Consider the following 57,671-nt stretch of genomic DNA (forward strand, 5'->3'; position numbering starts at 1 on the left):
CGCTGATGATGTCGGCGGTTTCCCAGTAAACCAGCATATCGATTTCGCAATCGGGAAAGCGGGTCTTGAGGGCGTGGACAACGGGCGTCGCCAACAGCACGTCGCCGTGGTGGCGCAGCTTGATGACTAAAATACGTTTCGGTTGGGCCAAGGACATAGTTTGCTTTCGGCGGATGGATTTCGGTCTGCCTATTGTAAAACGAAACGGCACAATGGCGAACTGCCTTTTTATGGTCTGACGGATGGTGCGCGAGGCAGTATCATTGCCGATATGCGTTTGCCTTTCGGATACGATAGAATGCGGACAATTAATTCCTAAAATAGCGGGCGTGCCGTTTTCAGACGACCTTTGTCCCGCGTACCTGCCATGAATACACTCAAACACATCGTCCTTATCGGTGTCGGGCTGATTGGCGGCTCGTTCGTGTTGGACTTGAAACGGCTCGGATTGGTCGATACGGTAACCGGCATCGATTTGGATCGTGACAACCTTGACCGTGCGCTTGAACGGCGCGTCATCGATCGCGCCTACACGCAAATCGACGTTTTGAGTATGCACGAAGCGGATTTGGCCGTTATCGCTACGCCTGTTTCCACATTTCCCGACATCTGCCGCGCCGTCCGACCTTATTTGAACGCGCATACCGTGGTTACCGATGTGGGCAGTACCAAACAATCTGCCGTTCAGGCTTTCCGCAGCGTCCTGCCCGAACATTTGTCCCGTTGCATCGCTGCCCATCCGATTGCAGGCTCTGACAGGAGCGGCGCGCTTTCCGCACAGTTCGGATTGTTTCAGGATAGGAAGCTGGTGATCACGCCGCATGGGGAAGAAGATGAACAGGCCGCCGGCCTGGTTGAAAATTTGTGGCGGGCAGTCGGAGCGCAGACTTTCCGTATGAGCGCAGAAGAACACGATGCCGTTTTTGCCGCCGTTTCCCATATGCCGCATCTTGCCGCCTTTGCCTACGTCCACCAGATCGCCGATCATCCCGATGGTCGGCGCTACCTCGAATTTGCCGCCACGGGCTTCCGTGATTTTACGCGCATCGCATCCAGTCATCCCGCCGTATGGACGGACATCTGCCTTGCCAACAAAAACAGCCTGTTGGATTTGATAGGCGGTCTGCGTACCCAGTTGTCCGAACTCGAACGCATCCTGTCCGAAGAAGACCGCGCCGCCCTTTACCGCTATTTTGCCGCTGCCAAACAAACCCGCGATGAATGGCTGGAGCGGCAGTAGAATGATTTTAGGTTTGAAAGAGGCAGTTTCAGACGACCTTTATATAAATAGACAGTTAAATCAGGTCGTCTGAAAACAAAGCTTCGTCAAAACCCTTTATCAATAGACAGTTAAATCAGGTCGTCTGAAAACAAAGCTTCGTCAAAACCCTTTATCCGAACAGGACAACTCTTGCTATAATTGCCCGATAGACACAATAAGCCCGCAAAGACACACCATGAGCCACACTCCGTTATTAGACACCATCCATCTGCCGCAGGATTTGCGCAGGCTGGATAAAAGCCTGCTGCCGCAGGTTGCCGCCGAGCTGCGGGAGTTCCTGTTGGATTCCGTCGGACAAACCGGCGGTCATTTCGCCAGCAACTTAGGCGCGGTCGAACTGACGGTGGCTCTGCACTACGTTTATCACACGCCTGAAGACAAGCTGGTTTGGGACGTCGGCCATCAAAGCTATCCGCACAAAATCCTCACTGGACGCAAAAACCAAATGCACACCATGCGCCGCTACGGCGGCTTGGCGGGTTTCCCCAAGCGCAGCGAATCCGAATACGACGCTTTCGGCGTAGGACATTCATCCACCTCCATCGGCGCGGCTTTGGGCATGGCGGCGGCAGACAAACTCTTGGGCAGCGACCGCCGCAGCGTCGCCATTATCGGCGACGGCGCGATGACAGCGGGTCAGGCGTTTGAAGCCTTGAACTGCGCGGGCGACATGGACGTGAACCTGCTGGTCATCCTCAACGACAACGAAATGTCGATTTCCCCCAACGTCGGCGCGCTGCCGAAATACCTTGCCAGCAACGTCGTGCGCGATATGCGCGGCGTATTGAGCACCATCAAGGCGCAATCGAGCAAGGTTTTGGACAAGCTGCCCGGCGCGATGGAGCTTGCCCAAAAAGTCGAGCACAAAATCAAAACGCTGGCGGGCGAAGCCGAACACGCCAAGCAGTCGCTGTCTTTGTTTGAAAACTTCGGTTTCCGCTACACCGGCCCCGTCGACGGACATAACGTCGAGCATCTGGTTGACGTGTTGAAAGATTTGCGCGGCCGCAAAGGTCCGCAACTGCTGCACGTCATCACCAAAAAGGGCAACGGCTACAAACTCGCCGAAAACGACCCCGTCAAATACCACGCCGTTGCCAACCTGCCCAAAGACGTTTCAGACGACCTCAAAACCGCAACGTCGTCTGAAAAAGAAAACAAGCCCGCCGCCAAACCGACCTATACGCAAGTATTCGGCCAATGGCTGTGCGACCAGGCGGCGGCAGATTCCCGATTGGCGGCGATTACCCCCGCCATGCGCGAGGGCAGCGGACTGGTCGAATTCGAACAACAATTTCCCGACCGCTATTTCGATGTCGGCATCGCCGAGCAGCACGCCGTTACCTTTGCCGGCGGTTTGGCCTGCGAAGGCATGAAGCCCGTTGTCGCCATTTATTCCACCTTCCTCCAGCGCGCCTACGACCAACTGGTGCACGACATCGCCCTGCAAAACCTGCCCGTTTTGTTTGCCGTTGACCGCGCGGGCATCGTCGGCGCGGACGGCCCGACCCATGCCGGTTTGTACGATTTGAGCTTCTTGCGCTGCGTGCCGAACATGATTGTTGCCGCGCCGAGCGATGAAAACGAATGCCGCCTGCTGCTTTCGACCTGCTATCAGGCAGACGCCCCCGCCGCCGTCCGCTATCCGCGCGGTACGGGAACAGGCGCGCCCGTTTCAGACGGCCTCGAAACCGTAGCCATCGGCAAAGGCGTCATCCGCTGCCAAGGCGAGAAAACCGCATTCATTGCCTTCGGCAGCATGGTCGCCCCCGCATTGGCGGTTGCCGAAAAACTGAACGCCACCGTCGCCGATATGCGCTTCGTCAAACCGATAGACGAGGCACTCATCGTCCGCCTCGCCCAAAGCCACGACTACATTGTTACCGCCGAAGAAAACGCCGAACAAGGCGGCGCAGGCAGCGCGGTGTTGGAAGTGTTGGCGAAACACGGCATCTGCAAACCCGTTTTTCTTTTGGGCGTTGCTGACACCGTAACCGAACACGGCGATCCGAAAAAACTTTTGGACGATTTGGGCTTGAGTGCTGACGCAATGGAAAAACGCATACGCGGCTGGCTGCCGAAAGTTTGAACCGAAGCCGTTGTGAAAACGTGCCGCCATTGAGCATTATTCAATTATTCAAAAAGGTCGTCTGAAAACTGATTTTCAGACGACCTTTGCCATGTTTTCGATACGGTTTATTTATATAGTGGATTAACTTTAAACCAGTACGACGTTGCCTCGCCTTGCCGTACTATCTGTACTGTCTGCGGCTTCGTCGCCTTGTCCTGATTTTTGTTAATCCACTATATCGGCGCATTGCGAGTGGACGGAAATGACGGCTGATGATGTGTGCCGTATCAAAAACGAAGCGAACTGCCGTATCAAATAGCAAGCCTATGCCGTTGTTTCAAATTACACAGAGAATAGTACAGGTATTTTCTTTGGACATACCGTGAATCTTCTTTCAGACGACCTGTCGGCAGGCCGTCTGAACACGCAGATAGGAACTGACATGCAAAAAAACATCCGCGCAGCCGCCGTACAAATGATTTCGTCCACCAATCCCGATGCCAACATCGACACCATGAAACGCCTCGTGCGCCAAGCAGCCGAACAAGGCGCGGATTGGGTGTTGCTGCCTGAATATTGGCCGCTGATGGGGCGCAAGGATACTGACAAACTGGCTTTTGCCGAACCTTTAGTCGGTAGTAATTTTAGCGAAACCCGCTACGCTCGTTTTGGCGAAACTCGCTGCGCTCGTTTTCAGACGACCTTGAGCGAGACGGCGGCGGAATGCGGCGTCGTGCTGTTCGGCGGCACGATTCCGCTGGAAAGCCCCGATGCGGGAAAAGTGATGAACACGATGTTGGTGTACGACCGCGACGGCACGCAAATCGGGCTGTATCACAAAATGCACCTGTTCGGTTTCTCAGGCTTGGGTGAACGCTATGCCGAGGCGGACACCATCAGCGCGGGCGGTGATGTGCCGAAATTGACCGCCGACGGCGTGCCGCTTGCCGCAGGCGTGTGCTACGACTTGCGTTTTCCCGAGTTTTTCCGCGCCCAGCAGCCGTTTGACGTTTTGCTGCTGCCCGCCGCTTTTACTTACACGACAGGCAAAGCGCATTGGGAATTGTTGCTGCGCGCCCGCGCGGTGGAAAATCAATGCTACGTCATCGCTTCGGCGCAAGGCGGCGAACACGAAAGCGGCAGGCGAACGTTCGGTCATAGCATGATTATCGATCCGTGGGGCGAAATCTTGGACGTATTGCCCGAAGGCGAGGGCATCGTCATCTCCGATTTGGACGCTGCAAGGCTGCAAAGCGTGCGCACCAGACTGCCCGCTTTGAAGCACAGGTTGTTGTGAAGACGATTAAAACGTGATTCAAGCTTGTAGAACAGGCATGAATGTGTTTGATGAAACAGTAAAAAAGGTCGTCTGAAACCAGTTTCATTTCGTTGAAACTGTTTTTCAGACGACCTTTGCGTTTGGGTAAACGGGTAGCGTGTTACGCCAGACCGTTTTGTTGCGCGTCTTGCAGGCGGGCTTCGAAATTGCTCAGGTTGACGCCTGCTTGTTGTGCGGCAGCGACGACTTTAGCGACGCGTGCACCGTTTTGCACCTGATGATAGCCCCAGAGCAGTGAGCAGCGGGTGCCGGTGCGGCAGTAGGCGAGGACGGGTTGGGGAACGCTTTTGAGCAGGTTTTGGAAAGCGGCGACATCGGCGGCGTTGATGGCGGGCGCGACGACGGGCTGATGGTGGTGTTCGCGGATGCCTGCGGCTTCAAGCCATCTTTCGACTTGTTTGAACGTAACTTGGTTTTCTTCTTCGCCGTCGGGACGGTTGCAGATGACGGTTTGGATGCCGAGTTTGGCGGCTTCTTGTACGTCTGCTTCGGTCAGCTGCGGGGCGATGTAGAGGTTGTCGGCAAGTTTTTGGATAGACATGGGTTTTCCTTTCTGTAAGTGGATTTTCAGACGACCTCGATCCGGCACTCGAGGTCGTCTGAAAATCAGGCTCGGTCATTATAAAGCCAGTTTTCAAATAATTCGCGGTCGGTGATGTAGAGAACGGCGGTATCGGCTTCGGCGGCTTGGACGGTGATGTCGGCGACGTACAGGATGCCGGTGCGGAAGTAGTGGAGGCGGGCGGTGGCGCCGATGGGGAGTTGCGCCCACTGTGCGGCAAGGTCGGTACAGGCGTAGCCGTCGATGGCGATGATTTTGTCCTGCGGGCAGAGGGCGGCGTTTTCTGCGCTGCCGCCGTTGAAGACGTGAGTCAGGATGGCGTGGTCGCTGTTTTGTTTGAACCTGGCACCGAAGTCGGACGCGGGGGCGGGCGTTTCGGTTGGCGGTTCGGGCAGGAATGCGCCGCCGTGGCTGCGCGGTTGTGCCTGCCATTGCAGTCCGATGCCTATGGTGGCGAGGAGTTCGGCAAGGGGCAGATCGGTGGTGGAGTAGAGGGTCGTCTGAAAAAAGTCTTCGAGGTCTAGGCCGGTAAACGCTTGGCAACGGGCTTGCCATTGTTTTTCGGGGATGCCTTGCCGGGTCTTCAGCCAATCGCGGTAGTGTTGCTGCATGACGCTGTCGAGGGTGTGTCGTCCGCTGCTTTTGCTGCGGATGGCGAGGTCGAGGCAGAGGGCGGCAAGTGCGCCTTTTTGGTAGTAGCTGACGATGGCGTTGGGGCTGTTTTCGTCTTGTTTGTAGAATTTGTTCCAAGCGGTGAAGCTGGATTCGGCAAGGCTTTGTTTCAGACGACCTTTAGTTTGCTGCACGCGGGTGATGCTTTGGGCGAGCAGGCGCAGGTAGGCTTCGGGGGCGATGGTGCGGCTTCGGGCGAGGAAGAGGTCATCGTAGTATGAGGTGATGCCTTCAAATGCCCAGAGCTGCTCGGTGTAGTTTTCGCGGTCGAGGTCGTAGGGGGCGAAGGCGGCGGGTTTGATGGATTTGACGTTCCAGGCGTGGAAGTATTCGTGTGAGAACAGTCCGAGTAGTTGGGTGTAGGCATCGTTGGCGTCGGTCATGCCGTGCGGCGGCAGGCTGTGGCGGTCGGCGAGCAGGGCGGTGCTGCTGATGTGTTCCAGTCCGCCGTAGATGTTGTCGCCGACGTGGAGCAGGAAGAGGTAATGGGTGAACGGGGCAGGGGAGGGGAACATGGCCAGTTCGGTTTCGCAGATTGTGCGGATGTCTGACACGAGGCGGTCGCGGTCGAAATCGGGATAGTGGCCGCTCAAGGCGATGCGGTGCGGGATGCCTCCGGCTTCAAAATCGAGAAATTCGATGTTGCCCAGTTCGACAGGGTGGTCGATTAAGTCATGGTATGAGGTCGTCTGAAAACCGTGGACGTTGGTTTGGGGCAGAGTGGTGGCAATCTGCCATGTTTTTGGCAGGATGGGGAATTCGATTTGGTGTGTGCTGTTTTCTTGTCCGTTTACCTGCAAAAAAAGGCATGCACCGTCAAAGAACCCGCGTTCGGCAGTCAAAAACGAGCCGCGGACGGACAGGTCGTAGGCGTAAACGGTGTAGTAAATTTCCCACTCGCCGGACTGCGGGGCAGTGCGCCATCGGTTTTTTTTGACTTGGGTCAGATGGGTATATTCGCCGTTGCAAAAGGCGCGGATGGTCGTAATGTTGCGCGAGAAATCGCGTATCAGATAGCTGCCGGGAACCCAGTTCGGAAGGCTGATTTCTGTTTCCAAATCATGTTCTTGTCGGAATGTTAGGCGGATGTGCCACTCGTGGGCGAGCGGGTTGGGGGTGATTTTGTAATTAATCATAACTATTGGTTCATTTGTTAAATTTTATGAATGAAAAGGGTGGATTATGCAATTCAATTTATATCAATAAAGCCTCATTCAAAAGGGAGGCTTGAAAAAATAAAGTAGTACTATTGGGAGGGTTTTTAAATAACATTATGATTATAAAGTAAAAAATATAAAAAATCGATGGTGCGGTCATATGGTGTGAAATGTAATTCCGCTTGGCTAGGCTTGTCTTATATGTTAAATTTAGAAAAATTTAAACCTAGCCCTTATTGCGTTTTTTCAAAATGCATACGGCAAAGTGAGATAAAAAATTTTTATTCCCATAATTCATGGAGACTCTCATGGACACACAAACTTATAACTACAAAGTGGTGCGCCAGTTCGCCATCATGACCGTAGTTTGGGGTATTGTGGGCATGTTGGTCGGCGTCATTGTCGCCGCCCAATTGTTTGCCCCCGCCCTCGATTTATCAGATGTCGGCCCCTGGTTCCACTTCGGCCGTCTGCGTCCGTTGCACACCAACGCGGTAATTTTTGCGTTCGGCGGTTGCGGTCTGATGGGTACATCATACTACGTTGTTCAACGTACCTGTAATGCACGCCTGTTCGGCGGTTGGCTGCCGGCATTTACCTTCTGGGGTTGGCAGGCGGTTATCGTCTCTGCAGTCGTCAGCCTGCCTTTGGGTTATACCCAAGCTAAAGAGTATGCTGAATTGGAATGGCCTATCGACATCCTGATCGCTTTGGTTTGGATCGCTTACGCCATCGTATTCTTCGGTACGATTGCCAAACGTAAAATCAAACACATCTACGTTGCCAACTGGTTCTACGGCGGCTTCATTTTGGCCGTTGCTCTGTTGCACATTGTCAATAACATCAGCATCCCTGCTGGTCTGATGAAATCTTACCCCGTTTACGCGGGTGCGATCGATGCGATGGTTCAATGGTGGTACGGCCATAACGCGGTGGGCTTTTTCCTGACCGCGGGCTTCTTGGGTATGATGTACTACTTCGTACCGAAACAAGCAGGCCGTCCGGTTTATTCTTACCGCCTGTCCGTCGTCCACTTCTGGGCTTTGATTTTTACCTATATGTGGGCAGGTTCTCACCACTTGCACTATACCGCGCTACCTGACTGGACCCAGTCCTTGGGTATGGTGTTGTCCCTGATTCTGTTCGCACCTTCTTGGGGCGGTATGATCAACGGTATCATGACCTTGTCCGGCGCATGGGACAAATTGCGTACCGACCCTATCTTGAAATTCTTGATCGTTTCTCTGTCCTTCTACGGTATGTCCACCTTTGAAGGTCCGATGATGTCCATCAAAACCGTCAACGCTTTGAGCCACTACACTGACTGGACTGTCGCACACGTTCATGCCGGCGCTTTGGGCTGGGTAGGTTTCGTGACCATTGGTTCCGTGTACTACATGATTCCGCGTCTGTTCGGTAAAAATGAAATGTACAGCACCAAATTGGTAGAAGCACACTTCTGGATTGCGACCATCGGCGTGGTTCTGTATATCGCCTCCATGTGGATTGCCGGTGTATTGCAAGGTCTGATGTGGGGTTCTCTGAACGCTGACGGTACTTTGACTTATTCGTTTGTAGAGTCAGTTAAACGCACCATGCCTTACTACATGATTCGTTTCACCGGCGGCCTGCTGTACCTGAGCGGTATGTGTATCATGGCATACAACGTTTACCGTACAGCCATCAGTGGCAAAGCGGTTGATGCCGAGATTCCCGCGGTGTCTCAAACCCAGCACCACTAAAAACATAAGAAAAGGCTACCAAAATGAAATTACAACAATTAGCTGAAGAAAAAGTCGGCGTCCTGATTGTATTTACCCTGCTTGTAGTCAGCGTAGGTCTGTTGATTGAAGCCGTGCCGCTGTTCTTCTCCAAGGCTGTAACCCAGCCTATTGAAGGTGTGAAACCTTATAACGCTTTGCAAGTGGCTGGTCGTGACATCTATATCCGCGAGGGTTGTTACAACTGTCACTCTCAAATGATTCGTCCGTTCCGTGCAGAAACCGAACGTTACGGTCACTACTCTGTTGCCGGTGAGTCTGTTTATGACCATCCATTCCAATGGGGTTCCAAACGTACCGGTCCGGATTTGGCTCGTGTGGGCGGCCGCTATTCCGACGAATGGCACCGCATCCACTTGCTGAATCCGCGCGACGTTGTGCCGGAGTCCAATATGCCTGCTTTCCCATGGCTTGCACGCAACAAAGTTGATGCCGAAGCAACCGTGGCGCATATGAAAGCCCTGCGTAAAGTTGGTACGCCTTACAGCGATGAAGAGATTGCAAAAGCTCCTGAAGCTTTGGCAGACAAATCAGAGCTGGATGCGGTGATTGCATACCTGCAAGGCTTAGGCTTGGCATTGAAAAACGTAAGGTAACATCATGGACGCAAACTGGGCTCGCTCGCTCTTTACTGTTTGGGTTTTTATCAGCTTCATCTTAGTGCTTTATATTGTTTTTAATCGACGTAATAAAAAGAACTACGATGATGCTGCCAACAGTATTTTCGACAATGATGATAAAGAGTCGTCTGAAAAAGACGGGCGATAACAGTTTAGTCCGTGATCACGGAGCAAAAGAATGAACACAACATCCCAATTTACCAGCAATTTCTGGAATATATACATTGCAGTTATTGTCGTGCTCAGCTTTATCGGCTTGGCATGGCTGCTGCTTTCCCAAAACGTTGTGAAGCGTCCTAAAAAGGGCGAAGAAGTTAAAACGACAGGTCATGAATGGGACGGTATTGAAGAATACAACAACCCGCTGCCGCGTTGGTGGTTTTGGCTGTATGTCTGTACTTGGCTGTTCGGTATCGGCTACTTGGTCATGTATCCGGGTTTGGGCGATTATAAAGGACAGTGGAAATGGAGCAGCAAGGGACAATACGAGAAAGAAATGGCTAAAGCCGATCAAGAGTACGGCAAAGTTTATGCCAAATTTGCCAAAATGCCGATTGAGAAAGTGGCGAAAGATCCTGAAGCACGCGCCATCGGTCAAAACCTCTTTAATACCTACTGTATCCAATGTCACGGTTCTGATGCCAAAGGTTCTAAAGGTTTCCCGAATTTGACCGACAGCGATTGGCTGTGGGGCGGCGAACCTGAGAAAATCCATGAGACCATTGAAAAAGGCCGTACGGCACAAATGGCTGCATGGGGTCCTGCACTGGGTGAAGAGCGCGTAAAAGATGTGGCAAACTATGTCATGTCCTTGTCCAAACCTAAAGATCAATACGATGAAGAACGCGCTGCCCGCGGTAAAGCATTGTTCAGCGGTCCTCCCGCAAACTGCTTTACTTGTCACGGCGATAAAGGTCAAGGTATTCAAGGCTTGGGTCCGAACCTAACCGACGACGTATGGTTGTGGGGCGGTACTCAAAAATCGATTATCGAAACCATCACCAACGGTCGACACAGCCAGATGCCTGCTTGGGGTCATTTCTTGGATAAAGACAAACTCCACATCATGACTGCGTATGTATGGGGTCTGTCTAACAAAGACGGCAAAGCACTGGTGAAAAAAGCTGAACCTGCTCCGGCACCTGCTTCTACCGCTGCATCATCTACTGCCGCTTCATCTGCTTCCGCTCCGGCTCAAGCTGAAAAAGCTGCTTCAGCAACTGATGCAAAAGCACCTGCTACTTCTGAAGCCAAACCTGCAGAAAAAGCAGACGCTTCATCTACCAAAGTAGACGGTAAAGCTGTTTTTGAAGCCAACTGCAAAATGTGTCACGGCGGCACCATCCCCGGTGCTCCAGGCATAGGCAAGAAAGACGATTGGGCTCCGCGTATCAAACAAGGTAAAGATACCCTGCACAAACACGCGATTGAGGGCTTCAACTCCATGCCGGCAAAAGGCGGTAACTCAAGCCTGAGCGATGACGAAGTCAAAGCTGCGGTTGACTATATGGCCAACCAATCCGGCGCCAAATTCTAAATCGTAGAAATTAAAACGCACCTTTTAATAAGGTGCGTTTTTTTATGGTTAAACTATCTGAGACCTTTGCAAAATTCCCCAAAATCCCCTAAATTCCTACCAAGACATTTAGGGGATTTCTCATGAGCACCTTCTTCCGGCAAACCGCACAAGCCATGATTGCCAAACACATCGACCGCTTCCCACTATTGAAGTTGGATCAGGTGATTGATTGGCAGCCGACCGAACAGTACCTGAATCGTCAAAGAACCCGTTACGTCCGAGACCACCGCGGCCGTCCTGCCTATCCCCTGTTGTCCATGTTCAAAGCCGTCCTGCTCGGACAATGGCACAGCCTCTCCGATCCCGAACTCGAACACAGCCTCATCATCCGCATCGATTTCAACCTGTTTTGCCGCTTTGACGAACTGAGCATCCCCGATTACAGCACCTTATGCCGCTACCGCAACTGGCTGGCGCAAGACGACACCCTGTCCGAATTGCTGGAACTGATTAACTGCCAACTGACCGAAAAAAACCTAAAAGTAGAGAAAGCATCCGCCGCCGTCATTGACGCCACCATTATTCAAACTGCCGGCAGCAAACAGCGTCAGGCTATAGAAGTCGATGAAGAAGGACAAGTCAGCGGCCAAACCACACCGAGTAAGGACAAAGATGCCCGCTGGACAAAGAAAAACGGCCTCTACAGACTCGGTTACAAACAACATACCCGTACCGATGAGGAAGGCTATATCGAGAAACTGTACATCACTCCCGCCAATACCCATGAGTGCAACCACCTGTTGCCTTTGCTGGAAGGTATAGCCAAAGATACGACCGTCTATGCCGACAAAGGCTACGACAGTAAGGAAAACCGGCAACACCTGAAAGACCATCAGTTGCTGGACGGCATTATGCGCAAAGCCCAGCGTAACCGTCCGCTGACGGAAGCGCAAACCAAACGTAACCGATATTTGTCGAAGACCCGTTATGTGGTCGAACAAAGCTTCGGTACGCTGCACCGTAAATTCCGCTACGCCTGGGCAGCCTATTTCGGGTTGATTAAAGTGAGTGCGCAAAGCCATCTGAAGGCGATGTGTTTGAACCTGTTGAAAGCGGCCAACAGGCTAAGTGTGTCTGTTGCCGCCTAAAAGGCGGCCCGGATGCCTGATTATCAGGTATCCGGGGAGGATTAAGGGGGCATTTGGGTAAAATCAGGAGTAATTAGGAGCGGAAATAGACGAAAACCTGTGTTTGGGTTTCGGCTGTCGGGGGAAGGGCTTTTTTGCAAAGGTCTCTATCTGTTTTCATAGCAGCAATTTAATTTCTGTCTTTATCTTAAATGTGTATGAAATAGAGGGAACAGCTTATGGTTTGCTATGGGTCGCAAAGTAACTAATGAAACTAGTGAGACATATTAGGGATAATGTCCTGCACCCAAAATACAGGATTTTTCTGCCCCTGTCGCATGGTGTGGACTGCTTGGAATTTTATTCATCCAACAAGAGGCAAGCCAGCCGAAGGCAGCGGCTTCGACCCATTGCGGATCAAGGTTGAGTGCTGCTGTACTATGTAATTTCGTGGTAGAGGAAAAAAGTTGGTGCAAATCTTCCATTAAAACGAGATTGCGAATACCGCCTCCACAAACATAAAGATTGCAAACATCAGGAGCGGCTGAGATGGTCGCATCATAAATCGTTTGGGCAGTAAACTTGAGTAACGTTCGCAAAATGTCTTCCGGTTTTTCGCCACCTTTCAGACGACCTTTCAACCAATCTAATGAAAATAATTCACGCCCGGTACTTTTTGGGTATGGGGAGGAAAAATATGGGTGCTCGAGCAGGCGGGTTAGTAGATCGGGTAAAACGGTTCCTGTTGCCGCAATCAAGCCGTCTTTGTCATAAGGACGTTGCCAAATGGCTTGCATCCATGCATCGGACAGCATATTGCCCGGTCCGGTATCAAAGCCGAATGCCGGAGAGGAATTTGGCAGGACGCTGATGTTGGAAATACCACCAATATTCAAAACAACGCGTGTCTCGGAGTCGCTTTGGAACAAGGCTTGATGGAATGCGGGGACAAGAGGTGCACCTTGTCCGCCTGCCGCTAAATCCCTGCTGCGGAAATTGCCGATGGTAAAGATACCGGTCAGATGTGCCAAAAGCGGTAGATCGGCAAGTTGTATGCTGTATCCTGCTTCGGGGGCATGGCGGACAGTCTGTCCGTGGCAGCCAACGGCGGCAATATCGTGGGCTTGCAGGTTGGTTTGTTTTAGCAGTAAAGAAACCGTATCTGCGTAAAGGCAGCTTAGTTTTTGAGATAGCAGCATACTGCGGTGCAGTTCATTATTGCCGATATTTTGCAAATCCAGCAATTCATGCCTAAGGTCGTCTGAATAGGGGATGAATGCGTGGGAGACAGCTTCACGCCATCGATCGCCTTCTATGCGGATTAAAACTGCGTCCGCACCATCCATACTGGTGCCGGACATAATGCCGATATAGTTTCGGATATTCATAAAATTGTGATTTTGAAGTAGGCAAAAAGAAACATTGTAACGCTGTTTCAGATTTTATTCGGATTCAGGATTGGAGGAGATAAAGAAATATTTCAAGAAAGATTGTAAAAAGGTTACAATTAGACAGAGATTCCGAATCTGCCAACTTTCGTATTTCCAAAGGAAAACTTCCATGGCTCAAACTCAACCGAGTGCGAACTTGAAGCTTATTAACGCCGCTTTTGCCGCTATGCTGGTGGGCATGGTCGGCTATTTTATTTATTGGGGTCTGGGGTATACACATTACAACAATCCTATACTTTTCATCATCGCCACGATGTTCGGCGTATTTATGGCATTTAACGTCGGTGGCAACGATATTGCCAACTCGTTCGGAACCAGTGTCGGCTCCGGCACGTTGACCATCCCGCAGGCACTCTTGATTGCCGCTGTATTTGAAGTCAGCGGAGCCGTTATAGCGGGTGGCGAGGTTACAGATACCATTCGTAAAGGTATCGTAGATTTAAACGGGTTGGATTTGCAACCCATGCAATTCGTCTTCATTATGATGTCCGCGCTTTTGGCGGCAGCATTATGGCTTTTGTTCGCTTCTCGTAAGGGACTGCCAGTGTCGACTACCCACGCCATTATCGGTGGTATTGTCGGTAGTGCGTTGTGTATGGCGGTTATGCACAAAATTGATGCGGGTACGCTTATCCAATGGGGCAAGCTTGGAGAGATTGCCCTTTCATGGGTACTGTCGCCGATGTTGGGCGGGTTGGTTTCCTACCTCGTTTTCTCCCGTATTAAGAAAAATGTATTAGATTACAACGATTGGGCGGAAGGAACCCTCAAAACCATCAAACAGGAAAAGAAAGCATACAAAGAGCAACATCGTCTTTTCTTTGAAGCTCTGAACGAAGCTGAAAAAGTCGAATATGCTACCAAAGTAGCACACGATGCGCAGCTTTACGACGAACCTGATTTCGAACCTTCCGAATTACAGTCCGACTATTATCGCGGGCTGTATGAATTGGATAATCGGAAAAACAATGTCGATTCCTATAAAGCCCTTCATTCCTGGGTTCCCTTTATCGGCTCTATAGGCGGTATGATGATTGCAGCGATGCTGATTTTCAAAGGATTGAACAATCTGCATTTGGGCATGAGTAATGTCAACAGTTTTCTGATTATCTTTATGGTCGGCGCGGTAATTTGGATGGCGACGTTTGTATTTGCTAAAAGCATTAAGCGCAAAGATCTCGATAAATCTACTTTTCAAATATTTTCTTGGATGCAGGTCTTCACTGCCTGTGGTTTTGCATTCAGCCATGGAGCGAACGATATTGCCAACGCCATCGGGCCGTTTGCCGCCATTATGGATGCATTGCGTACCAACAGTATTACCGCGCAAAACGCTGTCCCGCCTATCGCTATGCTGACCTTCGGCATCGCACTGATTGTCGGATTATGGTTTGTCGGTAAAGAGGTTATCAAAACCGTCGGAACCAGCTTGGCGGAAATGCACCCTGCTTCCGGTTTTGCTGCCGAACTTTCTGCTGCAGCCGTTGTTATGGCAGCATCCTTAATGGGTTTGCCAGTATCGAGTACCCATATTTTGGTTGGCGCGGTTTTAGGTATCGGTTTGGTTAACCGCAATGCTAACTGGAAACTGATGAAACCGATTGGTTTGGCTTGGGTGATTACATTGCCGGCAGCTGCAGTGTTGTCCGTGATCTCTTATTTGGTGTTGCAGGCGGTTTTCTAACTGTCTCAAGAGTAGAAAGCTAGGCGGATTCGCATTTGAAGTGCAACTTTCCCTAACAGGAAAAGGCCAGTATGCGGTAGCATACGGCCTTTCCTGCAAGAAAGATTGCCATGAGCTACACGCAACTAACCCAAGACGAACGATACCACATCCAATACCTGTCCCGCCACTGCACCATCGCCGAAATCGCCAAACAGCTTAACCGACACAAAAGCACCATCAGCCGCGAAATCAGACGGCACCGCACCCAAGGGCAGCAATACAGCGCCGAAAAAGCCCAGCGGCAAAGCCGGACTATCAAACAGCGTAAGCGACAACCCTATAAACTCGATTCGCAGCGGATTCAACACATCGACACCCTTATCCGCCGCAAACTCAGTCCCGAACAAGTATGCGCCTACCTGAGCAAACACCACCAAATCACGCTCCACCACAGCACCATTTACCGCTACCTTCGCCAAGACAAAAGCAACGGCGGCACGTTGTGGCAACACCTCAGAATATGCAGCAAACCCTACCGCAAACGCTACGGCAGCACATGGACCAGAGGCAAAGTGCCCAACCGCGTCGGCATAGAAAACCGACCCGCTATCGTCGACCAGAAAACCCGCATCGGCGATTGGGAAGCCGACACCATCATCGGCAAAGGACAGAAAAGCGCATTACTGACCTTGGTCGAACGCGTTACCCGCTACACCATCGTCTGCAAATTGAAGAACTTAAAAGCCGAAGACACTGCCCGGGCAGCCATTAGGGTATTAAAGGCACATAAAGAGACCTTTGCAAAAAAGCCCTTCCCCCGACAACCGAAACCCAAACACAGGTTTTCGTCTATTTCCGCCCCTAATTGCTCCTAATTTTACCCAAATGCCCCCTTAATCCATCCCCGGATGCCTGATAATCAGGCATCCGGGCCGCCTTTTAGGCGACAACAGGCACACTTAGCCTGAGACCTTTGCAAAAAAGCCCTTCCCCCGACAGCCGAAACCCAAACACAGGTTTTCGGCCATTTCCTTCCCCCCAATACCTCCTGATTTTACCCAAATGCCCCCTTAATCCTCCCCGGATACCCCATAATCAGGCATCCGGGCCGCCTTTTAGGCGGCAACAGGCACACTTAGCCTGTTAGCCGCTTTCAACAGGTTCAAACACATCGCCTTCAGATGGCTTTGCGCACTCACTTTAATCAGTCCGAAATAGGCTGCCCGGGCGTAGCGGAATTTACGGTGCCGCGTACCGAAGCTTTGTTCGACCACATAACGGGTTTTCGACAAATATCGGTTGCGTTTGGTTTGCGCTTCCGTCAGCGGACGGTTGCGGTGGGCTTTGCGCATAATGCCGTCCAGCAACTGATGGTCTTTCAGATGTTGCCGGTTTTCCTTACTGTCGTAGCCTTTGTCGGCATAGACGGTCGTACCTTCGGCTATACCTTCCAGCAAAGGCGACAGGTGGTTGCACTCATGGGTATTGGCGGGGGTGATGTGCAGTTTCTCGATATAGCCTTCCTCATCGGTACGGGTATGTTGTTTGTAACCGAGTCTGTATAAACCGTTTTTCTTTGTCCAACGAGCATCTTTATCTTTACTCGGTGTGGTTTGGCTGCTGACTTGTCCTTCCTCGTCAACTTCTATGGCCTGACGCTGTTTGCTGCCGGCGGTTTGAATAATGGTGGCGTCAATGACGGCGGCGGATGCTTTCTCTATTTTTAGGCCTTTTGCGGTCAGTTGGCGGTTAATCAGTTCCAGCAATTCGGACAGGGTGTCGTCTTGCGCCAGCCAGTTGCGGTAGCGGCATAAGGTGCTGTAATCGGGGATGCTCAGTTCGTCAAAACGGCAAAACAGGTTGAAGTTGATGCGGGTGATGAGGCTGTGTTCGAGTTCGGGATCGGAGAGGCTGTGCCATTGTCCGAGCAGGACGGCTTTGAACATGGACAACAGGGAATAGGCGGGACGGCCGCGGTGGTCTCGGACGTAACGGGTTCTTTGACGATTCAGGTACTGTTCGATCGGCTGCCAATCAATCACCTGAATCGTCAAAGAACCCGTTACGTCCGAGACCACCGATGCCGCCTTCCTGATAGACTGTTACCCAACGCGGCAGGTGGGTTTGTGAGATGCTGTAGTGGTCTGCGCTACGCTGTTGGCTGCGTATGTGCAGGTAGTGGGGTATGGCTTAGTATTTGAAGTGTAATGTATATTTGGTCATAAAAAACTGCACCTTGGTGGTTGGAGGGGATGTGTCTAACTTTGGGGGGGCAGTTTTGGGTTAGATGACATTTTCTTTATCTTGCTTGCTCCATGGAAGTCATTAATGCCTCAAAATTATGCATCAGAGTTGCCTTATCCAACCAGCCCGCCAGCGTAAACAGATTCAGCAAAATTCCTGAGATTACGACAAAGCAGCAGAAAGATAAAAAATAGCCTTTAAGTACTGCCCAAACTTTGACCTGTCCTATTCTCATCAAGCCGACAGCCTGCGTCCAAAATGCCCAGGTCTTCCAAACCATCAGAAGCGGTGCACTTTGCGGTATATAAAATACCAACAGAGTAGGAATCATCAAAGCCTCCGATGCCAAGATGAATCCCCATAAAGGCAGGCGCGGCGCGCTGTTTTTACTTAAAACATAACGCATCACACGGCTCAAAATCAGCCACCTTATGACGGTAACCAACACGGCAAAGACGACAGCAGCAGTGCTGACGCCGAGCAAGAGCGACATATCTGCCGCATTGATGATGCCCAACAGCAGCAAAATCGCCAAAATAACGGGCAGCGTATAGAAATAATCAGCAGGATTCTTATAGCGCAGGCGCAGAATATCCCACATATCGATAAGAAAAGAATAAAGCATTGAATGACGAGTAGTTCGATAAAAAATAGAAGGCTGGATTTTAGCTGAAAATATACGGTCTGATAAATACAGACGATGGGATATAAATTGTCGCCACCTGCGAATATCCGCTAGAATACGCGCTTTATGGAAGGTCGTCTGAAAAGGATTCAATATGGCAAAAGCAAAAGGCGGTTTGGGCCGCGGTTTAGATTCCCTGATTTCCAACGGCGTGGACAACAGCAGCAGCGACCGCCTGACTACCGTCGCCATCAACGACATCCAGCCCGGCCGCTATCAAGCGCGGGTACAGATGGATGACGAAGCCTTGCAGGAACTGGCGGATTCAATTAAGGCGCAAGGCGTTATCCAGCCGGTTATCGTGCGCGAACACGGCCTTTCCCAATACGAACTGATTGCCGGCGAACGTCGCTGGCGCGCATCCCAGCTCGCCGGCCTGACCGAGATTCCGGTCGTCATCAAAACCATCAGCGACGAAACCGCGCTGGCAATGGGTTTGATTGAAAACCTGCAACGCGAAAACTTAAACCCGATTGAAGAAGCGCAAGGTTTGAAACGCCTCGCCGACGAATTCGGGCTGACTCACGAAACCATCGCCAAAGCAGTCGGCAAAAGCCGCAGCGCCATTTCCAACAGCCTGCGCCTGTTGAGCCTGCCCGAGCCTGTCCAAGAAATGCTCTACCACCGCCATCTTGAGATGGGACACGCCCGCGCCCTGCTGACCCTGCCTGTGGTCGAGCAACTCGAATTGGCGCAAAAAGCGGTGAAAAACGGTTGGTCGGTACGCGAAGTCGAACGCCGCAGTCAAGTCGCCCATCAGGCAAAACAGGAAATCAAAAAAACCATTAGCCCCGATATACGTCGTCTGAACGACTTTTTGACCGAAAGGCTGGGTGTTAACGCCGAAGTCAAAACCACCAATCACAAAAAAGGCAAAATCGTCCTCCACTTCGATACGCCGGAAACATTCGAGTATCTACTGAAACAATTGGGCATTGATTATCATATGTAAATTAGGTTGCGCAGAAAATTTAGAATTAAGGTCGTCTGAAAACTTATTCTCCAATTTTCAGATGACTTTTTTATTGAAATAAAATTACTGGGCAATGGCTGTAATTTAATGTAATTTGTGATATGATCGAAAATTGTAGTGTAGAAGTTAAGAATGTGGTAGGAGTTATTATTTCACAAAGATTAACTATCCCTTGACGTGTATAGGCTTCTTCATTATATTCTAGTATCGCTGCTTGGCCATTTCGTTGTAGCTTCTAATTTGCATGAATCAGATTTTAGTTTATCAAGTTGTTGTTTTATTCATTATCTCTGCAATAAGTGCAGTTTTTGCAGGTATGAATGGATTTTGGTCTTCTGCCGTAGGGGGAGTTTGTTATTTAGTCCCGTCTTCTATTGCAGTTTTACTTTTAAAACTTTCCAAGTGTAACCCTTTGTATCATGGTAAAGCATTCATTGCTGGGGAAGTTTTAAAAGTAGTGCTGTCGCTGGTGATGATGCTTGCCGTATTCATGGTTTGGCATCAGTCTTTAATATTCTTTCCGTTCTTGTTCGGATTGCTCGGTGTCAGTCATTTGGTTTTTTTAGTATTGTTGAGAGTGAAGCATTATGGCAGGTGAAACAATGACCGCTGCCGACTACATCAAGCACCATTTACAAAGCTTGACCAGTCTGTCGGATGTTGCCCAAGGACAAGGCCTGAAAAATATTGCCGATTTTTCGTTTATCAATCTTGATGCGATTTTCTTTGCTGTTTTGTTGGGTGTATTAGGAAGCTTCCTACTTTGGCGTGGTGCTAAGAAGGCAACGGCGGGCGTGCCGGGGCGTTTTCAGGCTGCCGTAGAGATTTTGTTCGAGTTTGTGGATGATATGTGCAAAAGCATTATTCATAATGAACAATCTCGAAAAGCCATTGCTCCATTAGGTTTGACGCTGTTTGTATGGATTTTCCTAATGAATGCTATGGATATGCTGCCGGTAGATTTGCTGCCATGGTTATGGCAAAACGCTACCGGTAACCATCATGCATTGTTGCGTATCGTGCCGACCGCGGATTTGAATACTACGTTGGCGTTGGCTATTGGAGTCTTATTAATTTGTATTTATTACAATGTCAAAATCAAAGGTGTTCGTGGTTGGATTCATGAGTTGTTCAGTGCTCCGTTCGGCGCCAAACTTGCTCCTGCCAACTTCCTTTTGAATCTGGTCGAATTCCTCTCTAAAACAGTTTCTCACGGTATGCGGTTGTTCGGTAATATGTATGCTGGCGAACTTGTATTCCTTTTGATTGCTTTGCTGGGTGGCGCTTGGGCGACATCTGGAAGCGTTGAAGTGCTGGATCCGATTCTGTTTGGTTTTCACATTCTTGCCGGATTGGCATGGGCGATTTTCCATATTTTGGTGATTACCCTGCAGGCATTTATCTTTATGGCCTTGGCGTTTGTCTATATTGGACAAGCTCATGATGCCCACTAAATTTTCTAGGTAGTTTTATCTTTATTTGTGGTTTAACCTTTGTTTTCTTAAGGAGTTTAAAATGGGTTTGATTGCTATTGCATGTGGTTTGATCGTTGCATTGGGTGCATTGGGTGCCTCCATCGGTATCGCAATGGTAGGTTCTAAATATTTGGAATCTTCTGCGCGCCAGCCTGAATTGATTGGTCCACTGCAAACTAAATTGTTCCTGATTGCTGGCCTGATTGATGCTGCATTCCTGATTGGTGTGGCTATTGCGCTGTTGTTCGCCTTCGTTAACCCGTTTGCAGGTGCATAATCAAACGGTGTGATCCGTCTAGATACAGACTTTGGTCTGTTTGATTAACACTAGTACGAAGGTTAACTAACGTGAATATTAATGCAACCTTATTCGCTCAAATCATCGTCTTTTTCGGTTTAGTTTGGTTTACCATGAAATTTGTGTGGCCGCCGATCGCAAAAGCATTAGATGAGCGTGCCGCAAAAATTGCCGAAGGCTTGGCTGCTGCCGAGCGCGGTAAGAGCGATTTTGAACAGGCAGAGAAGAAAGTTGCAGAACTCTTGGCTGAAGGGCGTAACCAAGTTTCCGAAATGGTAGCTAACGCCGAAAAACGTGCCGCCAAAATCGTAGAAGAAGCAAAAGAACAAGCTTCTGTCGAGGCGGTACGGATTACAGCACAAGCTAAAGCCGATGCGCAGCAAGAAATGAATCGTGCACGCGAAGTTTTGCGTGAACAAGTTGCTGCGTTGGCGGTTAAAGGTGCCGAGTCTATTTTGCGCAGTGAAGTTGATACTTCCAAACATGCGCAGTTGCTCAGTGCTTTAAAACAGGAGCTGTAATCTTATGGCTGAGTTCGCAACGATTGCCAGACCTTATGCGAAAGCATTATTCAATCTGGCGCAGGAAAAAAACCAAATTGAGTCTTGGTTGGGCGGACTGGAAGAATTAGCCGCGGTTGTTCAAAATGAGAAAGTCATTTCTTTGATTGAGCGACCTGAAACAAATACTTCTGAAAAGGTAAATGTACTTGCCGAACTCGTTGAGTTAAAAAGTGATGAATTGAAAAATTTCATTACTGTTCTGGCGGAGCAAAAACGTTTGCCCGTATTGCCTGAAGTCTATGCTCAATATCAAGCTTTAACCTTGTCATTCAATCATACTAAGTCCGCTGTAATTTACAGTGCTTATCCATTGACTGAAGATCAATTGGCTGAGTTGGCTGAAATATTGAAAAAACACTTTGACAGTAAGTTGCAAATTACAACTGAAGTTGCGCCTGAATTAATTGGCGGTGTCAAAGTTGAAGTGGGTGACCAGGTCTTGGATTTGTCGGTGCAGGGTAAATTGAATGCCCTGTATGCGACTATGACAAATTAGGAGAGTTTTCATGCAGCTTAATCCTGCTGAAATTAGCGATTTGATTAAAGCTAAAATTGAAAATCTGTCTGGAAATACAGAAGTGCGTACCCGTGGTACCGTTATTTCTGTAACAGACGGTATTGTTCGTATTCATGGCTTATCAGACGCAATGCAAGGTGAGATGCTCGAATTCCCGGGTAACACTTTCGGTTTGGCGATGAACTTGGAGCGTGACTCCGTCGGCGCCGTAGTGTTGGGTGAATACGAACATATTAAAGAAGGCGACACAGTTACTTGTACCGGCCGTATTTTAGAAGTACCTGTCGGTCGTGAATTGGTTGGTCGCGTTGTAGATGCGCTGGGTCGCCCGATTGATGGCAAAGGCCCGATCAATACATCTTCTACCGCACCTATCGAAAAAATTGCACCAGGTGTGATTGCCCGTAAATCGGTTGACCAACCGATGCAAACCGGTTTGAAGGCCATTGACTCAATGGTTCCGATTGGTCGCGGTCAACGTGAGCTGATCATTGGTGACCGTCAAACAGGTAAAACGGCCGTAGCATTGGATGCTATTGTTAACCAAAAAGGTACAGGCGTTATCTGTATTTATGTTGCAATCGGTCAAAAAGCATCTTCTATTGCTAACGTAGTACGCAAATTGGAAGAGCATGGTGCAATGGGACACACGATTGTGGTTGCTGCGACCGCTTCTGAAGCTGCGGCTCTGCAATATATCGCACCTTATGCAGGTTGTACTATGGGCGAGTTCTTCCGCGACCGCGGTGAAGACGCGTTGATTGTATACGATGATTTGTCCAAACAAGCTGTTGCTTACCGTCAAATTTCCCTGTTGCTGCGCCGCCCTCCCGGTCGCGAAGCCTATCCTGGTGACGTCTTCTATCTACACTCCCGCTTGTTGGAACGTGCTGCCCGTGTAAATGAACACGAAGTTGAAAAACTGACTAATGGTGAAGTGAAGGGCAAAACAGGTTCTTTGACTGCGTTGCCGATTATCGAAACGCAAGCCGGTGACGTATCTGCATTCGTACCGACGAACGTTATTTCGATTACCGACGGTCAAATTTTCTTGGAAACCGACTTGTTTAACGCCGGTATCCGTCCTGCAATTAATGCCGGTATTTCGGTATCGCGTGTAGGTGGTGCAGCGCAAACCAAAGTAATTAAAAAACTGGGTGGCGGTATCCGTTTAGCACTTGCCCAATATCGTGAATTGGCAGCCTTCTCGCAATTTGCTTCCGATTTGGATGAAGCTACACGCAAACAGCTGCAACACGGCGAAGTGGTTACTGAATTGATGAAACAAAAACAATTCAGCACTTTGGATACAGCCGAAATGGCTTTGACTTTGTGGGCCATCAATAATGGTTCTTACGAAGATGTACCAGTACCCAAGGCATTGGCTTTCGAAGCGGAATTTTTGAGCTTTGTACGCACTCAACATCCTGGTGTTTTAGAAGCAATCAACGCATCAGGTGCGATGTCCGACGAAAGTGAAAAAACATTGACTGAAGCCATGAATTCTTTCAAATCTTCTTATGCTTACCAAGCCTAAGAGCTGAAATGAAAGGAGTCTGAAATGGCAGTCGGAAAAGAGATTCTCACCAAAATCCGCAGTGTTCAAAATACCCAAAAGATCACTAAAGCGATGCAAATGGTGTCAACCTCTAAAATGCGGAAGACTCAGGAACGGATGCGCTTAGCGCGTCCGTATGCCGAAAAAGTGCGGACAGTTATGAGTCATTTGGCGCAAACCAATGAAGATCATGGTATTAAATTATTGGCACCTCATCGTGAAACACGTCGGGTGGGTTTCATTTTAATCACCTCTGATAAAGGTCTTTGCGGTGGTTTGAACGCGAATGTTTTGAAGAAATTTTTAGCGCAAGTCCAAGAATACCAAGAGCAGGGCATTGAAGTTGATGTTGTCTGTTTAGGTAGTAAAGGCTTAGCCGCTTGTCAAAACATCGGTTTGAACGTTATTGCCAGTGCGATTAATTTTGGGGATACCCCGAAGATGGAATTGCTGCTTGGTCCATTGACTGAAATCTTCCAACGTTACGAGAAGCATGAGTTAGATAAAATACATTTGGTATATTCGCGTTTTGTTAATACCATGCGTCAAGAACCACGGTTGGAGGTTCTGCTGCCGATCGGCGAAAATGTGATAGAAGACGAGAATAACTATTCTTCATTCAGTTGGGAATATCGTTATGAACCAAGTCCTATCGCTGTGTTGGAATATCTGGTTCGCCGCTATTTAGAGTCTGTGGTTTACCAAGCATTGAGTGACAATATGGCATCAGAACAAGCTGCGCGTATGGTGGCGATGAAAGCGGCCACCGACAATGCGGGCAATGCCATTAAAGAGTTGCGTTTGGTATATAACAAATCGCGTCAAGCTGCGATTACCACGGAATTGTCAGAAATTGTAGCAGGTGCAGCGGCAGTTTAATGTCGTCTGAAACCTGAACAGGAAATTAGGATACGATAATGAGCCAAGGCAAAATCGTACAAATTATTGGTGCGGTAGTTGACGTGGAGTTTCCGCGCGATGCCATTCCGCATGTTTACGACGCCCTGAAATTGGATGCGAACGGCTTGACTTTGGAAGTACAACAGCTTCTGGGTGACGGCGTGGTTCGTACTATTGCAATGGGTAGTTCGGACGGTCTGAAACGCGGCATGACTGTAAGCAATACAGGTGCGCCGATTACTGTGCCGGTAGGTAAAGGTACTTTGGGACGTATTGTCGATGTGTTGGGTACACCTGTTGATGAAGCAGGTCCGATTGATACCGACAAACACCGCGCCATCCATCAGACAGCTCCGAAATTCGATGAGTTGTCTGCTACTACCGAGCTGCTGGAAACAGGCATTAAAGTGATTGACTTGCTGTGTCCGTTTGCCAAAGGCGGTAAAGTAGGTCTGTTCGGTGGTGCCGGCGTAGGTAAAACCGTAAACATGATGGAATTGATTAACAACATCGCCAAAGCGCATAGCGGTTTGTCCGTGTTCGCCGGTGTGGGGGAGCGTACCCGTGAAGGTAACGACTTCTACCACGAGATGAAAGATTCCAACGTATTGGACAAAGTGGCGATGGTTTACGGTCAGATGAACGAACCTCCGGGTAACCGTCTGCGTGTAGCCTTGACCGGGTTGACTATGGCCGAATATTTCCGTGATGAAAAAGACGAAAGCGGCAAAGGTCGCGACGTATTGTTCTTCGTGGACAATATTTACCGTTACACCCTGGCCGGTACAGAAGTATCCGCATTGCTCGGTCGTATGCCTTCTGCAGTAGGCTACCAACCAACATTGGCTGAAGAAATGGGTCGTTTGCAAGAGCGTATTACCTCTACCCAAACAGGCTCTATTACTTCCATACAAGCCGTATATGTACCTGCGGATGACTTGACTGACCCGTCTCCTGCAACAACGTTTGCCCACTTGGACGCCACTGTCGTATTGAGCCGTGATATTGCCTCTTTGGGTATTTACCCCGCAGTTGACCCGCTGGACTCTACTTCACGCCAACTAGATCCGATGGTATTGGGTCAAGAGCACTATGACGTAGCCCGCGGCGTACAATCTACTCTGCAAAAATACAAAGAATTGCGCGATATTATCGCCATTCTGGGTATGGACGAATTGTCAGACGAAGATAAACTGACCGTGATGCGCGCGCGTAAGATCCAACGCTTCCTGTCGCAACCGTTCCATGTTGCCGAAGTATTTACCGGCTCTCCCGGCAAATATGTATCGCTGCGTGACACCATTGCCGGCTTTAAAGCTATCTTGAACGGTGAATACGACCATCTGCCTGAACAAGCTTTCTACATGGTAGGCGGTATCGAAGAAGCGGTCGAGAAAGCGAAAACCTTAAACTAAGGAGGTCGGCATGAGCGTCATGCGAGTTGAAGTGGTAAGTAGCGAGCAGAACATCTATTCAGGCGAAGCCAGTTTTGTAGTGGTTCCGACTGTTCAAGGTGAGCTCGGTATTTATCCGCGACACGAGCCGATTATGAGTTTGGTACGTCCCGGAGCATTGCGTTTGACCGTGCCCGGCGAAGCCGAAGAAGTGCTTGTTGCCGTTTCCGGCGGGGTGCTGGAAGTGCAGCCCAACCAACTTACTGTGTTGGCGGATGTTGCCGTACGCAGTTCCGAGATGGATCGTGCGCGTGCGGAAGCTGCCAAGAAAGCGGCGGAAACCGGCATTTCTCAAGCGAAAGACGATAAATCGTTGGCCGAAGCGCATAAAGCCTTGGCTGCAGCGATTGCCCAGCTCAAAACCTTGGATTATCTTCGTTCGCACAAAAACAAATAAGCAGATTTGCTTTACAAAAAGCACGGTTGATTACCGTGCTTTTTATTTTTTCATTATAGATGATTTTGAGAAGAACGGAATCTTTAGGTAACGAATGCTATAGAAAAGTTTTAAATGATTCCTTTATTGCGCATAATTTTGCTTTCCTGAGTCAGTGATAAAGGTTGTTTGCTGAATACGGTTTTTATAGGATAAAGTAAATCTTTTGGTAAGGATCTATCGTATTTTAAAGTGGTATTAATGTCGTCTGAATGTATTTAAGACGACTTTTTTGTTTTTAAGGACACCTATTTGCCTATTCCAAATAATGAATAAAGTTTGGCTATTTGGGAAGATTGCCATTGTGTCTGAAATCAAAAAACAACAAATTTTAGAGACAAAAGGTTTTTATTTTACATAAGCGGTATTTTTATTGTAAAAAATGCTAATTGGGTTATAATTTTAAAATACATTATCATAAATTGATGTGTAACCTATTACGAAAAAATAAATATTTCATATTGCGGAAAATTTGTCATGAACTTTGATTTCATATTTGGGGATGGGGTGTCAGGTATGGCGGGATATAGCCTGATACTGATTTTGGCTGCGCTTGCCAGTAAGCAATATTCAGTAAAACGGTTTATCAGTCGTTTTGCGGTTAATGTGCGTGCTCAATGCTACTTGGATGAAAATTCATATCATGTTTTCCGCCATCTTGATATACGTATTTCAGGAGCGTATGAACAAATTGATTATGTTTACGTTTCACGATTCGGTATTTTTATCGTATCGACGCCGAATTACCAAGGCCGTATTTGGGGGGATAACGGGGACGGGATGTGGACGCAGAAATTCCATAGAACCAAGATGCTTTTCCCCAATCCTTTGGCACAGAACCAACGTTATATTCAAGCATTGGTGCGGCAGCTTGATTTAAGCCCGCGCTTGTTTTATTCGGTTGTCGTATTTGCGGGAAATTGCCAATTTCAAACCATGATGCCGGATAATGTCATTGAATCAGCTGAATTCAATGAATACATTACTCAATACAGTGAAGTCGTTTTGAATGACGACAAGGTAGCGGAGATCAAAGAAATTTTAGAGAGCAATGAATTTGATAACGTGTTTGGTCAAAATGGTTCACGATCACACGCTTAATGAAGTAGGCTAAAAAAATTTGTAGGTAATGCAGCAGTTTTTTGAAATTATCGGTTGAACACAAAAGGTCGTCTGAAACCTGAATCGGTTTTCAGACGACCTTTTGTTTGAGCGTATCGCTAATCAGCGTTTGACGCCGCTGAGCCTTGCCCAGCCTTCGTCGATTTCGGCGGGCTCGATGTCGAACCATTGGCTGTAAATACCGCTGAGTTCTTCGACTTGTTCGTCCAGCAAACCAGACAACACGATGCGACCGCCTTGTTTGGTGCGGGCGGCGAGTATTTCGCCGAGCATGCGCAGAGGGTTGGCGAGGATGTTGGCGACGACGATGTCGAATTGTCCTTGCGGCAGGCCGTCAGGCAGGTAGAACTGTGCATCAACGTTGTTTTGTGTGGCGTTGTCTTTGCTGGCGCGGATCGCCTGTTCGTCAATATCGACGCCGACGGCAGAACCTGCGCCGAGCTTGAGGGCGGCGATGGTCAGGATGCCGGAGCCGCAGCCGTAGTCGAGGACGCTTTCGCCGCCTTTGAGTTGTGTGTCCAGCCATTTGAGGCAGAGGCGCGTGGTCGGGTGGCTGCCGGTGCCGAAGGCTAGGCCGGGGTCGAGCTGGAGGTTGACGGCGTTGCTATTGGGCGCTTCGTGCCAAGAGGGGGTAATCCACAGGCGTTCGGAAATTTGGATGGGGTCGAACTGTGCTTGGGTCAGGCGTACCCAATCTTGGTCGGCGAGGATTTCGCTGGTGTACGCCAAATCTTTCAACCCGCATTCTTGGCTGGCGGCTTGAATCATGGCTGCGACATCGTCGTGCTCGCCAAACAGGGCGATGACTTTGCTTTGCTGCCAGATTTGTTCGGTCGGCATACCGGGTTCGCCGAAGATGGCTTGTTCGTTTTCAGTGCCTGCGTAGGCGTCTTCGATGGCGGCGGAGAGTGCGCCGTGTTCCATCAGGGCGTCGGCGAGGCGTTCGGCGACGGCGTCGTTGACGTTGATGGTGATTTGTTGATAGGACATGGTAGGCTTTCTCGGTGGGGTCGTCTGAAATTAGGAAATGGTAGGCAAATACGCGATTTGGGGCGTTTGCGGTATGTTTCGGCTATTGGCGTAACAGTGTGATTGGATTGTTTTTCAGCCTGAACACGGATTCTTTATTGCGCTGAAATGGTGGCGGATAGGTTGGCTCAATCATATAGCAAACATATTTAACTTTAAATACGGCATGTTATCAAATTCCGTCATTCCCGCCCCCGCCTACGCGAGGACAGGCTACGGCGGGAATCCATCGTAAAACTTGAGAAACCTTGACTTGAAAAACAGTTTCTGAATTTTAAAAATGGATTCCCGCCTGCGCGGGAATGACGACAATCGGTAAGTTCCGTATCTAAAATAAAGTCATTTAGCTATATTCTAGGCTTGTCGGCAATCGCTGATGTACGCCCGAAATCAGGTTTCAATCTGTCTGAAAAAAGGTCGTCTGAAAGCCATACGGTTTTTCAGACGACCTTCGACTATCCAAGCGGGACGGTTTTATTTGTCCTGTTTGGCTTTGCGTTCTTGCAGCCAGTGTTCCAGATAGTGGATGCTGACGCCGCCTTTTTCAAAACCGGGGTCGCTGAACAAATCGCGGTGAAGCGGGGTATTGGTTTTGATGCCGGTTACGGCAAGCTCGGCGAGGGCGACGCGCATTTTTGCCATTGCCTGCTCGCGGGTTTTGCCGATGACGCAGACTTTGCCGATCAGGCTGTCGTAGTACGGCGGGATGCGGTAGCCTTGGTAAATATGGCTGTCCACGCGGATGCCGAAGCCGCCGGGCAGGTGGCAGCTTTCAATCAGACCAGGGCTGGGGATGAAGTTGTACGGGTCTTCGGCATTGATGCGGCACTCGAAAGCATGGCCTTCGATGTGGATGTCTTTTTGCTTGTATTGCAGGGGCAGACCGCCGGCAATGCGGATTTGTTCCTGTACGATGTCCACACCGGTAATCAGCTCGGTAACAGGGTGTTCGACTTGGACACGGGTGTTCATTTCGATGAAGAAAAACTCGCCGTTTTCATACAGGAATTCAAACGTACCTGCACCACGGTAGCCGATGCGTTTGCAGGCGTCGGTACAGGCTTTGCCGATTTTTTCGCGGGCTTTTTCGTCGATGAAGGGAGCAGGTGCTTCTTCGATGACTTTTTGGTGGCGGCGCTGCATGGAGCAATCGCGCTCGGCAAGGTAGATGGCGTTGCCGTGTTCGTCGGCGAGCACTTGGATTTCGACGTGGCGCGGGCGTTGCAGGTAGCGTTCCATATAGACCATCGGGTTGCCGAACGCCGCGCCTGCTTCGGCTTTGGTCATTTCGACGGATTTGATGAGGTCTTCTTTTTTCTCGACCACGCGCATACCGCGTCCGCCGCCGCCGCCCGATGCTTTGATAATCACGGGATAACCGACTTTGTCGGCAGTTTTGAGGATTTCGGCGGGATCGTCGGACAGCGCGCCGTCCGAACCGGGAACGCAAGGCACGCCCGCTTCAATCATCGCGTGTTTGGCGGAAACTTTGTCGCCCATCAGGCGGATGGTTTCGGCGCGTGGGCCGATGAAGATGAAGCCGGATTGTTCGACTTGTTCGGCAAAATTGGCATTTTCGGCAAGGAAGCCGTAGCCCGGGTGGATGGCATCCGCGCCGGTTACTTCAGCAGCGGCGATGATGGCGGGAATATTGAGATAGCTTTGTGCGGAAGCGGCAGGACCGATGCACACGGATTCGTCGGCAAGTTTGACGTGCAGACTGTCTTTATCGGCTTCGGAATGCACGGCGACGGTGGCGATGCCCATTTCACGGCAGGCACGCAGGACGCGCAGCGCGATTTCGCCTCGGTTGGCGATTAATACTTTTTTCAGCATGATGACCTTTCCTGTGGTTTCAGACGACCTGCTTGTTACCTTTTGCCCAATGCATTGCGGATTTTTTCATCGGTCTTGTATTGGCTCAACGCGTACACCGCCCACATGGCGGCAGGAATCCAGCCGATTAAGGTGAATTGGAGAATCAGGCAGATGATGCCCGCAATCGGACGGCCGATGGTGAAGAATACGGCAAAGGGCAGGAAGATGGCTAACAGCAGGCGCATGGTGGAAATCCTGAGTTGGAAAGCATTTCAGACGACCTCCACGCAATCCGGAAGGTCGTCTGAAAACGAATTATTCGATGATGAAGAGCGGCTCGCCAAATTCCACAGGCGTACCGTTTTCCACCAGAATTTCTTTAACCGTGCCGGATTTCTCGGCTTCGATTTCGTTCATCAACTTCATCGCTTCGATGATACACAGCGTATCGCCGGCTTTGACTTGCTGACCAACTTCGACGAAGGCGGCAGCATTCGGGCCGGGCGCGCGGTAGAACGTACCGACCATAGGCGATTTTTGCGCGTTGGACAGGTCGCGGGCGGCAGGCGCTGCGGGAGCGGGGGCTGCTGCTGCAACAGGAGCGGCGGCGGGTGCAGGAGCAGGCGCTGCTACATGGGCGGGCGCGGCATAAACGGGAGCCGGAGCGGCGGTGGCGCGGGTAATACGGACTTTTTCCTCGCCTTCGGTCACTTCGATTTCGGCGATACCTGATTCTTCTACTAAATCAATCAGTTTTTTTAACTTGCGCAAATCCATTTTCGTTCCTTTACGATACGGCCCAAATGTCGTGAAGCGGCCGTGTTTGTTGCGTGATATTTCAGAAAACAACCGGCCTGCGGCAACGGCGCAAACCGGACAGTATTTTGTTGCATAAAGGGGCATTCTCAGGAGCAGAAAACCCGTAAATGAATTTGACTATTTTCCCGAACTTGCCGACAAATGTCTAGCAAAATCTCGAAAAAAGGCGGTTTTTGAACAAAACGGGCAGATTCGGAGATTTCGGCAGAATGTGTATTTTTTCGGCGAGTGTTTATTCTAATTTGTTGGTTTATGAAGGGAAAAGGTCGTCTGAAAATTCAGGCCGGGATGCCGATAAACCATTTTGCCTGCTTTCAGACGACTTTTTGATATTAATGAGGATTTAAGGGCGAGAATTTCTTATGGAGGGGAATAACTGACTGGCCTTCTGGCTTTTTGCTTGTGCGGAAATGAATGGCGACGGCTTGGTTTGCAAGAGATTTATGGTTGCGGTGGTCAAAGGTCGTCTGAAAACTGATTTTCAGACGACCTTTGCATTTTGAATTATTCCCCGTCTTTAACCGGATGATCGGGCAAGTACACATCGAAGCGGGTGCTTTTGCCCGTGTATTGGTAGGCGGGTTTTTCGCCGTTGAGAAATTCGCCGAGGCGCGGGCGTTTGACGACGACGCGTTTTTTGGCGACGGCGCGGGCGGCAGCAAGCAGCTCGGCTTCTTCTTGGGCGGCACCGACGACGCTGTGGAAATACGCCATTTCTTTTTTGACGGCGGCGGATTTTTGGCGTTCGGGGTACATGGGGTCGAGGTACACGATGTCGGGGCGCGATTGAGCGGCGAGTTCCCGCATCAATTCGACGGCGTCGCCGTGACGGAAGGTAATGCGGCGGGCGATGTCTTGAATTTCAGGCTCTTGCAGCGCGCGTTCGAGACCGTCGGCAAGCAGGCAGGCGACGGCGGGATGCTGCTCGAAGGTTTGGACGTTCAAACCGAGCGAAGCGAGGACGAAGCTGTCGCGTCCGAGTCCGCCGGTACAGTCCCAAACGGTCGGTTTGGCCGTATGGTTCACCGCTTTGGCAATCAGTTCGCCGCCGCCTTTGGTACGCCGGTATTGGGCTGCACCACCGCCGAAATCGACGCGGACGCGCCCCTTCTCCCCCGCGCGGCACAAGCTGACGCCCTCCGCATCGGCAAACAGGTATTCGCCGCTGTCGGGCGGGCAGGTCAGGGTAGGGAGTTTGAATTGCTGCACTAAAAGGCGGACGTATTCGGTGGCGGTGTCGGAGAAACAGACGGCGGGTATGGTGTGGGTGTGCAAATCTTTTGGGGCAGACATTTTCAGACGACCTTTGATTATGGATTGTCAACAATATGAACTGCATTCTTATTGAATTATCGAATTTTTCACTGCGATTCATTCTCAGATAACGCTATAATATGCCTAATATTCTTTTGAATCCATCAGCGTTTGTCTTTCCGATGGTCTTTCAGACGACTCTCCTCTTTTTCTTCCCCATTCAGTAAAGGAAAATCATGAGCTTCAAAACCGATGCCGAAATCGCCCAATCTTCCACCATGCGTCCGATTGGCGAAATTGCTGCCAAGCTGGGTTTGAATGTGGACAATATCGAACCCTACGGCCATTACAAAGCCAAAATCAATCCTGCCGAGGCGTTCAAACTGCCGCAAAAACAAGGCCGTCTGATTTTGGTTACCGCCATCAACCCGACTCCGGCGGGTGAAGGCAAAACCACCGTTACCATCGGTTTGGCGGACGCGTTGCGCCACATCGGCAAAGACGCCGTTATCGCCCTGCGCGAGCCTTCTTTGGGGCCTGTATTCGGCGTCAAAGGCGGCGCGGCGGGCGGCGGCTATGCCCAAGTTTTGCCGATGGAAGACATCAACCTGCACTTCACCGGCGACTTCCACGCCATCGGCGCGGCGAATAACTTGCTCGCCGCCATGCTCGACAACCACATCTACCAAGGCAACGAGTTGAACATCGACCCCAAACGCGTGCTGTGGCGGCGCGTGGTCGATATGAACGACCGCCAGTTGCGCAACATCATCGACGGCATGGGCAAACCCGTTGACGGCGTGATCCGTCCCGACGGCTTCGACATCACCGTCGCCTCCGAAGTCATGGCGGTATTCTGCCTCGCCAAAGACATCAGCGATTTGAAAGAGCGTTTGGGCAACATCCTCGTCGCCTACGCCAAAGACGGCAGCCCCGTTTACGCCAAAGATTTGAAAGCCCACGGCGCGATGGCGGCATTGCTCAAAGACGCCATCAAGCCTAACTTGGTGCAAACCATCGAAGGCACGCCCGCCTTCGTACACGGCGGCCCCTTCGCCAACATCGCCCACGGCTGCAACTCCGTTACCGCCACACGTCTGGCGAAACACCTTGCCGATTACGCCGTGACCGAAGCAGGCTTCGGCGCAGATTTGGGCGCGGAAAAATTCTGCGACATCAAATGCCGCCTTGCCGGTTTGAAACCCGACGCAGCCGTCGTCGTCGCCACCGTCCGCGCCTTGAAATACAACGGCGGCGTAGAACGTGCCAACCTCGGCGAAGAAAACCTCGAAGCCTTGGCAAAAGGTCTGTCCAACCTGCTGAAACACATTTCCAACCTGAAAAACGTCTTCGGCCTGCCCGTCGTCGTCGCCATCAACCGCTTCGTGTCCGACTCCGATGCCGAGTTGGCCATGATTGAAAAAGCCTGCGCCGAACACGGCGTCGAAGTTTCCCTGACCGAAGTGTGGGGCAAAGGCGGCGCGGGCGGCTCAGATTTGGCGCGCAAAGTCGTCAACGCCATCGACAACCAACCCAATAACTTCCGCTTCGCCTACGATGTCGAGTTGAGCATTAAAGAAAAAATCCGCGCCATCGCCCAAAAAGTGTACGGCGCGGAAGACGTCGATTTCAGCGCAGAAGCCGCCGCCGAAATCGCCTCGCTGGAAAAACTGGGCTTGGACAAAATGCCCGTCTGCATGGCGAAAACCCAATATTCCCTCAGCGACAACGCCAAACTCTTGGGCTGCCCCGAAGGCTTCCGCATTACCGTGCGCGGCATCACCGTTTCTGCCGGCGCAGGCTTCATCGTCGCCCTGTGCGGCAACATGATGAAAATGCCCGGCCTGCCCAAAGTCCCCGCCGCCGAGAAAATCGACGTGGACGCAGACGGCGTGATCCACGGCTTGTTCTGATTTGAATCGGCAGTGAAATAAAACGGCAAAGAGGTCGTCTGAAAACGGGTTCAGACGACCTTTTATTATTTGAAACGGTTTAAACTCAACCGTGACAATCCGTAGCGTGGGCTTCGCCCGCGAATCTTCCTCTGATGAAAATAGTCGTCTGAAACGATAGAACAAACTCGCAAATTCATTTTCAGACGACTATTTTTATGGTTTTTTATCTTAATTCTACTTTTGTAAATACGTTTGTTTTTATAGTGAATCTGTCTTTTCAGATGACCTCCCGCCCTACCAACCGCCCGCCCATCCCGCACCACTGCCCCGCCCGTCCGAAACGCGTTATACTTCCCAATTAACTGTCCGACCCACCCGCTTCAGGAGAACACCATGCCCGAACAAAACCGCATCCTCTGCCGCGAACTGAGCCTGCTCGCTTTCAATCGCCGCGTTTTGGCGCAGGCGCAGGATGAAAACGTGCCGCTTTTGGAACGTCTGCGGTTTTTGTGCATCGTCTCTTCCAATCTCGACGAATTTTTCGAGGTACGCATGGCGTGGCTCAAACGTGCGCAAAAAATGAATCCGCACGAGCGTTTGGACAACGGCACCACGCCGTCTGAAACTATCGCCGCCGTCTCCGCCGAAGCACAAACGCTGATACAGGAGCAATACCGCCTGTTCAACGAAGTTTTGCAGCCCGAGTTGAGCAAACAAGGCATCCATTTCTACCGCCGCCGCAACTGGACGCAAGGGCAGCAAAAATGGATTGAGCAGTATTTCGACGCCGAGCTGCTGCCCATCCTCACCCCCATCGGACTCGATCCGTCGCACCCCTTCCCGCGCCCGCTGAACAAATCGCTCAACTTCGCCGTCGAATTGGAAGGTACGGACGCATTCGGCCGCCCCTCCGGCATGGCGATTGTGCAAGCCCCGCGCATCCTGCCGCGCGTCGTTCCTCTGCCTGCCGAGTTGTGTGAAGGCGGCAGCGGTTTCGTCTTCCTCTCCTCCATCTTGCACGCCCATGTCGGCAAGCTCTTCCCCGGCATGACGGTTAAAGACTGCCACCAATTCCGCCTCACCCGCGACAGCGACCTGACCGTCGATGAAGAAGACCTCAAAAACCTGCGCGCCGCCATTCAAAACGAATTGCACGACCGCGAATACGGCGACGGCGTGCGCCTCGAAGTCGCCGACACCTGCCCGCCCCACATCCACAACTTCCTGCTCGCCCAGTTCAAACTCACCCCCGCCGAGCTTTACCAAGTCAAAGGCCCGGTCAACCTCGTGCGCCTTAATGCCGTTCCCGATTTGGTTGACCGTCCCGACCTCAAGTTTCCTGCGCGCGGAGCAGGTCGTCTGAAAGCACTGCGCAAGAACGGATCGATTTTCAAACTGGCGAAACAGTCCCCAATCCTGCTGCACCATCCGTATCAGTCCTTCGACCCCGTCGTCCACATGATACGCGAAGCTGCCGCCGACCCCGCCGTCCTCGCCGTCAAAATGACCATCTACCGCACCGGCAGCAATTCCGAACTCGTCCGCGCCCTGATGAAAGCCGCCCTTTCCGGCAAACAAGTGACCGTCGTCGTCGAACTCATGGCGCGTTTCGACGAAGCCAACAACGTCAACTGGGCGCAACAGCTTGAAAATGCAGGCGCACACGTCGTTTACGGTGTATTCGGCTACAAAATCCACGCCAAGATGGCACTCGTCATCCGCCGCGAAAACGGCGCGCTCAAACGCTACGCCCACCTCGGCACCGGCAACTACCACCAAGGCACATCGCGCATCTACACCGACTTCGGCATCATCACCGCCGACGACCAAATCACCGCCGACGTGAACACCCTCTTTATGGAAATCACAGGCTTGGGCAAACCGGGTCGTCTGAACAAGCTCTACCAAAGCCCGTTTACCCTGCACAAAATGGTCATCGACCGCATCGAGCGCGAAATCCAACACGCCAAAGCAGGCAAGCCCGCCCGCATCCGCGCCAAAATGAATTCGCTGATTGAACCGAGCGTCATCGACGCCCTCTACCGCGCCAGCAGCGCAGGTGTACAAATCGACCTCATCGTGCGAGGCATGTGTATCCTGCGCCCCGGCGTCAAAGGCCTGTCCGAAAACATCCGCGTCCGCTCCATTATCGGCAGACAGCTCGAACACTCCCGCGTGTACTGCTTCCACAACAACGGCGCGGACGATGCCTTCATCTCCAGCGCAGACTGGATGGGGCGCAACTTCTTCCGCCGCATCGAAGTCGCCACCCCGATTTTCACGCCCGAACTCAAAGCCCGCGTCATCCGCGAAGGCATCGAAATGGCACTGCAAGACAACACCCGCGCCTGGCTGATGCAGCCCGACGGCAGCTACATCCGCGCCCAACCTGAAAACGGCGAACCCGCATTCAGCCTGCAAGAAAGCTTGTGGGAAATGTACGGGCGTTAACGCTTAAGCAACACAAAAGGTCGTCTGAAAGATTGATTTCAGACGGTTTTTTGTATATTGATTTGGTTATTGCACAATAGGTCGTCTGAAAACACAGTTTCGCCCAAATGCGGACTGATTTTGTATTTCAGACGACCTTTTATCTTTGTAACCTGTTTTTAGATGACTTGAAAGTATAGTGGATTAACTTTAAATCAGGACAAGGCGACGAAGCCGCAGACAGTACAGATAGTGCGGCAAGGCGAGGCAACGCCGTACTGGTTTAAAGTTAATCCACTATAATAGTGGGGTAGGGCAGTGTAGCGTGGGCTTCGCCCACGAAAAAACGATGCTATGTTATCTCCCGACTCGGAAACCAAACCATCAATTCCGTGGGCAAAGCCCACGCTACAATCCGCAGCAGGTATCGCAACGCCCTACCCGCCGCCGCGTTGGATTTGCCTATCAGGAAAAGCTGTTTGTTTAGCTTAGATTCACTTTCCTCCCCCATAAAAATTAAAAAGGTCGTCTGAAACCCATAATCACATGGTTTCAGACGACCTTTAATCTTTTCCATCCGCTTTTCAGACGGCCTTACAGCAAGAACATTGTCGCCAGTCCCAAGAAAATCAGAAAACCGCCGGAATCCGTTACCGCCGTAATCAGCACCGAGCTGCCCAAAGCAGGGTCGCGGCCGGATTTTTCCATGATGACGGGGATAAGTACGCCGACTGAGGCAGCGAGCAAGAGGTTCAGTGTCATCGCGGCGACCATCACCAAACCGATGCCGATGCTGCCGTACAGCAGCCATGACACCACGCCCATGACCGTTCCCCAGATGATGCCGTTGACCAAGGCAACGCCGACTTCTTTTTTCAACAAACGTCCCGCCTGCATCCCTGTCAACTGCCCCATCGCCATCGCGCGGACAATCATGGTGATGGTTTGGTTGCCGGAGTTTCCGCCGATACCGGCGACGATGGGCATCAGCGCGGCGAGTGCGACGATTTTTTCGATACTGCCCTCAAACGCGCCGATAACGCGGCTGGCGAGAAAGGCAGTGCAAAGGTTGACGGCAAGCCACATCCAGCGGTTTTTCACCGAATCCCAGACAGGCGCGAACAAATCTTCCTCTTCCTGCAAACCCGCCATGTTCAACATATCCGCTTCGGATTCTTCGCGGATAACGTCCACCATCTCGTCGATGGTAATCCTGCCGATGAGCTTTTTGTTTTCATCGACTACGGGCGCAGTAACCAAGTCATAACGTTCGAACGCCTGCGCCGCCTCTTCCACGTCGTCTTCAGGACGGAAACGCACGACTTCGGTCGCCATCACGTCCGCCACCAAATCCTCAGGATCAGCGACCAAAAGTTTGCGGATGGGCAGCACGCCTTGCAGGATGTCGTTTTCATCGACCACGAAAATCTTGTCGGTATGGTCGGGCAGGCTTTCGAAACGACGCAGGTAACGCAGCACCACTTCGCAGGCAACGTCGGCGCGGATGCTGACCAGTTCGAAGTCCATAATCGCGCCGACTTGATTGTCCTCATATGACATCGCCGCTTTGACTTGGGCGCGCTCTTCCTCGTCACGCGTCTGCAAGGCTTCATAGACCACTTGGTGCGGCAAATCGCCCGCCAGCTCCGCCAGTTCGTCCGCGTCCAAGTCATCGACCGCCGCCAACAGCTCGTCTTTGTCCATCGACTCGATCAGCGTTTCTCGTACCGCATCGGACACTTCCAGCAACACTTCGCCGTCGTCTTCCGGCGTGACCAACAGCCAGACGACATTACGCTCGCGCGGCGGCAACGACTCCAACACTGCCGCCACGTCGGCAGGGTGCAGCTCGTTCAAAAGGACGGTCAGCTCGGTGAATTTGTCGCGCAACGCCTCGTCCTCAATCGGCACGCCTTCCTCAATTTGCGGGAAGGCGGGCGAGAGGATTTCGCACAGCGCGTGGATACGGTCGAAATCGGCGGAAACGCGCTCTACGTCGCTTTCGATACCGTCGTTTTCAAGGTTCGGAGGGGTTTGTTCGATGCTCATAAATGCTCCGCCCGCCGGATGCAGGAGGGCATTTCGGCGGGATGGTTATCGTGTATTTCGGGATAAACCGGAAGGGAAGTTCAGTAAAAACGAACTGGGAAGGTCCATAATAAAAGCCTGCTGATTCAGGCGTCGTGTTGGAAACGGAGCGTATTTTACCGCGTTTCGAGGCGGTTTACTATTTTTAACTGAAAAGGTCGTCTGAAAAAACGTAACTGTTTTTTCAGACGACCTGTATGTATCTCCAGTCTGTAAAGTGGGAAATAAGAAAATTTACAGGGATATTTGATGTAAGGCAGGTTTGAGGTATGCAGTGGTTGTTTGGCTTTTAGGTGTATGGCTAGAATGGCACATAATTTACGCACACATACTTCTGTAACATCATCCGATACGTTTTTAAAATATTTTTCAGACGACCTCTCCGATTGATTTTCGGATGCCGACACTATCAAAAATATAGTGGATTGGCTTTAAAGCGGGGCGACGCCGCACCGGATTGAATGTGGTCTGCCAAAATGAACAAACGGGACAGTTTCGGGTCAATATTTAAAATTTAAACAAATTTACTACTTTCTTTACAAAAAAACGAAAGGACTACCTCATGTCGGACAATACGCAAACAACACGGCAGGGCTTGCCCTCGCTGCCGAAAAGCACGATTTGGATGCTCAGTTTCGGCTTTCTCGGCGTTCAAACGGCCTTTACCCTGCAAAGCTCGCAGATGAGCCGCATCTTCCAGACGCTCGGCGCCGACCCGCACAGCCTCGGCTGGTTCTTTATCCTGCCTCCTTTGGCGGGGATGCTGGTGCAGCCGATTGTCGGCCATTACTCCGACCGCACTTGGAATCCGCGCTTGGGCGGCCGCCGTCTGCCGTATCTGCTTTACGGCACGCTGATTGCGGTCATCGTGATGATTTTGATGCCGAACTCGGGCAGCTTCGGCTTCGGCTATGCGTCGCTGGCGGCTTTGTCGTTCGGCGCGCTGATGATTGCGCTGTTGGACGTGTCGTCGAATATGGCGATGCAGCCGTTTAAGATGATGGTCGGCGACATGGTCAACGAGGAGCAGAAGGGCTACGCCTACGGGATTCAGAGTTTCTTGGCGAATACGGGTGCGGTTGTGGCGGCGATTCTGCCGTTTGTGTTCGCGTATATCGGTTTGGCGAACACTGCCGAGAAAGGCGTCGTGCCGCAGACCGTGGTCGTGGCGTTTTATGTGGGCGCGGCGTTGCTGGTGATTACCAGCGCGTTCACGATTTTCAAAGTGAAGGAATACGATCCGGAAACCTACGCCCGCTACCACGGCATCGACGTGGCGGCGAATCAGGAGAAGACCAACTGGATCGAACTCTTGAAAACCGCGCCTAAAGCGTTTTGGACGGTTACTCTGGTGCAGTTTTTCTGCTGGTTCGCCTTCCAATATATGTGGACTTATTCCGCAGGCGCGATTGCGGAAAACGTCTGGCATACGACCGATGCGTCTTCCGTAGGCTATCAGGAAGCGGGCAACTGGTACGGTGTATTGGCGGCGGTGCAGTCGGTTGCAGCGGTGATTTGTTCGTTTGTATTGGCGAAAATCCCCAACCGATACCATAAGGCGGGTTATTTCAGCTGCCTGGCTTTGGGCGCGCTCGGCTTTTTCTCCGTATTCTTCATCAGCAACCAATACGCGCTGGTGTTGTCTTACATCTTAATTGGTATTGCTTGGGCGGGCATCATCACTTATCCGCTGACGATTGTGACCAACGCCTTGTCGGGCAAGCATATGGGCACTTATTTGGGCTTGTTCAACGGCTCCATCTGTATGCCTCAGATTGTTGCTTCGCTGTTGAGCTTCATGTTGTTCCCGATGATGGGCGGTTTGCAGGCCAATATGTTCTTGGTAGGGGGCGTCGTCCTGCTGCTGGGCGCGTTTTCCGTGTTCCTGATTAAAGAAACACACGGCGGCGCATAATTTTCTTCATTTATCGGCAGGAGGGTCGTCTGAAACTTCTGCCGACGCTTTATTTGATTTAAGTAAGACGAACCGTATTTCAAAACGGTTTGCCATAAAACCATCAAAACAGGAGCTTTACGATGTACACAAGAATCATGGAAATCAGCCCTTGGACGCTGCGTTCGGCAAAACTGGAAAAAGAACACAAACGGCTGCAAGAGAGCCTGACCAGCTTGGGCAACGGCTATATGGGTATGCGCGGCAGCTTTGAGGAAACCTACTCTGCCGACAGCCACTTGGGCACCTACATCGCCGGCGTGTGGTTCCCCGACAAAACCCGCGTCGGCTGGTGGAAAAACGGCTACCCCAAATATTTCGGCAAAGCCATCAACGCGCTCAATTTCAGCAAAGTCAAAATCTTTGTCGACGGGCAGGAAGTGGATTTGGCGAAAAATGACGTTACCGACTTCTCCGTCGAACTCGATATGCAGCACGGCGTGTTGCGCCGCTCGTTCACCGTATTCGGCGTGCGTTTCGATGTGTGCAAATTCCTGTCCGTCGCGCAAAAAGAGCTGGCGGTCATCCGCTGGGAAGCCGTATCTGTTGACGGCAAAACCCACCAAGTCCGCATCGATTCCATCATCGACGCCGACGTGAAAAACGAAGACTCCAACTACGAAGAAAAATTCTGGCAGGTATTGGACAAAGGCGTTTCAGACGACCTCTCCTACATTGCCACCCAAACCGTCGCCAATCCCTTCGGCGTGGAACAATTCATCGTCAACGCCGAGCAAACCTTCGCCGGCAGCTTCAAAGCCCTCGGCGGCAGCCAAACCGATTGGCAGGTCTCCAATTCTTTCCAAGCCGAAGTCGGCGGCACGCCCGAAACCTTTGAAAAACGCGTGATTGTTACCACCAGCCGCGATTATCAAGGCTTGGAAGCGGTGAAAGCCGCAGGCCGCGCCTTGTCGGAAAAAATCGCAGGCGTTGCGTTTGAAACCTTGCTGGAGGCGCACAAAGCAGGCTGGCTGCACCGTTGGGAAATCGCCGACGTGCTCATCGAAGGCAGCGACGAAGCGCAGCAGGGCATCCGCTTCAACCTGTTCCAACTGTTCTCCACCTACTACGGCGAAGACGCGCGTCTGAACATCGGCCCCAAAGGCTTTACCGGCGAAAAATACGGCGGCGCGACCTATTGGGACACCGAAGCCTACGCCGTGCCGCTCTACCTCGCACTGGCGGAACCCGAAGTTACCCGCAACCTGCTGCAATACCGCCGCAACCAACTGCCGCAGGCGCAACACAACGCGCGCGAACAGGGCTTGGCGGGCGCACTCTATCCGATGGTGACGTTTACGGGCATCGAGTGCCACAACGAATGGGAAATTACCTTCGAGGAAATCCACCGCAACGGCGCGATTCCTTACGCCATCTACAACTACACCAACTACACCGGCGACGAAAGCTATCTTGCCAAAGAAGGCTTGGAAGTCTTGGTCGAAGTGTCCCGCTTCTGGGCGGACCGCGTCCACTTCTCCAAACGCAACGGCAAATACATGATTCACGGCGTAACCGGCCCGAACGAATACGAAAACAACATCAACAACAACTGGTACACCAACACCCTCGCCGCATGGGTATTGGACTACACCCGCGAAGCCTTGGCGAAATACCCGCGCCCCGATTTGAACGTGAGTGCCGCCGAGCTGGAAAAATGGGCGGACATCAGCGCGAATATGTACCGTCCGCATGACGAAGAACTCGGCGTATTCGTGCAGCACGACGGCTTCCTCGACAAAGACATCCGCCCTGTGTCCGCGCTTTCGCCCGACGATTTGCCGCTCAACCAGAAATGGTCGTGGGACAAAATCCTGCGTTCGCCCTTCATCAAACAGGCGGACGTATTGCAAGGCATCTACTTCTTCGGCGACCGTTTCAATATCGACGAAAAACGCCGCAACTTCGACTTCTACGAACCGATGACCGTGCACGAAAGCTCGTTGTCGCCTTGTATCCACGCCATCCTTGCCGCCGAACTGGGCAAAGAAGAAAAAGCCGTAGAAATGTACCAGCGCACCGCCCGCTTGGACTTGGATAACTACAACAACGACACCGAAGACGGCCTGCACATCACCTCCATGACCGGCTCGTGGCTCGCCATCGTCCAAGGTTTCGCCCAAATGAAAACTTGGGGCGGCAAACTCAGCTTCGCACCGTTCCTACCGAGTGCGTGGACAGGCTATGCCTTCCACATCAACTACCGAGGCCGTCTGATTAAAGTCGCCGTCGGCAAAAAAAACGTCGTCTTCACCCTGCTCAAAGGCGAACCGCTCGATTTGCAGGTGTACGGCAAAGACATCACGCTCAACGGCAGCCACACTGTCGCGTTGGAAAAATAAGGAGGGCGCAAAATGACTTTTACCGCAGTCCTCTTTGACCTCGACGGCGTCATCACCGATACCGCCGAATATCACTACCGCGCATGGAAAAAGCTCGCCGAAGAACTGGGCATCAGCATCGACCGCAAGTTTAACGAGCAGCTCAAAGGCGTGTCGCGCGACGATTCGCTCAAACGCATCCTCGCACACGGCGGCAAAACCGTCGGCGAAGCCGAGTTCGCTGAACTGACCCGCCGCAAAAACGACAACTACGTCGAGATGATTCAGGCAGTCAAACCCGAAGACGTGTACCCCGGCATTTTGCCGCTGCTGGAAGCATTGAGGGCAAACGGCAAAAAAATCGCCCTCGCGTCCGCCAGTAAAAACGGCCCGTTCCTGCTGGAACGCATGGGGCTGACCCACTTCTTCGACGCCGTCGCCGACCCTGCCGCCGTCGCGCATTCCAAACCCGCCCCCGACATCTTCCTCGCTGCCGCCGAGGGCGTGGGCGCGGATATCCGCCAATGCATCGGCATTGAAGACGCCGCCGCCGGCGTCGCCGCCATCAAAGCCGCCGGCGCCTTGCCCATCGGCGTGGGCAAAGCCGAAGACTTGGGCAGCGACATCGCGCTGGTGTCCGGCACCGCCGAGCTGACCTACGCCTACCTGCAAAACGTGTGGGCACAGTCGGGCAGGTAAAGCGTATCAGGTAAATTGTTAAGGAAGTAAAAAGGTCGTCTGAAAACCAGAATTTTGGTTTTCAGACGACCTTTCTCATTGGAAAAATATTTTTAGCGTTTCAAAGCCAGCGTTAATACACCCGCCGTAACCAGCCCCAGCCCTATCCATTCCTGAGTGCTGGGGCGTTCGTCCAGAAAGACCACTGCCATCAGCGCGACCAATACCAAGCTGAATTTATCGACGGGGGCGACTTGCGAGGCGTTGCCCAGTTGCAGGGCTTTGAAGTAGGCGAGCCAGGATGCACCGGTGGCGAGGCCGGAGAGAATCAGGAAAGTCCAGTTTCTTCCTGTGAACCCGTTCACGCCCTGCCATTTGCCGGTATAGGTCAGGAACAAGACCAGCGCGGCGAGGATGACCAACGTGCGGATGAAGGTGGCGAAATCCGAATCGATGCCCTGCAAGCCCATTTTGGCGAAAATCGCCGTCAACGAGGCAAATCCTGCGGAAGCTAATGCCCAAAAAAGCCATGCGTTGCCGCTCATGTTTTTCCTTTCTGAATCAAAATCCGACCTTATGGGTGATGGGAGAGATACTATAGTGGATTAAATTTAAATCAGGACAAGGCGACGAAGCCGCAGACAGTACAAATAGTACGGCAAGGCGAGGCAACGCCGTACTGGTTTAAATTTAATCCACTATATTGGGCGTCCCCATATTATATCTATCTGATGATGCGGATGTGTTCCATCATACCACCGGATAGGGTGGCTTTAAAGGAAAAGGCCGAATCCCTGTTTTCGAGTTCGGCCATTTTGACGGTGAGGGATGGTCTGAAATTTTATCGGCGGTATTGGGCGGAATCTGTTTTCAGACGACTTATTGTCCGTCAGATAACTTTTTCTTTAAATTCGGGCTTTTTGTCGATAAAGCCGTCAATCGGCGCGTAGCCCAGGAAGTCGGCGTTTTCATCCATGACGACAATCCAGTTTTTGATTTTACCGCTGGTAAGCGGCAGGAAAAACAGAGGTTTGTCAGTTTGTTTGACGGAAGCGGTTTTGAGGATGTCCGCTTCGCTCATGTTGCGGGCGATGGCAAGTTGTACCAAGGGTTTCATCGCACTGCGGATTTTCGCGCGTTCGGCAGGACTGTCGGGCTGCCACCAATTCGGGCGCATACTGGGTTCTATACCTTTAAGCGAAAGGCTGAGGCTTTCGTTGGCTTCTTCGATGGATGCAGGATCGCGCAGGGCAACGCGTTCGATACCGAACCACGGCAGTTGGCGCATTTCTTCAGGGGCTTTTGCTAAATCCGCTTCGTCGATTTCAGCGGCGGTAACAATGTTGATGCGGTCTTTTTCAAAGGCTGCAACGACAGGGCGCGCTAAGGAAACACTGTGTAAGCCGTAAACCAGCGCGGCGAGCTGGATGATGCCGACCAAAGAAAAATCGGTAATGCGTTCGCGCAGTTTTTTCTTTGGGCTGGCGAGAATCAGTGTCAGCAGAGGGCCGCAGACAATATCGACCGAGACGACGAGTGTGTACAAATTCAATCCGCCCGTCAGTTCTGAATAGGGGTAGGGATACCAGACAGCGAAGACCAAAAGTGCCGCGAGGCCTGCAAGAATCAGGCTGACGACAAGATGCCAGCCTGCGTTTTTGAGGGCAAAACGCCAACGGGAGGGAGTTTGGGTATTTTCCATTTGTTGTTTCCGTAATGTAATTATTGAGGGAATTATTTTTGAAGGTCGTTATTATATCTGAATATGACCGGCAACATAGAGTTTCATGGTACAAAACGTGAGAGATGTGGTGTGGCAGCAAAAGAATTGGCATAAAAAGGTCGTCTGAAAACGGATTTGGGTTTTCAGACGACCTTTTAGTTTTTTAGGCTTACAGACCGAATAGGGCGATGTCGCCTTTGCCTTGGCGGATGAGTTCCGTGCCGTCAGTCATGTCGATGACGGTGGTCGGCTCGGTGCCGCACCAGCCGCCGTCAATCACCAAATCGACGGCGTGTTCGAGGCGGTCGCGGATTTCGTAAGGATCGGTCAGCGGCTCGTCGTCTTCGGGCAGCATTAGGGTGCAACTGAGCAGTGGTTCGCCTAATTCCTGCAACAGGCTTAAGGCGATGTTGTTGTCGGGAACGCGCAGGCCTATGGTTTTGCGTTTCGGGTGCAGCGTGCGGTTGGGGACTTCTTTGGTCGCTTGCAGGATGAAGGTGTAGCTGCCCGGGGTGGCGGCTTTGAGTTGGCGGAACTGGGCGTTGTCGACTTTGGCGTAAGTGCCCAATTCGCTCAAATCGGCGCACATGAGGGTCAGGTGGTGTTTCAAGTCGATTTTGCGGATGGCGAGGATGCGTTCCATTGCGGCTTTGTCGCCGAGTTTGCAGCCGAGCGCGTAGCAGGAGTCGGTAGGGTACACGACAACCCCGCCGTTGCGGACGATGTCGGTGGCTTGTTTGATCAGGCGTTCCTGCGGGTTGTCGGGGTGGATGGCGAAGAATTGTGCCATGACGGCTTTCCTTTTGATGGTTTGTGTTACCGATATTTTAAAACCGATACTTTGAAATGACAAAAGGTCGTCTGAAAATACGGTTTCGGAACGGAAGCCGCGTTTTCAGACGACCTTGGATTTTGAACACGAATCAGGGTTCGGGACGCAGCCACATCCAGACGGCGATGCAGCCGCAACCTAATGTCGATGCCGCGCCTATCCACCATTGTTCGGGGAAGCGCCAAAACATGAAGATGCAGGATAGGCCCATCATGCTGATGGCGAAGATTTTGGCTTTGCGCGGGACGGCGCCGTTGTTTTCCCAGTTTTGTATCATGGGGCCGAAATAGCGGTGTTGGTGCAGCCAGCGGTGGAAACGGGGCGAAGCTCTTGCCCAACAGGCAGCGGCGAGCAGGACAAAAGGCGTGGTTGGCAGCAATGGTAGGAAAATGCCGATGATACCTAAAAGTAAGGAAACTGCGCCGCAAAAGATGAGTAAGTAGCGAATCATATTGTTGTTTTGTTGTAGGTTTTATTCGAATGCTTTGGTTTTGCCGTGATCAAATGGGCAGCGGGGAATATCGAGTTTGTCCCAGCCTTCATGTCCCATTTTTTCGAGCAGGGCGATATTGCGCTCGAAAATGGCGGAGGCATCGGGAAAGGCTTGTGCGGCTTTGGCGATGCTGTCTTCGCGGATGAGGTACAGGGTGGGGTAGGGCGAGCGGTTGGTGTAGTTGCCGATGTCGTCTGAATCCGTGCCTTCAAATTGGAAATCGGGATGAAACGGGGCGATTTGGATAATGCCTTCCAAACCGTTGTCGACAACGGCGGCATCGGCGATGTCGAGCATTTGGTTGAAGGTGTCGAAGTCGGGGAATAGGGTCGGGTGGACAAGCAGGGTGGTTTCCAGCTCGTCAGCGGGCGTGTCGCCCAAAAGCTGCAATTCGCGGTCTAGGTCTTCAAGGAAACCGTCCAGATGACGGGCTTGGCTGACGCTGATGCGCACGAGGTTTTTGACGTGCGGTGCTTTGGCGAAGGGGCAGAGGTTGAGCCCGATGACGGCTTTTACGAGCCATTGGCGGGTGTGGTCGGTTACGGTGGCGGAGTCGGGAGTAGTCATGCGGGAATTTTGGATTTAATTTAATTAAAAATAATTCTCAAAAAGTATAGCAAATAACATGGGTTTTAGGCAAAGGGCATGGGTGTGCGGATAGGGAAAATTGATGTGTGGCCAGTATGTAACAGGTCGTCTGAATATTTTTTTGTTTATGAAGAAACCCATAGCTGAAAACAACGAAAAAAAGAAGAAATTTTCCCGTCTAACCTATTGCGCCGACAGGGATTTTGCCGTTTAATGCGAACCTGCTGAATCAAGGGCCTGAGGCATATGCCGGCCGCCCCCACAGTTAACCTTTTGTATGTGGACAGTTCGTACTAACCCGCTGCCACCGCTGCAATGTTTTCCTCTTTCGCAAAAGGACTGTATCCATGAAAAAAACTTCAATGGCGGCGGCACTCATAGGCCTCGTCTTGACTGCATGCAGCGGCGGACAACAAACCGCCGCAGAATCTTCCGCCCCCTCTTCCCATACTGCGTCCGACAAGCTCAATATTTACAACTGGTCGGACTACGTCGATCCCGCCACGCTCAACGCGTTTGAAAAAAATACGCGCATCCACGTCCGCTACGACTACTACGACAGCAACGAAGCCCTAGAAGCCAAGCTTTTGACCGGCAAATCCGGTTACGACCTCGTTGCCCCGTCTATTGCCAACGTCGGACGCCAAATCAAAGCCGGTGCGTATCAAAAAATCGACAAAAGCCAAATCCCGAACTACGCCAACATCGATGCCGACCTGCTTGCCATGATGGCAAAAGTCGATCCGGGCAACCAATACGCCGTCCCTTATTTCTGGGGCATCAACACGCTCGCCATCAATAAAAAACTGGTTCAAAAAGCCTTGGGGACGGAGCAGCTGCCCGAAAACGAATGGGATTTGGTGTTCAATCCCGAATACACCAAAAAGCTGAAATCCTGCGGCATCAGCTATTTTGACAGCGCCATCGAACAAATCCCGCTCGCGCTGCATTATTTGGGCAAAGACCCGAATACCGAAAACCCCGACGACATCAAAGCTGCCGTCAACATGATGAAAAAAGTGCGTCCCGACATCAAACGCTTCACTTCGTCAGGCTATATTGACGACATGGCGGCAGGCAATCTTTGCGTCTCAGTCGGTTACGGCGGCGACTTGAATATCGCCAAAACACGCGCGCAAGAAGCGAAGAACGGCGTTGAAATCGAAGTTTTAACCCCTAAAAGCGGCGTCGGCATTTGGGTAGACTCCCTGATGATTCCGCGCGATGCCCAAAACACCGCCAATGCGCATAAATACATCAACCACACGCTCGATCCCGAAGTCGCAGCTCAAAATGGCAATTTCGTTACCTACGCTCCCGCCAGCCGCCCTGCACGCGCATTGATGGACGGGAAATATACCGGCGATGCGTCTATTTTCCCGACCAAGGAATTGATGGATAAAAGCTTTATCGTATCGCCTAAATCAACAGATGCGAGCCGCCTGAGCGTCCGTTTATGGCAATCGCTGAAAGCGGGCAAATAGTAGTTTGATGCGTTGGAACACTAAAGGTCGTCTAAAAATCAAATTTGGTTTTCAGACGACCTTTTTACCGTACGATAGGGCGGGTTTTGGTTTGTCGTGTTGCAATATCGGATTGTTAAGGATTTAGGTAAACTCAAATAGAATATGACTATGCTTAACCCGATACTGTCATTTTTACCAACGAAGGAACGAGGATAGCGTGAGATTTGCCCTTTCCTCAGTTTATAGAAAAGGTCGTCTGAAAACCCACAATCGGGTTTTCAGACGACCTTTTATTTTCTCAATTCAACATCAGAATTTCGCTTGCAGTCTCAACCAAGCGGTACGGCCGGGTTCGTTGACGCGCAAGGTTTGCGTGCCTGCTGAAGGGTCGCCGCCTTTGCTGACGAATTCGGCATAAGTTTTGTTGAACACGTTGTCTATACCGGCCTGCAAGGTGGCGTATTTGCTGAATTTCCAGCCGGCATTGAGCGAGAGTACACCGAAGCCGGAAGAGGCGCCGATGTCCTGACCAACGATGTTACCTTGACCTTTGCTGTAACGGTTTTGTTTCGCTACGACACGCCATAACGCGCCTGCGCTGTATTTGCCGTTGTCAAAGGCGAGGGTGTTGTTCCACTCGAGCGGCGGGGTTTGCGCCAAAGGTTTGCCGTCGGTACGGTTTTTGCCGTGGGTGTAGGCGAGGCTGCTGCCGATTTCCCAGTTGGGCGCAAACGTCCATTTGACTTCGGCTTCGCCGCCGAAACGCGAGGCTTTAACGTTGCGTACACCTAAATCCGTGCCTTGGCGTTCGAGTATGATGAAATTTTTGACATCGCTGCCGAATACGGATACAGAGGCGTGGAGGTTAGGACGTTTCCAGATGATGCCCGCATCGATTTGGCGGTTTTGTTCGGGATGGATGATTTTCTTTTTGGCGCGCAGACGTTCCCAGTAGTCGGGCGAGCGTTCTGCGATACCGAATCCGGCGTAGTATTTCAAGCCGTTATCCGTATCACGTTCCCAACGTAAGAAGCCGGAATTCAAGTTGAATTTCTGATGTTTCAAGGCGGGATCGGTTACGTCTGCGGAATCATAATCCGCTTTGACACGGTCGTGGCGTAAGCCTGCTACCCAACGTTGTTTGTCGGTTTGCTGCCAAGCGGCTTCGCTGAAAACGCCCCATTGTTTGAAACTTTGGTTGGGCATAAAAGGCTTGTGGCTGTAACCGTCGCCGCCGCGTTCCATACGGGCGACGTGTACGTCGTCCATATAATCTACGCCGGTTTGCAGGTTGAGATTATCCCAATCGAAGGTAGCTTTCAGACGACCTGTGTCGGTGTTGCGTTTGGGGTTGTTGGCGTTTTTAATCTGTTTGCCTGCGGGGTTGCGGATGGTGCGCAGGCTGTATGTGTCCATGACGTGGTCGATTTCGCTTTCACCGTAGCGCAATTCGAGTTCGCTGAACCAAGGGGTGAGGTTGCGTTGGGTAAAGCGGACGTTCCACGCGTCGCGATCGAATTTGCTGCCGTCCATCATGCGGTCGGCGTAGGCAACCTTGGCCCTGCTGCGTTCGTATGTGCCGGCGATGGTGGTGTTTTCGGTCGGTGTGATGCCCAGTTGCAGCATTTGGCTGTCTCGTTTGAAATGGGAGTGGACGCGGTTGCCTGAGCCGTCTTTGTAGTCGTCGGCTTCGTTATGGGAAATATTGCTGCGGACGTAGGCGTATTTGCCGCCGAATTCGGCTTCAAGCGAGCCGTCGCGGCGGTCGTTGCTGCCCGCGGTCAGGGAGGCGTTGATGTTGTAAGGTTTTTCGCTGAAATCAGGGTCTTTGCGGATGAATTGCACCGAGCCGCTGACCAAACCCATGCCTTGGGTTACGGTTTGAGGGCCTTTGGTAACGACGACTTTGTCGAAAGAGTTCGGGTGGATGTAGGCAGTCGGCGGGTCCATACGCATACCGCAACCGCCGTAAATAAACTGGTCATCGGCGTTAATCGACAGGCGCGAACCGCCCAAACCGCGGAACAACGGATCGCCCGAGCTACCGCCTTTGCGGATGATGCTCATGTTGGGGACAGATTGTAAAAGGTCTGCCCCGTCTCCGGCAGGGAGGGGTTGCAAAGCAGCTTTGGGGTTGAAAGTAACGCTATTGGCTTTTTGTTGTTGTGTGCCGGTGACGGTGACAGGGGAAAGGGTAACAGTCTCTTCGGGAACGGGGTTTGTATCTGCCCAAGCTTGGGATACAGCTACGGCAAGCGGCAGAAGGAGTAACTGATGTTTCATCCTTAGGGCTCCTTTTATTGGTTTAGTTCATAGGTTGTAGTTAAATACTACTTTGGTAGTATAAAGAATGTCAGGTAGTTTGTGAACAAGAAAACGATTTTGTTTAATTTAAGTCAATATTTTCAGTGCATAGCCAAATTATTTTAAGAACGGTAATAACTGTATTGATTAATTGCCTGTTTCCAGTCTGTCAGGAAGAAAGGATAAGGTTGTTACGGGGGATGAAGAAGATCGTGTTTAGGAGCGGGGTGGATGCTTCGTTTTGGCGTATTGTTACTGCGTTTCCTTTGGTGTTCCGTTCGCAGTCATTACGATATTTCAAATAGCAAAAAGGTCGTCTGAAAATTTTTCAGACGACCTTTGCTTTACTGGGAAACTCCTGACAACCGATGCAGACGGTTTATTTAAACCAACCCCTGACGCGTTCCAATCCGCCGAAATTGATGCAGGCATCGGCGATTGCCTGCGCTTTCGGTTTGGCGCGGTAAGCCACGCCTATGCCTGCCTCTTTGAGCATCGGAATATCGTTCGCACCGTCGCCCATCGCCAAAACCTGATGCGGCTGCAATCCGAGGCGGTCGCGGTATTCACGTAATAAGTCCGCCTTTGCCTGCGCGTCGATGATTCTGCCTTTCAGACGACCCGTCAGCTTGCCGTTTTCAATTTCCAAAACATTGGCGTGTTGGTATTCGAAGCCGAGGCGTTGTTGCAGCCTTTCGGTGAAAAACGTGAATCCGCCCGACACCAACATGAATTTCACGCCGTGTGCCTTGCATTCGTCCAACAAAAATTCCGCGCCGGGTGAGAGCCGCAAAACGTTTTCATAAACTTCCGCCAAAACCCGTTCGTCCAATCCCGCCAACAGGGCGACGCGGCTGCGCAAAGACTGCTCGAAATCCAATTCGCCGCGCATCGAGCGTTCGGTAATTTCCGCCACGCGGTCTTTCAAGCCGACGCCCGCCGCAATTTCATCGACGCATTCAATGGTAATCAGCGTCGAATCCATATCGCTGACAATCAGCCCGAGTTCACCGAACGCCCTATCGGGCAACACGGCATGGTCGATTTGACGGCTGTCCAGCAACGCCGCGTCTGCCTCGCTTAAAGAAAATCCTTCTTCAACGATGAAACGCATACGCTTTTCATCGGCGTAATCAGGCTCGGGCAGGCGGGAAAGAAGGGCGGAAGGCAGGGCTTCGGCGGAAGGAAGTTGGAGGACGAGGGCGTACGGCATGGCGGTGGCTCAAAAAATGCGGATTGCGGATTATAGCAAAGCCTGAAGATTTCATATCGGGAAGGTCGTCTGAAACGGGCTTCCTGATGAAAACCGTATGCGTGTAGCGATGCGATGAAGCGGTTTTCAGACGACCTTTGAGGGCGAAATGATTCTTTTGAATCAAAACAGAACGCCTATTCGCCGTCATGGCTGCTTTTGTGTGTATGGCATGACGGCAGCGGTACGGTTTGGTTTACCTGCCAAGATTGTCCGCAGACAGGTTGCTTGAAATTTTCGGTAAATTTGCGGGTAAAACTTACACGACGGGATTCGGTAAAGCTTGGCATGTGGCGTCGGCAAGTTTGTCCTAATATCCAAACTTTGCCTTAAATGCCACAAACCCTTTTGAAATGTTCCCAAACCGGTTTGCAGTTTTCCGGCAGTTCGGGACACGCGCCGAGGATGCCGCCGCTGAAGTCGTTTAAGCGGTGGAAATCGCTGCCCGCGCTGGCGAGCATACCGAAGCGTTCTGCCAAAAGCGCGTAGTTGAGGCGGTCGTTTTTGCAGCAGTTGCCGCTGTGGACTTCGATGCCCACGCCGCCGAGGTTTTTAAATTCTTCAAACAGATTGCGCTTGGCGGTGGCGGACAAGTCGTAGCGCATGGGGTGGGCGATGACTGCCATGCCGCCCGCGCCGTTGACGGCGGAGACGCAGTCTTCCAACGTCGCCCATTCGTGCCGGACGGCGCAGGACTTGCCGTCCCCCAAGTATTTGGTGAACGCCTGCTGCTTGTTTTTGACGTGTCCCGCTTGGATGAGGAACTCGGCGATGTGGGTGCGGCTGACCATTTCTTTGTTTGCCGCCAGCGCGAGCGCGCCGTCGTATGCGCCGCCGATGCCTTTCTTTTCGAGCTTGGCGGCGATGGCTTTAAGGCGTTTCAGACGACCTTGCCGCACTTGTGCCAACAGGTTTTGCAGGTTTTCGTCCTGTTCGTCGAAATCCAAACCGACAACGTGTATGGTGCGCCCGCGCCAAGTTACGGAGATTTCCACGCCGTTGACGAAACGCAGCCCGAGTTTGTCCGCTTCGGCACGCGCTTCGGCGATGCCGCCAGTGTGGTCGTGGTCGGTCAACGACAGCAGCGTGCAGCCGTTTTGATGCGCGAGGCGCACGACTTCGCCGGGGGAGAGCATACCGTCGGAAACGGTAGAATGGCAGTGCAGGTCTATCATGGGGCGTTATGTGTGTGGTGAACAGTGGACAGGTGCAATATTATCGGGCGGTGTGGCGACGGGGGTAATTTTAAAAACGGGTGTATGGCAAATTTAAAGGAAAAGTCGCTATTCCGTCATTCCCGCGCAGGCGGGAATCTAGGCCTTGATTTGTCGGAAATGTTTAAGGTTAACCGCTATTTTAAACTTCTGGATTCCCGCCTGCGCGGGAATGACGATATGAACGTTTTCAATTTTAATCTACTATAAAAGGTCGTCTGAAAACGCGGTTTCCATCAAGCCGAACCGTTTTCAGACGGCCTTTCCGTTATCTTCGTCTTCCGACCAACCCGCTTCTTTCAATTTCCGCCGTTGCGCGTCGTATTTGGCTTTATCCGTCCAATAAATCGTCTGGATGCAGGCATCGCCGCAATCGCTGCCGCAGCATTCCCACGACTCGGGGCGGACGGGTTCGTCTAGAAGCGGCTCGCCCAAGAGGGCTTCGGCTTTATTCTTCAGGGTCGTATCCATCGGCGATTTCCAAGCGCGCGCCGTCAAACTCGATGACTTCGCCGCCACGTATTTTGGCGGTTTTGCGGGTTTCGGTTTCGCCGTTGCGCAACACCAGTCCTTCGGCGATAAACGCTTTCGCTTGTCCTCCGCTTTCGGCAAGTCCGGCGAGCTTCAAGAGGTCGCATAAGGCGATGTATTCGTTGTCTTCGAGATAGACGGTGGCTTCCATGAGTTTTCCTGTAATGGGTTCGGATTCGTGAAATTGTAGCATAGGTCGTCTGAAAGCCGTTTCAGACGACCTTTAGATTTTGAAACTACTAGATAAACGATTCAAAAAAGATAATGACGCAGAATAGGCATTGACTGATTTTCAGACGACCTGCCTAGCCACATTTCAATCCACCTTGTCCTTCATCCGCAGAAGGAACAAAGATAAAGCTGACTGATACGCAAATAAAGCCCCCTCTCCCACCCCGCGGGAGAGAGGGTATTTTTGCCGGACAGAATTTTGACTTATGGCAAGAGTATGTGAAAAAACGTGAGGTCGTCTGAAAAAAACGATTGCCAATTTTTACAGATAGAGTATAGTTCTTAATAAGTATTTTTCAGCTAATTCCTTATATCTATTCTACAACCTTGGATAAGTAGTTGCCATTGGGTACTCCGCCCGGCGGCAACATTTTTTTATCTGAAAGGGTTTGATAACTTTTATTCGTTTTATCTGACGAAGGTCGTCTGAAAAACCTAATACTTTGAATATTTATAGTTTTTATGGCTATAAATATCAAATAAAAATAAACATTTTACGACAACAGCTTTATCCGGGATCAATCAAATGAACCATTCAAATAAAGAGAAACTTTTCAAACTCAGTACCTTGGCACTCTGCCTTGCCGCGCTGCCGCAAGCCGTTCAAGCCGCTGAAGAAGTACAACAGGTGGAATTAAATCAGGTCAATGTGGTCGGCAAAAACCGCAGCCTGCGTACCGAAAATCGAAATGACTATACGACTTCGGCTATGAGTTCTACCACAGGACTGGCATTGACTCCGCGTGAGACGCCGCAATCGGTCAGCGTTATTACAAAAAACCAAATTAACGATCAAGGTATTACTACGCTTGCAGATGCGTTGAAAACAACGACTGGCGTAAATGTCGTTCGCCAAGGGAACCGCACCCATTTCCAAAGCCGCGGATTCTATATTGAAAAATTGGAAGAAGACGGCATGGCCACTACTATTGGTGCGCCGGGCATATTTGGCAGCCCCGCCAGAGATGGGCACAACATCACCGACCTTGCCATGTATGACCACATTGAAGTTGTGCGCGGTGCGGCCGGGCTAACCCAATCCAACAGCGCGCCCGGCGGTACCATTAATGCCGTACGCAAAAAACCGACGGCTAAAAAACAAATCAGTATGAATGGTTTAGCCGACCGTTTCGGCAAACGGCATATCGAATTGGATGCCTCGGGCACTTTAAGCTCAGAAAACCAACTCCGTGGGCGTATTGTCGGCAGTTTTGATCATGACAAAACATTTCAGGATAAAGTGAAAGGGCAAAACAGCCTTCTTTATGGCGTTTTGGAAAAAGACATCGGAGAAAACAGCAAGGTTTCTGTCGGTGCGTATCGTATCGCCCAGCTCAACACCCCCAATCTCAACGGCTTACCTTTATGGGAAGACGGAAGCAGTCTGCCGCGCGACAGCTATTTCGGTGCGGATTGGAATCATGGGCGATTCATCAAAAACGGTGTTTTTGCAGAATTTGACCACTACTTCAACGACAACTGGAAATGGAACAGCAAAATCGATTGGCGAAACAGCCACTCCGACCAAAGGTATGCTTTCTTAATGGCAGACAAAAGCGGATTGAAAGCCAATCAATCCATCGGTATTGAAGACCAACAGGCTTTCCGCTATCAGCACGACAGCAAACATCTGCATATTCAAAACAACCTGCGCGGCAAGTTTGAAGCCTTGGGTCAAACCCACGACATCTTCCTGACTCATAATTATTCGAAAGAGCGCAATACCCTGCACCATACCCGTATGCAGGCAACCGGCAGCTACGATCCATTTTCTGCCGTTATCCCCCAGCCGGACTGGGCTGCCGAACCATACAGCATTATGGACAGCAACAACCATTTCTATACGCACGCCCTTGCAGCAGGTACCCGCATCAATCCTACGGAAAAACTGCATCTGTTGGTAGGCGGACGTTATACCCATTGGAAACGCGACTTCAATTACAACTGGTCCCGTTATGCAGGCGCTCCGGACAACGATGCAAAAACCTATTCGGTCAAAAACAGCAAATTCATTCCATACATCGGCATCACTTACGATTTCATGCTGGGGCAAAGCTTCTATGCAGGCTATACATCCATCTACAAACCGACTCTGAAAACAAATGCAGACAACAGCTATCTCGCGCCCGAAGTCGGTAAAAACTACGAATTGGGTTGGAAAGGCGAATGGATGCAGAGCAAACTCAATACGGCCGTTTCCCTGTTCCAAACCGATAACACCAACGTCGGCGTGCGTGTCAACGTTCCGGCCAGCGGCAACAGGAAACAGACTTTCTACTACGTTCCCGCAAAAGAACGCAGCCGCGGTGTAGATGCGGAAATTTCCGGAGCAATCGGCGCAAATTGGAAACTGTTTGCCGGCTATACCTACAATATCCGCAAAACAGAAAACCATCCCAATACCGAGGGCGATTTTGCCAACTGGACCCCAAAACACATTTTCCGCGCTTACAGCAGCTATACGCCGCCGTTTGCAAACGGTAAGTTAAGTATCGGTATGGGCTTGTCCAGTCAAAGCAAAACCGGCAGTAAGCTGCCACAAGGCGGCTATACCGTTTGGAATGCCGGTTTGCAATACCGTCCGACCGATAATTTGCAACTGGGGCTGGCAGTCAACAACCTGACTGACAAACGCTACTATGAAAACAACAGCAACCGTACAAAAAACTATGGCAACTTCTACGGCGAACCGCGCAATGCCGTGTTCAGCCTGAAGTGGAAAATGTAAGGTCGTCTGAAAACAGCAATGTCGTTACCGCAAAGAAAGAGGTCGTCTGAAAACACAATCCGGCTTTCAGACGACCTCTTGCCCCTGCCGTCATGTCCGCCCATATCGACATGACGGCATCGGTATTTTCATTTGAACATCTGCAAACGGTCGTCTGAAACCCATCAGGAAACAAAAGCGTCGGATAACGTGTCTGATGCCGTTATCCCGTCGATGCAGATTTTCAGACGACCTCCCGTTATTTGTACCAACACACCCCCATGAACATCCTCAAAAAATTCTTTTACCTTGCCCGCCCTTTTTGGTCGGGGGCACACGGCCGCCTCCAATGGCTGATGCTCGCCGTTTTGATAGGATTTACCCTATTCTCTATTACCATCAGCGTTTGGATCGCCGCGTGGGACAAACGTTTCTACGACGCGCTCGCCGCGTTTGACGGCGCATCCATGCCCGCGCTTATCATCGAATACCTCGGCTACATGGCGATGATTATCGGCTGCATCGTTTGCGGCGACTGGCTGCAAAAACGCCTCATCTTCCGTTGGCGCACC

The 57,671-nt window shown here is 51.3% G+C and carries 51 protein-coding genes and 4 pseudogenes (2 of these 55 running past the window's edge); 31 read left to right on the plus strand and 24 right to left on the minus strand.

The genetic code is table 11. The features are described from left to right. Window positions 1-157, minus strand: partial view of a putative lipopolysaccharide heptosyltransferase III gene (gene rfaQ, locus J7445_RS00565; protein WP_070654487.1) — the 5' portion only. The gene continues 929 nt to the left of window position 1, outside the view; only the first 157 of its 1,086 coding nucleotides appear in the window; its start codon is at window positions 155-157; its stop codon lies beyond the left edge, outside the window. Between the two features lie 210 nt (window positions 158-367). Between rfaQ and J7445_RS00570 the strand changes: the two genes are divergently transcribed. The 3 genes from J7445_RS00570 to J7445_RS00580 all read left to right on the plus strand — a co-directional run bounded on the left by J7445_RS00570 (window position 368) and on the right by J7445_RS00580 (window position 4,650). Then, on the plus strand, window positions 368-1,240 hold the full coding sequence (locus J7445_RS00570; protein WP_070654486.1) for a prephenate dehydrogenase: 873 nt from the start codon (window positions 368-370) through the stop codon (window positions 1,238-1,240). Between the two features lie 217 nt (window positions 1,241-1,457). Further along, a complete protein-coding gene (gene dxs, locus J7445_RS00575; RefSeq protein ID WP_070654485.1) occupies window positions 1,458-3,371 on the plus strand; it encodes a 1-deoxy-D-xylulose-5-phosphate synthase in 1,914 nt (637 codons plus the stop codon). A 424-nt stretch (window positions 3,372-3,795) separates the two neighbouring features. Next, window positions 3,796-4,650: a carbon-nitrogen hydrolase family protein gene (locus J7445_RS00580; protein WP_070654484.1), complete on the plus strand. Its 855-nt coding sequence runs from the start codon at window positions 3,796-3,798 to the stop codon at window positions 4,648-4,650. A 142-nt stretch (window positions 4,651-4,792) separates the two neighbouring features. Here the strand turns inward: J7445_RS00580 and J7445_RS00585 are convergent, their stop codons facing one another. Together J7445_RS00585 and J7445_RS00590 are read right to left on the minus strand one after the other, a co-directional pair. Next, complete coding sequence (locus J7445_RS00585) at window positions 4,793-5,233, minus strand: TIGR01244 family sulfur transferase (RefSeq protein WP_070654483.1); 441 nt, start codon at window positions 5,231-5,233, stop codon at window positions 4,793-4,795. 65 nt (window positions 5,234-5,298) lie between these two features. Continuing rightward, window positions 5,299-7,062, minus strand: a complete 1,764-nt coding sequence (locus J7445_RS00590; protein ID WP_070654482.1) for a M61 family metallopeptidase — start codon at window positions 7,060-7,062, stop codon at window positions 5,299-5,301. Window positions 7,063-7,391: 329 nt separating this feature from the next. Between J7445_RS00590 and ccoN the strand changes: the two genes are divergently transcribed. From ccoN to J7445_RS00615, 5 genes are all read left to right on the plus strand, one after another. Continuing rightward, window positions 7,392-8,825 (plus strand): cytochrome-c oxidase, cbb3-type subunit I, encoded by a 1,434-nt coding sequence (gene ccoN, locus J7445_RS00595; protein WP_019270011.1) that lies wholly within the window; start codon window positions 7,392-7,394, stop codon window positions 8,823-8,825. 23 nt (window positions 8,826-8,848) lie between these two features. After that, entirely contained in the window at window positions 8,849-9,460 is a 612-nt protein-coding gene (gene ccoO / locus J7445_RS00600) for a cytochrome-c oxidase, cbb3-type subunit II (RefSeq protein ID WP_003741675.1), read from the plus strand. Between the two features lie 4 nt (window positions 9,461-9,464). Next, window positions 9,465-9,632: a cbb3-type cytochrome oxidase subunit 3 gene (locus J7445_RS00605; protein WP_019270010.1), complete on the plus strand. Its 168-nt coding sequence runs from the start codon at window positions 9,465-9,467 to the stop codon at window positions 9,630-9,632. Window positions 9,633-9,662: 30 nt separating this feature from the next. Then, window positions 9,663-11,021, plus strand: coding sequence for a cytochrome-c oxidase, cbb3-type subunit III (ccoP, locus tag J7445_RS00610; RefSeq protein ID WP_019270009.1), 1,359 nt, complete (start codon window positions 9,663-9,665; stop codon window positions 11,019-11,021). Between the two features lie 122 nt (window positions 11,022-11,143). Then, window positions 11,144-12,151 carry an IS5 family transposase gene (locus J7445_RS00615; RefSeq protein WP_209283087.1) on the plus strand — a complete coding sequence of 336 codons (1,008 nt, stop codon included), beginning with the start codon at window positions 11,144-11,146 and terminating at the stop codon, window positions 12,149-12,151. 266 nt (window positions 12,152-12,417) lie between these two features. Here the strand turns inward: J7445_RS00615 and J7445_RS00620 are convergent, their stop codons facing one another. Then, a complete protein-coding gene (locus J7445_RS00620) occupies window positions 12,418-13,518 on the minus strand; it encodes an anhydro-N-acetylmuramic acid kinase (protein ID WP_019270008.1) in 1,101 nt (366 codons plus the stop codon). A 172-nt stretch (window positions 13,519-13,690) separates the two neighbouring features. On the opposite strand from J7445_RS00620, the gene J7445_RS00625 reads away from it, so the two are divergent. Together J7445_RS00625 and J7445_RS00630 are read left to right on the plus strand one after the other, a co-directional pair. Beyond that, on the plus strand, window positions 13,691-15,265 hold the full coding sequence (locus tag J7445_RS00625) for an inorganic phosphate transporter (protein WP_070654496.1): 1,575 nt from the start codon (window positions 13,691-13,693) through the stop codon (window positions 15,263-15,265). Window positions 15,266-15,375: 110 nt separating this feature from the next. Then, window positions 15,376-16,041, plus strand: a pseudogene (locus J7445_RS00630) (IS30 family transposase); the annotation flags it as partial. A 321-nt stretch (window positions 16,042-16,362) separates the two neighbouring features. Here the strand turns inward: J7445_RS00630 and J7445_RS00635 are convergent. Beyond that, a pseudogene (locus tag J7445_RS00635) lies at window positions 16,363-17,292 on the minus strand (IS5 family transposase); the annotation flags it as partial. 254 nt (window positions 17,293-17,546) lie between these two features. Further along, entirely contained in the window at window positions 17,547-18,116 is a 570-nt protein-coding gene (locus tag J7445_RS00640; RefSeq protein WP_070654515.1) for a hypothetical protein, read from the minus strand. Between the two features lie 154 nt (window positions 18,117-18,270). Here J7445_RS00640 and J7445_RS00645 point away from each other — a divergent pair, with 154 nt between their 5' ends. The 11 genes from J7445_RS00645 (at window position 18,271) to J7445_RS00695 (ending at window position 27,451) form a co-directional block, all read left to right on the plus strand. Beyond that, window positions 18,271-19,128 carry a ParB/RepB/Spo0J family partition protein gene (locus J7445_RS00645; protein WP_070654513.1) on the plus strand — a complete coding sequence of 286 codons (858 nt, stop codon included), beginning with the start codon at window positions 18,271-18,273 and terminating at the stop codon, window positions 19,126-19,128. A 265-nt stretch (window positions 19,129-19,393) separates the two neighbouring features. Further along, window positions 19,394-19,747 (plus strand): ATP synthase subunit I, encoded by a 354-nt coding sequence (locus tag J7445_RS00650; RefSeq protein WP_083310340.1) that lies wholly within the window; start codon window positions 19,394-19,396, stop codon window positions 19,745-19,747. Next, on the plus strand, window positions 19,737-20,603 hold the full coding sequence (atpB, locus tag J7445_RS00655) for a F0F1 ATP synthase subunit A (RefSeq protein WP_070654511.1): 867 nt from the start codon (window positions 19,737-19,739) through the stop codon (window positions 20,601-20,603). The genes J7445_RS00650 and atpB overlap by 11 nt, the downstream gene beginning before the upstream one ends. Before the next feature lie 61 nt (window positions 20,604-20,664). After that, window positions 20,665-20,901 carry a F0F1 ATP synthase subunit C gene (atpE, locus tag J7445_RS00660; RefSeq protein WP_002214801.1) on the plus strand — a complete coding sequence of 79 codons (237 nt, stop codon included), beginning with the start codon at window positions 20,665-20,667 and terminating at the stop codon, window positions 20,899-20,901. A 71-nt stretch (window positions 20,902-20,972) separates the two neighbouring features. Further along, window positions 20,973-21,443 carry a F0F1 ATP synthase subunit B gene (locus tag J7445_RS00665; RefSeq protein WP_019270018.1) on the plus strand — a complete coding sequence of 157 codons (471 nt, stop codon included), beginning with the start codon at window positions 20,973-20,975 and terminating at the stop codon, window positions 21,441-21,443. Window positions 21,444-21,447: 4 nt separating this feature from the next. After that, a complete protein-coding gene (locus J7445_RS00670) occupies window positions 21,448-21,981 on the plus strand; it encodes a F0F1 ATP synthase subunit delta (RefSeq protein WP_019270019.1) in 534 nt (177 codons plus the stop codon). A 10-nt stretch (window positions 21,982-21,991) separates the two neighbouring features. Continuing rightward, a complete protein-coding gene (gene atpA, locus J7445_RS00675; protein ID WP_019270020.1) occupies window positions 21,992-23,539 on the plus strand; it encodes a F0F1 ATP synthase subunit alpha in 1,548 nt (515 codons plus the stop codon). A gap of 24 nt (window positions 23,540-23,563) precedes the next feature. After that, window positions 23,564-24,439 carry a F0F1 ATP synthase subunit gamma gene (atpG, locus tag J7445_RS00680; RefSeq protein ID WP_070654509.1) on the plus strand — a complete coding sequence of 292 codons (876 nt, stop codon included), beginning with the start codon at window positions 23,564-23,566 and terminating at the stop codon, window positions 24,437-24,439. A gap of 38 nt (window positions 24,440-24,477) precedes the next feature. After that, window positions 24,478-25,875 (plus strand): F0F1 ATP synthase subunit beta, encoded by a 1,398-nt coding sequence (gene atpD / locus J7445_RS00685; protein WP_049228626.1) that lies wholly within the window; start codon window positions 24,478-24,480, stop codon window positions 25,873-25,875. Between the two features lie 10 nt (window positions 25,876-25,885). After that, complete coding sequence (locus J7445_RS00690; RefSeq protein ID WP_070654506.1) at window positions 25,886-26,311, plus strand: F0F1 ATP synthase subunit epsilon; 426 nt, start codon at window positions 25,886-25,888, stop codon at window positions 26,309-26,311. A 516-nt stretch (window positions 26,312-26,827) separates the two neighbouring features. Then, window positions 26,828-27,451 (plus strand): nuclease-related domain-containing protein, encoded by a 624-nt coding sequence (locus J7445_RS00695; protein ID WP_070654504.1) that lies wholly within the window; start codon window positions 26,828-26,830, stop codon window positions 27,449-27,451. A gap of 123 nt (window positions 27,452-27,574) precedes the next feature. On the opposite strand, the gene prmA is transcribed toward J7445_RS00695, so the two are convergent. From prmA to J7445_RS00720, 5 genes are all read right to left on the minus strand, one after another. Beyond that, window positions 27,575-28,462, minus strand: coding sequence for a 50S ribosomal protein L11 methyltransferase (prmA, locus tag J7445_RS00700; RefSeq protein WP_070654502.1), 888 nt, complete (start codon window positions 28,460-28,462; stop codon window positions 27,575-27,577). A 513-nt stretch (window positions 28,463-28,975) separates the two neighbouring features. Further along, window positions 28,976-30,337, minus strand: coding sequence for an acetyl-CoA carboxylase biotin carboxylase subunit (accC, locus tag J7445_RS00705; RefSeq protein WP_070654500.1), 1,362 nt, complete (start codon window positions 30,335-30,337; stop codon window positions 28,976-28,978). Between the two features lie 35 nt (window positions 30,338-30,372). Beyond that, window positions 30,373-30,564 carry a YqaE/Pmp3 family membrane protein gene (locus tag J7445_RS00710; RefSeq protein WP_003741645.1) on the minus strand — a complete coding sequence of 64 codons (192 nt, stop codon included), beginning with the start codon at window positions 30,562-30,564 and terminating at the stop codon, window positions 30,373-30,375. A 70-nt stretch (window positions 30,565-30,634) separates the two neighbouring features. Then, the gene (gene accB, locus J7445_RS00715; protein WP_070654498.1) at window positions 30,635-31,096 is read right to left on the minus strand and encodes an acetyl-CoA carboxylase biotin carboxyl carrier protein; all 462 of its coding nucleotides are present in this window, start codon (window positions 31,094-31,096) and stop codon (window positions 30,635-30,637) included. Between the two features lie 546 nt (window positions 31,097-31,642). Further along, a complete protein-coding gene (locus tag J7445_RS00720) occupies window positions 31,643-32,398 on the minus strand; it encodes a class I SAM-dependent methyltransferase (RefSeq protein ID WP_425326075.1) in 756 nt (251 codons plus the stop codon). A 230-nt stretch (window positions 32,399-32,628) separates the two neighbouring features. Between J7445_RS00720 and J7445_RS00725 the strand changes: the two genes are divergently transcribed. From J7445_RS00725 to J7445_RS12390, 3 genes and pseudogenes are all read left to right on the plus strand, one after another. Beyond that, complete coding sequence (locus J7445_RS00725) at window positions 32,629-34,305, plus strand: formate--tetrahydrofolate ligase (RefSeq protein WP_070655139.1); 1,677 nt, start codon at window positions 32,629-32,631, stop codon at window positions 34,303-34,305. 375 nt (window positions 34,306-34,680) lie between these two features. Beyond that, window positions 34,681-36,738 (plus strand): polyphosphate kinase 1, encoded by a 2,058-nt coding sequence (gene ppk1, locus J7445_RS00730; RefSeq protein WP_070655141.1) that lies wholly within the window; start codon window positions 34,681-34,683, stop codon window positions 36,736-36,738. Window positions 36,739-36,909: 171 nt separating this feature from the next. Further along, window positions 36,910-37,017: pseudogene (locus J7445_RS12390) on the plus strand (IS5/IS1182 family transposase); the annotation flags it as partial. A 52-nt stretch (window positions 37,018-37,069) separates the two neighbouring features. On the opposite strand, the gene J7445_RS00735 reads toward J7445_RS12390, so the two are convergent. Both J7445_RS00735 and mgtE read right to left on the minus strand, forming a co-directional pair. Next, on the minus strand, window positions 37,070-37,294 hold the full coding sequence (locus tag J7445_RS00735; protein WP_070439807.1) for a hypothetical protein: 225 nt from the start codon (window positions 37,292-37,294) through the stop codon (window positions 37,070-37,072). Between the two features lie 17 nt (window positions 37,295-37,311). After that, complete coding sequence (gene mgtE, locus J7445_RS00740) at window positions 37,312-38,766, minus strand: magnesium transporter (protein WP_070655143.1); 1,455 nt, start codon at window positions 38,764-38,766, stop codon at window positions 37,312-37,314. A gap of 601 nt (window positions 38,767-39,367) precedes the next feature. Between mgtE and J7445_RS00745 the strand changes: the two genes are divergently transcribed. The 3 genes from J7445_RS00745 to pgmB all read left to right on the plus strand — a co-directional run bounded on the left by J7445_RS00745 (window position 39,368) and on the right by pgmB (window position 43,779). Next, window positions 39,368-40,720: an SLC45 family MFS transporter gene (locus J7445_RS00745; protein WP_070655145.1), complete on the plus strand. Its 1,353-nt coding sequence runs from the start codon at window positions 39,368-39,370 to the stop codon at window positions 40,718-40,720. 122 nt (window positions 40,721-40,842) lie between these two features. Then, window positions 40,843-43,101, plus strand: a complete 2,259-nt coding sequence (locus tag J7445_RS00750; RefSeq protein ID WP_070655147.1) for a glycoside hydrolase family 65 protein — start codon at window positions 40,843-40,845, stop codon at window positions 43,099-43,101. A gap of 12 nt (window positions 43,102-43,113) precedes the next feature. Then, window positions 43,114-43,779 carry a beta-phosphoglucomutase gene (gene pgmB / locus J7445_RS00755; RefSeq protein WP_070655149.1) on the plus strand — a complete coding sequence of 222 codons (666 nt, stop codon included), beginning with the start codon at window positions 43,114-43,116 and terminating at the stop codon, window positions 43,777-43,779. 92 nt (window positions 43,780-43,871) lie between these two features. Here pgmB and J7445_RS00760 read toward each other — a convergent pair whose 3' ends face one another. Continuing rightward, on the minus strand, window positions 43,872-44,303 hold the full coding sequence (locus tag J7445_RS00760; protein ID WP_016687139.1) for an EamA family transporter: 432 nt from the start codon (window positions 44,301-44,303) through the stop codon (window positions 43,872-43,874). Between the two features lie 51 nt (window positions 44,304-44,354). On the opposite strand from J7445_RS00760, the pseudogene J7445_RS12395 reads away from it, so the two are divergent. Then, window positions 44,355-44,462 (plus strand): annotated as a pseudogene (locus tag J7445_RS12395) (IS5/IS1182 family transposase); the annotation flags it as partial. A 185-nt stretch (window positions 44,463-44,647) separates the two neighbouring features. Here J7445_RS12395 and J7445_RS00765 read toward each other — a convergent pair. The 4 genes from J7445_RS00765 to J7445_RS00780 form a co-directional block, all read right to left on the minus strand. Further along, window positions 44,648-45,460, minus strand: a complete 813-nt coding sequence (locus J7445_RS00765; RefSeq protein ID WP_070655151.1) for a fimb protein — start codon at window positions 45,458-45,460, stop codon at window positions 44,648-44,650. Window positions 45,461-45,650: 190 nt separating this feature from the next. Then, a complete protein-coding gene (locus J7445_RS00770) occupies window positions 45,651-46,271 on the minus strand; it encodes an L-threonylcarbamoyladenylate synthase (RefSeq protein ID WP_070655153.1) in 621 nt (206 codons plus the stop codon). 133 nt (window positions 46,272-46,404) lie between these two features. After that, on the minus strand, window positions 46,405-46,764 hold the full coding sequence (locus J7445_RS00775; RefSeq protein ID WP_070655155.1) for a YbaN family protein: 360 nt from the start codon (window positions 46,762-46,764) through the stop codon (window positions 46,405-46,407). Window positions 46,765-46,785: 21 nt separating this feature from the next. Then, window positions 46,786-47,373, minus strand: a complete 588-nt coding sequence (locus tag J7445_RS00780; protein ID WP_070655157.1) for a DUF1415 domain-containing protein — start codon at window positions 47,371-47,373, stop codon at window positions 46,786-46,788. A 368-nt stretch (window positions 47,374-47,741) separates the two neighbouring features. Here J7445_RS00780 and J7445_RS00785 point away from each other — a divergent pair, with 368 nt between their 5' ends. Continuing rightward, a complete protein-coding gene (locus J7445_RS00785) occupies window positions 47,742-48,878 on the plus strand; it encodes a polyamine ABC transporter substrate-binding protein (protein WP_070539097.1) in 1,137 nt (378 codons plus the stop codon). 291 nt (window positions 48,879-49,169) lie between these two features. Here J7445_RS00785 and J7445_RS00790 read toward each other — a convergent pair whose 3' ends face one another. The 5 genes from J7445_RS00790 to J7445_RS00810 form a co-directional block, all read right to left on the minus strand. Then, window positions 49,170-51,143 (minus strand): TonB-dependent copper receptor, encoded by a 1,974-nt coding sequence (locus J7445_RS00790; protein WP_070655159.1) that lies wholly within the window; start codon window positions 51,141-51,143, stop codon window positions 49,170-49,172. Between the two features lie 400 nt (window positions 51,144-51,543). Beyond that, a complete protein-coding gene (gene serB, locus J7445_RS00795) occupies window positions 51,544-52,377 on the minus strand; it encodes a phosphoserine phosphatase SerB (protein WP_070655161.1) in 834 nt (277 codons plus the stop codon). 368 nt (window positions 52,378-52,745) lie between these two features. Continuing rightward, window positions 52,746-53,591: a PHP domain-containing protein gene (locus J7445_RS00800; RefSeq protein WP_070655165.1), complete on the minus strand. Its 846-nt coding sequence runs from the start codon at window positions 53,589-53,591 to the stop codon at window positions 52,746-52,748. 291 nt (window positions 53,592-53,882) lie between these two features. Then, complete coding sequence (locus J7445_RS00805; RefSeq protein ID WP_060974852.1) at window positions 53,883-54,101, minus strand: oxidoreductase-like domain-containing protein; 219 nt, start codon at window positions 54,099-54,101, stop codon at window positions 53,883-53,885. Continuing rightward, on the minus strand, window positions 54,079-54,312 hold the full coding sequence (locus tag J7445_RS00810; protein ID WP_002221492.1) for an RNA-binding S4 domain-containing protein: 234 nt from the start codon (window positions 54,310-54,312) through the stop codon (window positions 54,079-54,081). Before J7445_RS00810 ends, J7445_RS00805 begins: the two co-directional genes overlap by 23 nt. 606 nt (window positions 54,313-54,918) lie before the next feature. On the opposite strand from J7445_RS00810, the gene J7445_RS00815 reads away from it, so the two are divergent. Further along, window positions 54,919-57,120, plus strand: a complete 2,202-nt coding sequence (locus tag J7445_RS00815) for a TonB-dependent siderophore receptor (RefSeq protein WP_070655166.1) — start codon at window positions 54,919-54,921, stop codon at window positions 57,118-57,120. On the opposite strand, the gene J7445_RS12325 is transcribed toward J7445_RS00815, so the two are convergent. Beyond that, a complete protein-coding gene (locus tag J7445_RS12325; protein ID WP_280530502.1) occupies window positions 57,098-57,232 on the minus strand; it encodes a hypothetical protein in 135 nt (44 codons plus the stop codon). The genes J7445_RS00815 and J7445_RS12325 overlap by 23 nt on opposite strands. 148 nt (window positions 57,233-57,380) lie before the next feature. Here J7445_RS12325 and J7445_RS00820 point away from each other — a divergent pair, with 148 nt between their 5' ends. Next, on the plus strand, window positions 57,381-57,671 hold the beginning of the coding sequence (locus J7445_RS00820) for an ABC transporter ATP-binding protein/permease (protein WP_070655044.1). 1,422 nt of this gene lie beyond the right edge of the window; the window shows 291 of its 1,713 coding nt (coding positions 1-291); the start codon lies at window positions 57,381-57,383; the stop codon falls past the right edge of the window.

Source organism: Neisseria sicca, from assembly GCF_017753665.1.
Classification (GTDB): domain Bacteria; phylum Pseudomonadota; class Gammaproteobacteria; order Burkholderiales; family Neisseriaceae; genus Neisseria; species Neisseria flava.

Bases quoted from the DNA above. Each gene is read 5' to 3' on its own strand.
- J7445_RS00570 (WP_070654486.1), top strand. From the start codon at position 368: ATGAATACACTCAAACACATCGTCCTTATCGGTGTCGGGCTGATTGGC.
- dxs (WP_070654485.1), top strand. From the start codon at position 1,458: ATGAGCCACACTCCGTTATTAGACACCATCCATCTGCCGCAGGATTTG.
- J7445_RS00580 (WP_070654484.1), top strand. From the start codon at position 3,796: ATGCAAAAAAACATCCGCGCAGCCGCCGTACAAATGATTTCGTCCACC.
- J7445_RS00585 (WP_070654483.1), bottom strand. From the start codon at position 5,233: ATGTCTATCCAAAAACTTGCCGACAACCTCTACATCGCCCCGCAGCTG.
- J7445_RS00590 (WP_070654482.1), bottom strand. From the start codon at position 7,062: ATGATTAATTACAAAATCACCCCCAACCCGCTCGCCCACGAGTGGCAC.
- ccoN (WP_019270011.1), top strand. From the start codon at position 7,392: ATGGACACACAAACTTATAACTACAAAGTGGTGCGCCAGTTCGCCATC.
- ccoO (WP_003741675.1), top strand. From the start codon at position 8,849: ATGAAATTACAACAATTAGCTGAAGAAAAAGTCGGCGTCCTGATTGTA.
- J7445_RS00605 (WP_019270010.1), top strand. From the start codon at position 9,465: ATGGACGCAAACTGGGCTCGCTCGCTCTTTACTGTTTGGGTTTTTATC.
- ccoP (WP_019270009.1), top strand. From the start codon at position 9,663: ATGAACACAACATCCCAATTTACCAGCAATTTCTGGAATATATACATT.
- J7445_RS00615 (WP_209283087.1), top strand. From the start codon at position 11,144: ATGAGCACCTTCTTCCGGCAAACCGCACAAGCCATGATTGCCAAACAC.
- J7445_RS00620 (WP_019270008.1), bottom strand. From the start codon at position 13,518: ATGAATATCCGAAACTATATCGGCATTATGTCCGGCACCAGTATGGAT.
- J7445_RS00625 (WP_070654496.1), top strand. From the start codon at position 13,691: ATGGCTCAAACTCAACCGAGTGCGAACTTGAAGCTTATTAACGCCGCT.
- J7445_RS00640 (WP_070654515.1), bottom strand. From the start codon at position 18,116: ATGCTTTATTCTTTTCTTATCGATATGTGGGATATTCTGCGCCTGCGC.
- J7445_RS00645 (WP_070654513.1), top strand. From the start codon at position 18,271: ATGGCAAAAGCAAAAGGCGGTTTGGGCCGCGGTTTAGATTCCCTGATT.
- J7445_RS00650 (WP_083310340.1), top strand. From the start codon at position 19,394: ATGAATCAGATTTTAGTTTATCAAGTTGTTGTTTTATTCATTATCTCT.
- atpB (WP_070654511.1), top strand. From the start codon at position 19,737: ATGGCAGGTGAAACAATGACCGCTGCCGACTACATCAAGCACCATTTA.
- atpE (WP_002214801.1), top strand. From the start codon at position 20,665: ATGGGTTTGATTGCTATTGCATGTGGTTTGATCGTTGCATTGGGTGCA.
- J7445_RS00670 (WP_019270019.1), top strand. From the start codon at position 21,448: ATGGCTGAGTTCGCAACGATTGCCAGACCTTATGCGAAAGCATTATTC.
- atpA (WP_019270020.1), top strand. From the start codon at position 21,992: ATGCAGCTTAATCCTGCTGAAATTAGCGATTTGATTAAAGCTAAAATT.
- atpG (WP_070654509.1), top strand. From the start codon at position 23,564: ATGGCAGTCGGAAAAGAGATTCTCACCAAAATCCGCAGTGTTCAAAAT.
- atpD (WP_049228626.1), top strand. From the start codon at position 24,478: ATGAGCCAAGGCAAAATCGTACAAATTATTGGTGCGGTAGTTGACGTG.
- J7445_RS00690 (WP_070654506.1), top strand. From the start codon at position 25,886: ATGAGCGTCATGCGAGTTGAAGTGGTAAGTAGCGAGCAGAACATCTAT.
- J7445_RS00695 (WP_070654504.1), top strand. From the start codon at position 26,828: ATGAACTTTGATTTCATATTTGGGGATGGGGTGTCAGGTATGGCGGGA.
- prmA (WP_070654502.1), bottom strand. From the start codon at position 28,462: ATGTCCTATCAACAAATCACCATCAACGTCAACGACGCCGTCGCCGAA.
- accC (WP_070654500.1), bottom strand. From the start codon at position 30,337: ATGCTGAAAAAAGTATTAATCGCCAACCGAGGCGAAATCGCGCTGCGC.
- J7445_RS00710 (WP_003741645.1), bottom strand. From the start codon at position 30,564: ATGCGCCTGCTGTTAGCCATCTTCCTGCCCTTTGCCGTATTCTTCACC.
- accB (WP_070654498.1), bottom strand. From the start codon at position 31,096: ATGGATTTGCGCAAGTTAAAAAAACTGATTGATTTAGTAGAAGAATCA.
- J7445_RS00725 (WP_070655139.1), top strand. From the start codon at position 32,629: ATGAGCTTCAAAACCGATGCCGAAATCGCCCAATCTTCCACCATGCGT.
- ppk1 (WP_070655141.1), top strand. From the start codon at position 34,681: ATGCCCGAACAAAACCGCATCCTCTGCCGCGAACTGAGCCTGCTCGCT.
- J7445_RS00735 (WP_070439807.1), bottom strand. From the start codon at position 37,294: ATGGAAAAGATTAAAGGTCGTCTGAAACCATGTGATTATGGGTTTCAG.
- mgtE (WP_070655143.1), bottom strand. From the start codon at position 38,766: ATGAGCATCGAACAAACCCCTCCGAACCTTGAAAACGACGGTATCGAA.
- J7445_RS00745 (WP_070655145.1), top strand. From the start codon at position 39,368: ATGTCGGACAATACGCAAACAACACGGCAGGGCTTGCCCTCGCTGCCG.
- J7445_RS00750 (WP_070655147.1), top strand. From the start codon at position 40,843: ATGTACACAAGAATCATGGAAATCAGCCCTTGGACGCTGCGTTCGGCA.
- pgmB (WP_070655149.1), top strand. From the start codon at position 43,114: ATGACTTTTACCGCAGTCCTCTTTGACCTCGACGGCGTCATCACCGAT.
- J7445_RS00760 (WP_016687139.1), bottom strand. From the start codon at position 44,303: ATGAGCGGCAACGCATGGCTTTTTTGGGCATTAGCTTCCGCAGGATTT.
- J7445_RS00765 (WP_070655151.1), bottom strand. From the start codon at position 45,460: ATGGAAAATACCCAAACTCCCTCCCGTTGGCGTTTTGCCCTCAAAAAC.
- J7445_RS00770 (WP_070655153.1), bottom strand. From the start codon at position 46,271: ATGGCACAATTCTTCGCCATCCACCCCGACAACCCGCAGGAACGCCTG.
- J7445_RS00775 (WP_070655155.1), bottom strand. From the start codon at position 46,764: ATGATTCGCTACTTACTCATCTTTTGCGGCGCAGTTTCCTTACTTTTA.
- J7445_RS00780 (WP_070655157.1), bottom strand. From the start codon at position 47,373: ATGACTACTCCCGACTCCGCCACCGTAACCGACCACACCCGCCAATGG.
- J7445_RS00785 (WP_070539097.1), top strand. From the start codon at position 47,742: ATGAAAAAAACTTCAATGGCGGCGGCACTCATAGGCCTCGTCTTGACT.
- J7445_RS00790 (WP_070655159.1), bottom strand. From the start codon at position 51,143: ATGAAACATCAGTTACTCCTTCTGCCGCTTGCCGTAGCTGTATCCCAA.
- serB (WP_070655161.1), bottom strand. From the start codon at position 52,377: ATGCCGTACGCCCTCGTCCTCCAACTTCCTTCCGCCGAAGCCCTGCCT.
- J7445_RS00800 (WP_070655165.1), bottom strand. From the start codon at position 53,591: ATGATAGACCTGCACTGCCATTCTACCGTTTCCGACGGTATGCTCTCC.
- J7445_RS00805 (WP_060974852.1), bottom strand. From the start codon at position 54,101: ATGGATACGACCCTGAAGAATAAAGCCGAAGCCCTCTTGGGCGAGCCG.
- J7445_RS00810 (WP_002221492.1), bottom strand. From the start codon at position 54,312: ATGGAAGCCACCGTCTATCTCGAAGACAACGAATACATCGCCTTATGC.
- J7445_RS00815 (WP_070655166.1), top strand. From the start codon at position 54,919: ATGAACCATTCAAATAAAGAGAAACTTTTCAAACTCAGTACCTTGGCA.
- J7445_RS12325 (WP_280530502.1), bottom strand. From the start codon at position 57,232: ATGTCGATATGGGCGGACATGACGGCAGGGGCAAGAGGTCGTCTGAAA.